We start from the raw sequence: 57,671 nt of genomic DNA on the forward strand, positions 1-57,671 counted from the left end.
ACAAGATAAAAGCCCGTTGTTACGGGCATCAGTCAAGTAATGAAAGCATAACCTGAACGAAGTTCAGCGAGCGTCTTTAGGCGCCGCTGGAGATGAACGGCTTATAGCCGGTGTACAAGCCACCCGTTTTCACGGGTGGTTATGACTTTTTCAAAAAAGTAGCATAAAATATTGAAAATAGTAAAAGGCTTAAGTCATATTTTAAAGATAGAAACGTAAGCCTTTTTGAATACTGATTTTTAGTCTATCTTACTTTTCCTTTTAATTTTACTTAGTCTCGTCCTTCTTGTAAATAAAGAATAGAAGATAAAGAGAAAAAGTCCAGTGAGAGATAGGAAGAATCCGAGATAGAAACCTTGTGGGATAAAGGTTAAAACGATTTTTCCTTGACCTGCTGGGACATTTACTTTCATAAAACCTTCCTGTGCCCTACTTATCTTAATTTTTTTACCATTTAATTTAGCAGACCAACCTTTATCGTAGGGGAGGGTAAACAACAAGGATGCTTGCTTATCAGCTTCATAGATTGTCTCAATCTTATTTCCTTTCGATTGTACATCAACTTTTTTACTATTGATGATGTCCATAGCTGTTTTATAGGCTTCTGTGTCCAGCCGGTAAAATTTGGGTTTATCAAAGGAAACTTGGCTATTGTATGGAAAGCGAATGACCACTTCTAGATTCTGTTCGTGTTCAAAGTATCCGATATTAAAAAATGAAAAAGTATTATCCAATGTAAAGTTAGTTGACAAGTTATTGACAGATAATTGAACAATTTCTTGATCTTGGTTGGTAAAAGAAATATTTGGAATACTGATATAAACCTGACTATCTGCAGGAACTGTCAATTTATAATTGACACGAGCCATTTCTTCATTTTCAAGTGTTTGAACAGTCAAACGATTGTCTATTTCAGTGGCATTTTCTACAGAAAGTGGTTCGATTTTAGTAAAATACTTCTTACTTAGACCTGTTAGTTGATTAAGAAAATGACTTTGGTTGTCAAGTGTAAGATTTGTAAACTTGACATCTTTGTAAAGACCTTCTGTCAAGATAGCTAATTGAGCAGCATATTGGTTACGATATAAACTCAGATCTGCCTCTGTTTGCTCCATAGAAAAACCATACTTAAGCGGATCCGATTCAGCTAAATTGTATTTGATAGAAAATAGGCTATCTGCAATGAGAGTATTATTTTGATAGCGGAGATTCAAATTGGTGCCATCGGATCGAAATCCTAATTTATCCAAAGTTGAGCTAGAACTACGATTTCGAATGGAAGAAAATTGGGAAATACCATTGTAATTATATTTCATACTGTCATTTCCAGTCTGAATATCCAGTTTTTCTGTCCGATAGAAGTTTGTATTATTAAATTTAGTTTTCTTTACAAGTTTGTCAATTTCTGTCAATTGGTAATTATAATTATAACGACTAGGGAAACCCCATTCAGAAGCCAGTCCTTCAATCTGATAATGAGAATGGAGTCCCATTTCAAGTAAAACAAAACCTAGACAAAGTAAGGAAAACATGTTGAAAGAAAGCTTCTTACGAATTCGACTGATAAATAAAACAAGATAGGCCAGGAAAAATTCAGCTGTTAAGATAAAATGAATAGGCTCAAGATAAAGATAGTGATTCCTGAAAGAGAATGTTAAGGAAAAACCGACTAACAATAGGAGTATAGGTATAGATAGAAGTGAGGTTTTAACTTCTTTTAAGCGCGTTAGAGTTTCTGCAGCCATATAGATGATGAGGGTTGAAAAGGCCCAGGCATATCTATGAAGAAACATATTGGGAGCATGCATTCCCTGCCAAAATAGGTCTAAAGGCTGGAAGTAGAAACTTATAAGGATAAAGAGTAGAAAACCACCATAGGCCAACTTCACAGGAAGTTTGATCGATTTAAGAGTAAAGAAGAGGATAGCTAAAATAAGTGCAGGTAACCCTACATAGATCATTGGAATAGCGCCAAATTGAGTAGTATCATAACTACCTATTATATTTTTTGCAAAAACATCTAGATACCAGGAATTATCAGTTTGTAAATCAACAATTTTTGTAAAGGTTTCACCATGGGTTTTCAAGTCTAAATAGGTAGGCAATAGCATAACCATGCTAGAAAGACCAGCTAATATTGACACAGTTGTAAAGTCTATCAGTGAGCTAATTCTACCTTTGATATTCCAGGAAATCTGGAGAAAAATCCAAAAAGATAGGAAAATACTCATCATAAAACCAAAGTAATAATTTTGAATAAAAAGTATTACAAGGGTAAAAAAGTAGAGAGTTTTCCCTTTATGTGTGACAAGTCTGTGTAAACCTAGTAAAATCAATGGAATCAAGATAAATACATCCAGCCATATATTAATTTCTAGTTGACTGGATAAAAAACTCATCAGTGTAAAGCTGGTTGACAAAAGAAGTATAGACTGTCTATTTAATTTTTCATAAATAGATGATAAACTATATCCACTTGACAAACCTATCAATCCAAACTTGACAATAGTTAAAAGGTAGAGAGCATCTGGCATTGTCTGTAAATCGAAGAAATAGACTAGAGGAGATAGGAAAGATCCCAAATAATAGGATATAAGAGCGTAAAAATTAAGTCCTAATCCACTGGTAAAGGTATAAAATAAGGAGCCATCACTGTGTAAAGTATTACGTAAAGTTTGGTTAAATATAACATACTGATGAAAGCCATCACTGGCCAGAATAGTTGTCTCACTTCCCCACCATATTCCTCTGATAGCTAAAAGAAAGGTGATGATACTGAAAGGAAGAAGAAAGGCCAATGAAAGTGTGTAGAGTCTTTTTTTCTTTTTTTTAGGTAATTTCATAATTTTTATTGACAGAAAAGGCGAGTTGACTCGCCTTTTGGTTTTTATTTCCAAAGTTCTTGAACTTTTGCCTGGACTTCGCTATTCTCTAAGAATTCATCATAGGTTTCATCGATACGATCAATGACTCCGTTTTTAGAAATAACAATGATATGGTTGGCTAGTGTTTGGATAAATTCATGGTCATGACTAGCAAAAATAATGGATTCCTTAAAGGCTTTTAGACCATCATTGAGGCTAGAGATAGATTCCAAATCCAAATGGTTTGTTGGATCATCTAAAACTAATACATTTGATTTGAGGAGCATAAGCTTAGAGAGCATGACACGGACTTTTTCTCCCCCTGACAGGACGTTGACAGGTTTGTTCACCTCGTCACCAGAGAAGAGCATACGACCTAGGAAACCACGTAGGAAAGTATTGTCATCTTCCTCCTTAGATGCAAACTGGCGTAGCCAGTCCAGAATGGATTCACCACCTGCAAAATCGCTAGAATTGTCTTTTGGTAGGTAGGAGCGACTAGTGGTTACTCCCCACTTGATTTCCCCCTCATAGTCAATTTCCCCCATCAATGCTCGGATGAGAGTAGTGGTCTGGATGTCATTTTGACCAATCAAAGCAGTTTTATCACCTGGTCGGAGAATGAAGCTGATATTCTCCAGAATCGTTTCACCTTCAATGACAACTTTTAAGTTTTCAACCCGAAGGAGGTCATTTCCCATCTCACGTTCAGCTTTGAAGTTGATGAAAGGATACTTACGGCTAGAAGGGACAATTTCTTCTAGTTCAATTTTATCCAACATTTTCTTTCGGGAAGTTGCTTGCTTGGATTTGGAAGCGTTGGCAGAAAAGCGGGCAATGAAGTCCTGAAGTTCCTTGATTTTTTCTTCGGCCTTGGCATTGCGATCGGCTTGCAGACGGGCTGCTAACTCAGAAGACTGTTTCCAGAAGTCATAGTTTCCGACAAAAAGTTTTATTTTTCCAAAGTCTAGGTCTGCCATGTGAGTACAAACCTTATTGAGAAAGTGACGGTCATGTGAAACGACAATAACTGTATTTTCAAAGTCGATAAGGAAATCTTCTAACCAAGAAATAGATTGAATATCAAGACCGTTGGTCGGTTCGTCCAACAGAAGAACGTCAGGTTTACCAAAGAGAGCTTTGGCTAGGAGAACTTTAACTTTCTCGCTATTAGTCAGCTCACTCATGTTTTGGTAATGTAAATCTTCAGGGATATTGAGGTTTTGGAGTAACTGAGAAGCTTCACTTTCTGCTTCCCAACCGCCAAGTTCGGCAAACTCACCCTCTAATTCAGCAGCTCGCACACCATCTTCATCAGAAAAGTCTTCCTTCATGTAGATGGCATCTTTTTCTTTCATGATATTATAAAGGTGCTCATTACCCATGATAACAACATCAATGACACGTTCTTCTTCATAATCAAAGTGATTTTGGCGCAAGACTGACAGGCGTTCATCTGTTCCTAATGAGATGTGGCCCGTTGTTGGTTCAATATCACCAGCTAAAATTTTGAGGAAGGTTGATTTACCAGCACCATTAGCTCCAATCAAGCCATATGTATTTCCTGCTGTAAACTTAATGTTTACCTCATCAAATAATTTTCGATCGCTAAAACGGAGCGACACATCAGATACTGTAAGCATAGTTTCTCCTAATTATATTTCTTATTTATCAAACCTATATCCTTATTCTACTAGAAAAACTGCAATTTTTCAATGTCAGCTACATTGGAATCAGGATGTCATCCTCTATTAAGTGGTTTTTGTGAAGACTGAAGCCTCTTCCTCTTACCTGACTGGCTGGCATTACCACAATAAAAGCTGTTTCATCTATTTTTAAAATTTCATTTTCAAGACTTTGATATTCTGGTCTCGATACAGCTGTCATCAGCATACGCTTTTCTTTGCCAGTGTATCCACCAAGAATTGGCAATTCCGTAACGCCACGATCAGCAACTTTAGTGATGTATTCCTTAATCAATTCATGTTGTTGTGAAATAACCATCAAGTTACGAGATGAGTCAGCGCCCGTCATCATCATATTGACAACGTAGGTAATTGATAGTAAAGCAATAATAGAGTATAGAACAGTGTCGGCGTCAAAGGCAATAAAACCAATACCTACAATAATTCCATCAACTAAGATGATTAAGAGTCCCAGTGGAAGAGGAGTATATTTGTTGAGGATTTGAACGACAATTCCAGTTCCTCCTGTTGAGGAGTTACCAAGAAAGACCAAGCCCAACCCAAATCCTAAAATAATTCCTCCAAATAGAGCTGCTAGAAGAGGAGTATTGGTAAAGGTTGGAAGAGAGGATGTCAAACTGATGAAGATTGGAAAAATCCAGGATCCATAAACTGTTTTCAGAAAAATCTCTTTTCCTAAAAGAAAAAAACAGAGCACCATCAGAGGAATATTGGCTAAAAGGACAAAAGTCCCTGGTTCCCAACCAAAAAGAGCATTGAGACTGATTGCTAGACCTCCAACTCCACCAGATGCAATTCTATTTTCCAGAAACATGGTGTTAAATCCAACAGCACTGATAAACGAGCCCAAGGAAACTAAGCCCAAATCCTTCCATTTCTTTTTCATATACATACCTCCAAAAATCAATTTATAGTCTATTATGACTTAAATAGGTTCTATCGTCAAGTCCTTGAATAGCTTGACTTTCAGGTTTTAGGAGTATATAATGATTCTATCAGAAAAGTAATCTAGAATTTGTTTTGAGAGAGCTTGTGGTAGCTGGAAACAAGTAACAAAACTGGATGAATGGGCTGATGTTTCACGTGAAACAAAAACATAAGTTTCAGGTTTCGCACTCCTTACCGTGCAGTTTCTTGGTTTTGACTAAGAAAAAAGAGATGACAGAGTTGTAAACAATTATAAATACTCTGTCAACTGAGGTGGTACCGTGTTAGAAATTAATGCCCTCACGCAGTTTTTGCGTAGGGATTTTTTTGTGGTGAATAGATGTAATAAAGGAGATAAAAATGACTAAACCGATCATCTTGACGGGTGACCGTCCAACTGGAAAATTACACTTGGGCCATTATGTTGGTTCTTTAAAAAATAGAGTGCTCTTACAAAATGAGGACAAATATGAGATGTTTGTCTTTTTAGCAGACCAACAGGCCCTTACAGACCATGCAAAGGAATCTCAACTCATCAAGGAATCTATCGGTAATGTAGCTTTAGACTACCTATCGGTTGGTTTGGATCCTGCAAAATCCACCATTTTTATTCAAAGTCAGATTCCTGAGCTAGCTGAATTGACCATGTACTACATGAATCTGGTGTCTCTGGCACGTTTGGAACGTAATCCAACAGTTAAAACAGAGATTTCTCAAAAAGGATTTGGAGAGTCTATTCCAACTGGATTTTTTGTTTATCCTATTTCTCAAGCAGCTGACATTACTGCCTTCAAGGCAAATTTAGTTCCTGTGGGTAATGATCAAAAACCCATGATTGAACAGACTCGTGAGATTGTGCGTAGCTTTAACTATACATATAAATGTGACGTTTTGGTCGAGCCAGAGGGACTTTATCCGAAAAACGAGAAAGCAGGACGTCTTCCGGGTTTAGATGGGAATGCTAAAATGTCTAAATCTTTGGGAAATGGTATCTATTTATCTGATGATTTAGATACTGTACGTAAGAAAGTTATGAGCATGTATACAGATCCTAATCATATCCGTATTGAGGATCCAGGACAGATTGAGGGAAATATGGTCTTTCATTATCTGGATATTTTTGGAACGGAAGCAGATAGAGCTGATATAGAGGCTATGAAGGAACATTACCAAGCAGGTGGTTTAGGAGATGTTAAGACCAAGCGCTATTTGCTGGAAATTCTAGAAAGAGAGCTTGCACCAATTCGTGAGCGTCGTTTGGAATATGCAAAAGATATGGGGCAGGTCTTTGAAATGTTGAAAAAAGGTAGTGAAAAGGCTCGTCAGGCAGCAGGTCAAACTTTGTCAGAAGTCAAGTCTGCTATGGGAATCAATTATTTTTAAAAATATTATTATTATAAGGATAGACAACTATCCTTTTTTTGTTTACAAGAATAGATTTACAACAGTTGTCAATGTAATTGACAGATAATTTCTCTTTATATCTACAAGTGAAAAGGAAATTTTATAGAGTTTTCTGTATAACATAATATACAGTTGTTTACAACTTTCTTTACGATGGTTTACGATAAATTTACAAAAAAGAAGTGAGTGTTGGAAGAAAACTTCTCTCAATTTAAATCAGATTTTTTTGTCGAAATGAAAGATTCATTTAGTAATTAAACAGCATACTGCAATCAGTGAAGGAATGTTGAATAATTTAATATTGCCTATATTATTGACAGATTCGTAAATTTAATCAAAAAAGTCTGAGACCACTTTTCAGAGTTCGAATAATTTCATTTGATATATATGAGAACAGCATCTAAAATAATATGATTTCACATGTTTATTACAAAAATAATCGGATTTTTCAAATAAAAAAAGTATAAACCATCTTATTCTTTTTATTTGTTCGGTTTAGATGGCATTTTTGTTGACAAATCAGTTGAAAATGTTATGATAAATTATCACAAGAATATAGAAAAGAGGAACTATTAATGTCAAATTGGGATACTAAATTTTTGAAAAAGGGCTTTACGTTTGATGATGTCTTATTGATTCCAGCAGAGAGTCATGTTTTACCAAATGATGTCAACTTACAGACAAAGTTGGCCAAGAATTTGACATTAAATATTCCGATTATCACAGCAGCTATGGATACTGTGACAGATAGCAAGATGGCTATTGCTATTGCCCGTGCTGGTGGTTTGGGTGTTATTCACAAAAACATGTCTATTGCAGAGCAGGCCGAAGAAGTTCGTAAGGTAAAACGTTCTGAGAATGGTGTCATCATTGATCCTTTCTTCCTGACACCTAATCACAAAGTTCATGAGGCAGAAGAGCTCATGCAGCGTTACCGCATTTCAGGTGTGCCAATTGTGGAAACCTTAGAAAATCGTAAGTTGGTGGGGATTATCACCAACCGCGATATGCGTTTTATTACAGATTTTGATTCCTTGATTTCAGATCACATGACAAGTGACAACTTGGTGACGGCTCCTGTGGGAACAGACTTGGAAACAGCTGAGCGTATCCTGCATGAGCACCGCATTGAGAAACTACCTTTGGTTGATAATAATGGTCGTCTTTCAGGTTTGATAACTATCAAAGATATTGAAAAAGTAATCGAGTTTCCAAATGCAGCTAAGGATGAATTTGGTCGCTTACTAGTGGCTGGTGCTGTTGGTGTCACATCTGATACCTTTGAACGAGCAGAAGCTCTCTTTGAAGCTGGTGCAGATGCCATTGTTATTGACACTGCTCATGGTCACTCAGCAGGTGTGCTTCGTAAAATTGCTGAAATTCGTGCCCACTTCCCAGAACGGACGTTGATTGCAGGAAATATTGCGACAGCTGATGGAGCTCGTGCCCTTTATGATGCCGGTGTCGATGTTGTCAAAGTTGGGATTGGACCAGGCTCAATCTGTACTACTCGGGTAATTGCCGGTGTTGGTGTTCCCCAGGTGACAGCTATATATGATGCAGCAGCAGTGGCTCGTGAGTATGGAAAAACCATTATTGCTGACGGTGGCATCAAGTATTCAGGAGACATTGTGAAAGCCTTGGCAGCTGGTGGAAATGCTGTCATGCTTGGTTCTATGTTTGCTGGTACAGATGAGGCACCTGGTGAAACAGAAATCTTCCAAGGACGTAAATTTAAAACTTATCGTGGTATGGGTTCTATCGCAGCAATGAAAAAAGGCTCTAGCGATCGTTACTTCCAAGGTTCTGTCAACGAAGCAAATAAGCTGGTTCCAGAAGGTATTGAAGGTCGTGTAGCCTACAAGGGAGCTGCTGCTGATATCGTCTTCCAAATGTTAGGCGGTATTCGCTCAGGTATGGGTTATGTCGGGGCTGCCAATCTACAAGAACTACATGAAAATGCACAATTTATTGAAATGTCAGGTGCAGGTCTGAAAGAAAGCCATCCACATGATGTGCAAATTACCAACGAAGCACCAAACTATTCAGTACAGTAGAAAAAAGAGCACTAATTAGTGCTCTTTTTCTTGGTCTTCGATAACAGTACCCTTTGAGACGTGAAAAATTTTTAACTCATTGGGAAGGGTATGGAGATGTTCCAGAGAGGTAGTGGTGATAAAGGTTTGGATTTTTTCAGAAATGGTATCCAAAAGTTTCATTTGACGGTCATTATCTAACTCGCTCATAACATCATCTAAAAGTAGGATGGGATATTCACGAGTTGTTTCTTTCATTAGCTCAATTTCTGCTAGTTTGAGAGATAGGACAAGACTACGATGCTGTCCTTGACTGCCATAATGAGCATTTATATCATTTATGAAGAAGCAAATATCATCACGGTGAGGGCCTATTCCTGTATTTTTCTTAAAGAGATCACGTTTACGACCTTTTTTCAATTCTGTCAAGAAGTTGTCAACTAAATTGACAGAATCTGTAAAAGAGAAACTTGATTGATAGGATAGGGTCAACTTTTCTTTTTGGTCTGAAATTTCTAGATGCTTGTTTTGGGCAAATATTTCCAGTTTTTTTAGAAACTCGATTCGATGTTGGATAACCTTGCTACCATATTCAGCTAGTTGTTGATCCAGTACAGATAGATAGGTTAAGTCTACCTTCTCAGAAACTTTTAAATATGCATTTCTTTGTTTTAAAATATGGTTATAGTGTGATAAATCAGATAAATAGATAGGTTTGATTTGTCCAAGTTCAACATCTATAAACTTGCGCCTGAGGGCTGGGCCCCCTTTAACAAGTTGTAAATCTTCTGGGGCAAAGAGAACAACATTCATATGACCAATGTAGTCAGAAAGTCGTGTCTGTTTGAGGTAATTGACCCTGGTGACGCGCCCTCTTTCTGTCAACTCAATGTCAAGGGGAAGTTTACCTGTACTTCTATGAAGTAGTCCTTTGACATGTAGCTGTTTTTCTGAAAATTGTAGCAAATCCTTGTCTGTCTTGGTTCGATGGCTACGGGTTAGGGCTAGAAAGTAGATACTTTCTAGAATATTTGTCTTACCTTGGGCATTTTGTCCCAAAAAGACATTAAGACCTTGGTGGAAAGAAAGTTGGGCTTTTTTATAGTTGCGAAAAGAATAAATGTCTAAAGACTCAAGCCACATATCAGATACCTGGGAAACGGACAGGAGCTTTTTTAGAAGACCTGTCTTTCTGTTTTTTAACTGGTGATTTACTTTCCTTTTTTAACTCTTTGTTCATTCTTTTCACCATTTGAGTGATTCTTTCTTTTTCTGCTAAATCTTTTTCATGTTGAATTTTTTCTTCCTTGCTTGGAGTAACAATTTCAATCACTATACCTTGTGCAGGCAATTCTACACAATCTCCGAGACGAATCTTTTTACCACGGCGTTCTTCTTTTTCACCGTTAAATAAGACAGTATTTTCTGTTAAAAAAGCTTTGACAGCACCACCAGAAGGTAGGATTCCAGTAGTTTTCAGTAAGGATTGTAGTGTGATAAAGTCATCAAATAGTTTGTATTTCATAGTTTACCTCTTTACAGATAATTATAACATAAAATGATATAATGGAGATTACAATGCTTGAACGAGGTAAATCATGAAATTACAAGAAGGAGTTCATCTTCATTTTCTTCCTACAAAGCAATTTACGACCAACACAATCAAGATTCGTTTTGCAGCTCCCATGAAGGAAGAGACTGTAGCTGGGCGCGTGTTAGTGGCTAATCTATTAGAGATGGCAAATGCAGATTATCCTACAGCTTTGGATTTTCGTCGCCAATTAGCTCTTCTTTATGGTGCTAGTCTTTCTACCAGTGTTTCTCGTCGAGGTCAGGTTCATTTAGTGGATGTGACTGTTCGTTTTGTGGATGAAAGATATTTGCCAGAAGGAGTTTCTTTGGCTCAAAATATCTTGGAATTTTTACGTTCGACACTTTTGAGGCCTTTGGCTAAAAAGGGAGCTTTTGACCAGAAAGTTTTTGAGACGGAGAAGCGTAATCTGATTTCTTATCTAGAGACAGAAATCGAAGATCATTTTTACCATGCAGATTTGGAGTTGAATAAACTTTTTTTCCAGCATTCAGATATGAGGATTCCGAGGGTAGCTACTAAGGAATTGGTTGCAAGAGAAACACCTGAAACAGTCTACCAGGCTTATAAAGATATGTTACATCTTGATAAGATTGATATATTTGTTTTAGGAGAGGTAGACCAGGATTTGATAGAAGAACATTTTAAAAGCTATTCTTGGACTTTCCGAAATCCAAAACTTGATTTCAATTACCAACAGGAATTTTCTAGCATCACTAGGGAAAAAATAGAGCGAAAAGGAGCAAAGCAGTCTATTTTAGAATTAGCCTATCATATAAAGACACTTTACAATGATGTCAACTATCCAGCTATAGTTGTTTTCAATAGTCTATTTGGCAGTTCTTCACACTCCAAGCTCTTTTGTGAGTTGCGAGAAAAAGAAGGATTGGCTTACACAGTTGCTAGTTCGTTACATATTTTTTCTGGAATGTTGCGAGTTCATGTGGGGATTGATAAGGAACAACGCCAAAAAACCATGAAAATTATCCGTCAGCAACTATCTGATATGAAATTAGGGAAATTTACAGATGAAGACTTTGCCTTGACAAAAAAGCTATTAATCAATGATGCCACCCTTGCTCAAGATAGACCATCAACTCTTATGGAGCAGACTTATCATCAATCTATTTTTGGTCAAGATTTTCGAAACTATTCTCAGTGGATTGAATCTGTCAATTTAGTGTCAAGAAAAGATGTCATAGCAGTAGCCAAACAAATAAAATTACAAGCTGTTTATTTTATGGAAGGAATCTGATGAAGTATTTAGGATTAGAGGAAAAAAACTATCCTTACCTGGAATCTCCTCTTTACAAAGGGAGGTTGACAAATGGGTTGACAGTTTATTTACAGCCTAAGCCAGGTTTTAAAGAAACTTACGGTATGATGACAGTGGGTTTTGGAGCAGTCGATACCGTTTTAAAATTAAAAGACAAACCAGAGTTTGTGACTTATCCAGCAGGAATGGCTCATTTTTTAGAACATAAGCTTTTTGAAATGAGAAATGGCAAAGATGTTCTTCAGGAGTTTTCCAAGTTGGGAGCTGATGCCAATGCCTATACTAGTTTTTACCAAACAAGCTACCTTTTTTCAACAGCAAGAAAAGTATTACAAAATTTGGCACTTTTGCAAGATTTTGTTCATGAGGTCTCTTTTACAGAGGAGTCTGTAGAGAGAGAGAAGGCAATCATTGCTCAAGAAATTGAGATGTATCAAGATGATCCAGAATCTAGGCTCTACAATGAAATTTTGGCCAGTCTGTATCCAGGCAGTCCTTTGCAGGAAGATATTGCAGGCAGTGTTCACTCCATTCAGGATATTACAGTTCAGTCTCTTAATGAAAATTTCCAGGCCTTTTATCAGCCTCAAAATATGACTTTGTTTTTAGTAGGGAATGTTGAATTAGAGGCCACTTGGAAAGCGATACAAGAAAGAGAAGCTAGGCGCCAAGGAAGCGATTTTTCTGTGGAGCGTCAAATGTTAACTCACCAACCTATTTTATCTCATAGAACGAGCCAGATGGTAGTGGCCAGTCCTAAATTAGCTATTGGGATTCGTGGAAATAAACAATTGTCACCTGACATGCTTTATCGGTTTAGGTTGTCCTTGTCACTACTCTTTTCGATGCTTTTTGGCTGGACCTCCACGCGCTTTCAATCTCTATACAAACAGGGGAAAATTGACAATTCTTTTTCCTTCCATCTAGAAGTGAGACCAGAATACCATTTTTTTGTCTTGACTATGGATACCAAGGAGCCTGTTTCCCTATCAAAGAATTTGCGTAGAGCTATTCAGCAGTTTGCTTCTGATCCAGATGTATCCACCAAACATCTGGAGATTGTCAAAAGGAAGGCTTATGGTGATTTTATTGCTAGTCTAAATTCCTTGCACTTCGCAGCCAGTCATTTTATGCAACACTTATCAGATGATGAGACTATTTTTGATTTACCTGAAATCATCGAATCCATCGATTTAGAAGAGGTTTTAGCAACAGGGCATCAATTTCTTTCTGACTGCGATATGACAGATTTTATTATTTTTCCAAAATAATGTCTATTTATCATCGAATTTTCCCTAGATTTTTGTTACAATATTGTATTGTATACTAAATGTAAGAGAGAGGCTATTATGAGGCAAAAAAGTATAGGAGAAGTCCTGAAAGATGCGCGTGAAAGTCGCGGTTGGAGCTTTGCAGATGTCCAACGTATGACCAAAATTCAAGCTAGGCTAGTGCAAGCTCTAGAGTATAACGATTTTGAAGCAATTCCTGATTCAGATTATACGAAGTCTTTTTTGCAACGTTATGCTGAAATCTTAGAATTGGATGCTGAAGTTTTATTAGATGCTTATGATTCAAATAGTTTGGTAGTTTATTACGAAGCAAGGGAAGTACCTACTTCTGATATAGATTTGCGTCGAAAAGTAAAGAAAAAGCCAGTAAAATCTTACTTGCCTTTGATCTATCTTTTGCTGGCAGCTATTTCTATTTTGATTTTCGTTACTTATATTGTTTCCCAACGGATTCAGAATCAAGTTATCACACCACCTTCTACTTCCTCATCTTACTCAGTTGTATCCAAAACCTCCATTGACGAAACGACTCCCCCCTCTAGTAGTGAGCAAACTACAGAGACGACCAATAGCTCCACATCAGAAGAGCAATCTGGTGTTCGTTTGACTATATCGGGCGGAGGAGCAAGTTTGGCGGCGACTCTTGTAGGAGCAACTAAACCAGTGGAAGTTCAGGTATCGGTGACGACTACGACTAGCTGGGTTAGTTTGTCAGATACAGATATGGCAAATGGTGTGACCTTATCTCCCAACAATACTAGTGTGACAACCACCATTCCTGATGGTGTGACAACTGCTAATCTGACTTTAGGAGTCGTAGAAGGTGTTGCCGTCCGCATTGCTGGTCAGGAGCTCGATACATCAGCCTTAACCGAACAGTCAGGGATTATCACACTGACAATTGAATAAAGGATTTTTATGAAAAAAGAGAACATTCCCAATGCCCTCACACTAGGGCGAATCTTGATTATTCCAATCTTTATTGTATTGCTGACAACGTGGCATAGCTCTATTAGTCATGTTTTGGCGGCAATCATCTTTGCTCTAGCTAGCATAACGGATTACCTAGATGGTTATTTAGCTCGCAAGTGGAAGGTAGTCACCAATTTTGGAAAGTTTGCTGACCCTATGGCTGATAAAATCTTGGTTATGACGGCTTTTATTATGTTAGTAGAGTTAAAAATGGTTCCAGCTTGGGTGGTGGCTATCATTGTCTGTCGTGAGTTGGCTGTGACAGGTCTACGTTTACTCTTGGTTGAAAATGGTGGCACTGTTTTGGCAGCGGCTATGCCGGGGAAAATTAAGACTTTCTCACAGATGTTTGCCATTATTTTTCTGTTAATGCATTGGAATTTGTTGGGGCAAATACTGCTCTACATTGCGCTCTTCTTTACCCTGTATTCAGGTTATGATTATTTCAAGGGTGCTTCTTTTTTGTTCAAGGATACCTTTAAATAAATGACAAATATTATAGAAGTTAAAAATTTAAAGTATAAGTATGACGAATCTGATGAAACTTATACGCTCAATGGTGTTTCGTTTCACGTGAAACAAGGAGAATGGTTGTCCATCATTGGTCATAATGGATCGGGAAAATCAACAACGGTTCGGTTGATTGATGGGCTTTTAGAGGCAGAATCAGGGGATATTATTATTGCTGGAGATAAGCTGACAGCAGATAATGTCTGGGAGAAGCGTCGCCAAATTGGCATGGTTTTTCAGAATCCAGATAATCAGTTTGTCGGTGCTACAGTGGAAGACGATGTAGCATTTGGTTTAGAGAACCAAGGGATTTCTCTAGAAGAAATGCAGGAGCGAGTTCACCAGGCCTTGAAATTAGTAGGCATGTCAGATTTTAAGAATCGGGAACCAGCTAGGCTATCTGGCGGGCAGAAACAACGTGTAGCTATCGCAGGTGTAGTGGCACTTAGACCCAATATTATTATTCTGGATGAAGCAACCAGCATGCTAGATCCAGAAGGTCGTCTGGACTTGATTCGCATAGTCAAAGATATCAAAGAACGCTATCATATGACAGTTATCTCTATCACGCATGACTTGGATGAGGTAGCACTGAGTGACCGGGTTATCGTCATGAAGGATGGACAGGTTGAATCAATCAGCAGTCCTGAAGAATTGTTTGTACGTAAAGATTTGCAGGAATTGGATTTAGATCAGCCTTTTACAGCCGATTTAGCAGAACAGCTACGTATAAAAGGTCTAGCATTACCAGACCGTTATTTTACAGAAGAGGAACTGGAAGAAAAATTATGGGTATTACTCTCCAACAAGTAAGTTATACTTATCAAGCCAATACGCCCTTTGAAGGGCGTGCGCTTTTTGGTGTGGACTTAGAAATTGTAGAGGGTTCTTATACAGCCCTGATTGGTCATACAGGATCTGGTAAATCCACGATTTTACAACTGCTGAATGGACTTAATGTCCCTACTGCGGGTACAGTTTTGATTGATGAAACGGTTATTACACCGACCTCTGTTAATAAGGATATCAAGCAAGTCCGTAAGAAAGTGGGCCTAGTTTTCCAGTTTCCTGAGAGTCAGGTTTTTGATGAGACAGTCCTTCAGGATGTAGCCTTTGGACCACAAAATTTTGGTGTTTCCAAGGAAGATGCGGAAGCAGTGGCACGTGAGAAATTATCCCTAGTAGGGATTGATGAAGATTTATTTGATCGTAGTCCTTTTGAATTATCAGGTGGTCAGATGCGTCGAGTGGCCATTGCAGGGATTTTGGCTATGGAACCTCATATCCTGGTTTTAGATGAGCCGACAGCGGGTCTCGATCCTGCAGGTCGTAAGGAATTGATGGCTATTTTTAAAGGACTTCATGAGGCAGGTATGACCATTGTTTTAGTGACCCATCTGATGGATGATGTGGCTGATTTTGCCGATTTTGTTTATGTGTTGGAAAAAGGTAAGGTCGTCCGTTCAGGTAAGCCATCCGTAGTTTTTCAAGAGGTAGACTTTATGGAGTCTATCCAATTAGGCGTTCCTAAAATTACTAAGTTTGCAGCTAATTTGGAGCGTCGTGGTTTTGTCTTTGAAAAACTTCCTATTACTATAGAGGAATTCACGGAGGTGATTACTCATGGATAGACTCATTCTAGGTCGCTACATCCCTGGTGACTCCCTGATCCATAGATTGGACCCAAGAAGTAAGCTATTAGCTATGATTCTCTTTCTTTTTATTATCTTTTGGGCCAATAATTTAGTAACCAACGCTATTATTCTGGCATTTGTCTTGGTATTAGTCTTCTTGTCTGGAATTAAGTTCTCCTTCTTTCTTAATGGGATCAAGCCTATGCTAGGTATTATTCTTTTTACGACTCTGTTTCAAGTTTTTTTCATGGGTGGATCGACGATTCTATTTCAATTTTGGTTTATTAAAATTACCTTGGAAGGGTTACAACAGGCGGGAATCATCTTTGTTCGCTTTGTCCTGATTATTATCTTTTCGACCTTGCTTACTCTGACAACTACACCGCTGAGCTTAGCTGATGGAGTGGAAGCTGGTCTTTCGCCTCTAGCTCGATTTAAGGTTCCAGTCCATGAGATTGGTTTAATGCTATCAATGAGCTTACGTTTTGTACCGACCTTGATGGATGATACTACTCGAATTATGAATGCTCAACGGGCCCGCGGTGTAGATTTTGGAGAAGGATCCATTGTTCAAAAGGTTAAGGCTGTCATTCCGATTTTAATACCTTTATTTGCTTCTAGTTTTAAGCGAGCAGATGCCCTAGCAACTGCAATGGAAGCGCGTGGTTATCAAGGAGGAGATGGCCGAACCAAGTACCGTGTTCTTTCTTGGAAGACGATTGATACTTTAGCCATATTGGTCATGATACTACTAGGTATTGTGTTATTCTTTTTAAAAAACACAATATATAGTTAAAAAAGTGCTAAAAAAGCACTTTTTTTACCTTATTTTTTCGGATTTTCAATGATTTTGTAACATTTGTCATCTTTTTTAAAAGAAAAAGTAACAAAAGTAGGGTATAATGGAATCTACGGAATGAAAGGAAATATTTTATGACATTCTCAAAAACGAAATATTTGATGGCTAGTTTCTTGTTAATTTCAAGTTTTTTACTACCGGCTAGCATTCAGGCGGAGACCTATACTGTCAAGCCTGGTGATACACTATCACAAATTGCCTCTGCTTTTCATACAACAGTTGATGAATTAGCATACCTTAATCAGATTGAAAATAAAAATTTGATTATGATTGGTCAGGTTTTGAAAACGAATCAAGCTATGACTGCCGCTACTGAGCAAGTCGTAAACTCTATTGCAAAACCAGCTCAAACTCCTGAATCAGTTTCTGTTGTAGCATCCCAGACTCCAGAAGTCCAGCCAGGTGCAGAATATACTACTCCTGCACCAGCTCAAACTATTCCAGTTACAGTTGGTGGTTATACTTCAGAGTTAAGTCCAGAAGAAGCTGCTGCGAAAGAAGAAATTGCTCGTCGGGAATCAGGTGGTTCTTACACAGCTCAAAATGGCCAATTCTACGGTCGTTATCAGTTGATGCTTACCTATCTCAATGGAGATCTTTCTCCAGAAAATCAAGAGCGTGTGGCAGATGCTTATGTTCGTAACCGTTATGGTTCATGGGTTGCAGCACTTGCGCACTCGAATGCTAAGGGTTGGTATTAATAGAGAAGTACTTACAAAACATATAAAAGAACATGGGGAAAGTTCCATGTTCTTTTTAATCTAGTGATTTTATTGAAAAGTCGTACTTGATATTGTAAAGTTCTTCATTCTTTATATGCTATAGAAATTGACAAGTTTGTCAATTTATCAATTACGATGTCAACTTTAGAGCGATCTTCTTAATCTATTCTATTCTCTCTCAACTTAATGTATGCTGTATATGTTCATTCTTAGCTAGAGGAGTATGGATTAGCCACAACCATTGATATCATCTGGAATCTTATTTATGAAATAATAAGTATTGGTGGTAAAAAACCTCATTTTCTCCCTCATCTCAATATATTTCATCAATAGTTAAACAAGTTGTTTTCTGAAATGTAAATTTGACAATCCAAGGAAACAGATTTTTTACCCTTTGAAAATCTTTTAGTTGAAAGTTGGGGTTGTAATAATTGATAATAGTGGAAAGGGCTGTACCATGGGTTCCAATAATGATCGTTTCATCCTCGTGTTGATTCAATAAGTTCTGGAGAGCCTCAATATTTCGTTTTTGGACTTGGGCAAGAGATTCCCCTCCTGAGAGATGATAATTGAAATCAGCCCACTGCCTCTCTGTGAAATCTGTAAAATCCTCAATCCAGTGGTCAGTTATTTTCCTTTCCCTAAAATCAGCAACTCGGTGAATGACTTGTCCACGACTTTCAGCAAGTGGTCTAATGGTATCGACAGATCTGATGTAGGGACTGGAGTAGAAGGCATCAATTTGGATTTTATCAAACAGGTTTACAATTTCTTTACTAGATTGTAAACCTTTGTGGGTTAACTCTCGTGTAAAGTCATCGTGGTTTTCATAATTTGGCTCAGCGTGCCGGATAAAGTAAAGGATTGTCATAAGAAACCTCCGATTAAAGTACTTGTATTATTATAGCAAAAAAGTAAGGACCCTGAACTTTTTTCTCATCTAGTTGGCTTTCTGGGCAAAACTTGTTATAATAACACTTGCGCAAATAGCGCCTTCAAAATCGACCTTCAAATCGTTTTTTGATGAACTAGACCCTTCAAGTCTAAGTTAGAAAATTGGACTCGGTCTAAGTCCAAAAAAGAAGAACATTCAGAAGATTTTCTGCTGTTTTCATATTTTTGGATTTTCAAGACGAGAGTATCTTTATTTTGATGGGAGAAATACTATGAGTGATAACTCTAAAACTCGTGTCGTTGTGGGTATGAGTGGTGGTGTCGATTCATCTGTTACTGCACTTTTGTTAAAAGAGCAAGGATATGATGTGATTGGCATTTTCATGAAAAACTGGGACGATACAGATGAAAATGGCTTTTGTACGGCCACAGAAGATTACAAGGATGTGGCTGCAGTTGCAGACCAAATCGGTATCCCTTACTACTCTGTAAACTTTGAAAAAGAGTATTGGGATAGGGTATTTGAATATTTTTTAGCAGAATATCGCGCAGGGCGGACGCCTAATCCTGATGTTATGTGTAATAAGGAAATCAAATTTAAGGCATTTTTGGATTATGCCACAAATTTGGGAGCTGACTATGTTGCAACTGGTCATTATGCGCAGGTAATGCGAGGGGAAGATAACCTTGTTCATATGTTGCGTGGAGCTGATAATGGAAAGGATCAAACCTACTTCCTCAGCCAACTGTCTCAAGAACAATTGCAAAAAACCATGTTTCCGCTCGGACATTTGCAAAAAGCTGAGGTTCGTGCTATTGCAGAAGAAGCAGGTCTTGCAACTGCTAAGAAAAAGGACTCAACTGGAATTTGTTTTATCGGTGAAAAAAACTTTAAGGAATTTCTTGGTCAATACCTTCCAGCCCAGCCAGGTCGCATGATGACAATAGATGGTCGAGATATGGGAGAGCATGCTGGACTCATGTACTATACTATCGGTCAACGTGGTGGTTTGGGCATTGGTGGTCAGCATGGTGGTGATAATGCTCCTTGGTTTGTGGTGGGGAAAGATTTATCACAGAATATCCTATATGTAGGTCAAGGTTTTTATCATGAAAGCCTCATGTCAACTTCTTTACACGCCAGTCAAGTTCACTTTACACGTGACATGCCTGATGAATTCACATTTGAATGTACAGCTAAGTTTCGTTATCGTCAACCTGATAGTCAAGTTACTGTAAAGGTAAAAGGAGATAAGGCAGAAGTTGTTTTTGCCGAACCTCAACGTGCAATTACACCAGGTCAGGCTGTTGTCTTCTATGATGGTCAGGAATGTTTAGGTGGTGGTATGATTGATATGGCCTATAAGGATGGTGTAGCTTGTCAGTATATCTAGACTCTTGAAAAAATCTTCATCCTGTACTCTATATCTTTAGAAATACCTATGTCAACTCAGTCTAGCCAAACGGTGAATTTCGTTGAACATGTATTTACAGTCATGTAAATCTAAGATGTGAAGTGTAATAAAAAATGATTGACTTTTAAAAGTCATTTGATACAATAAATGCAACAAGAATCATGATGGTCAAAGCTCATGGGAATTGTAGGTCTTTTTGGCGTACAGTTTTCGAGAGTTTTGACTATTTTTGTGTTTTTTACAAGGAGTTTTGTGATGGATTTCAGAACGCAGATTGCCAATCAGGTTTTTGGTGTCAGGGCAGTGGCCTTGATTGTACAAGATGGCAAGATTTTTTTAACCAAGAGAGGTGACAGCTATCACACCATTGGTGGAGCGGTAGAAGTGAACGAGAGTACAAATCAGGCTGTGGTTCGTGAAACAAAGGAAGAATTAGGGATGGATGTGGAGGTCATAGAACTAGCTTTTGTGGTTGAAAACTGGTTTAAGGTTGGAGAGAAAAAATTTCACAATATTGAATTTCACTACATGGTCAAACCTTTGGAAAAAACACCAAATATGATGGTGGAAGCCGATTGTCGCTTCCCTTGTGAATGGGTTTCGATAGATGATTTGGAACATCTGGATGTCCGACCGGACTTTTTGCAAAGGGAAATGAAGAGTTGGAATGGTCAACTAAAACATATTATCAATTATTAAGGAAGAATGAAATGACAAATATATTTACAGAAAATTTTGATGTCATCGTTATTGGTGCTGGTCATGCTGGTGTAGAAGCGGGACTGGCAACAGCTCGGATGGGTTGTCAGACCTTGCTTGCAACGATTAACTTGGACATGATTGCTTTTATGCCCTGTAATCCTTCTATTGGTGGTTCTGCTAAGGGGATTGTGGTGCGGGAAATTGATGCTCTAGGTGGGGAAATGGCCCGTAATATCGACAAAACCTATATCCAGATGAAGATGCTCAATACGGGTAAAGGGCCAGCTGTTCGCGCTTTACGAGCTCAAGCTGATAAGGCAGATTATTCCCGTGAAATGAAACGGACTGTGGAGAAGCAAGAGAACTTGACTCTGCGCCAAACCATGGTTGATGAGATTTTGGTGGAGCAGGGACAAGTCGTGGGGGTACGCACCGCAACCAATCAACTGTACGGTGCAAAGGCAGTTATTGTCACCACTGGGACGGCCCTGCGAGGAGAAATCATTATTGGTGATTTGAAATACTCATCTGGTCCTAACAATAGTTTAGCCTCTGTTAAGTTGGCTGATAATCTCAAGGAATTGGGACTTGAAATTGGTCGTTTTAAGACTGGGACACCTCCTCGTGTCAATGCAAAGAGCATCAACTATGAGGTGACTGAAATCCAGCCTGGAGATGAGAAACCGAATCATTTTTCTTTCTTATCTAAAGATGAAGATTACTTACAAAACCAAATTCCTTGCTGGTTAACCTATACCAATCAAACCAGTCATGAAATCATCAATGCAAACCTTCACAGAGCTCCTATGTTTTCCGGGATTGTCAAGGGTGTGGGTCCTCGTTACTGTCCATCTATTGAGGATAAGATTGTCCGTTTTGCGGATAAAGAACGCCACCAGCTTTTCCTTGAACCAGAGGGGCGAGATACAGATGAAATTTATATTCAAGGCCTCTCCACCAGTTTGCCAGAAGATGTGCAAAAGGATTTGGTGCATTCGATTGTTGGTTTGGAAAATGCGGAGTTGATGCGTACAGGATATGCTATTGAATATGATATGGTTCTGCCTCATCAGTTGCGGGGCACTCTTGAAACCAAGTCGATTTCTGGTCTTTTTACTGCAGGACAAACTAATGGAACATCGGGTTATGAAGAAGCAGCTGGACAAGGAATCGTGGCTGGTATCAATGCTGCACTCAAGGTTCAAGGGAAGCCAGAATTAATTCTCAAACGTAGCGATGGTTATATCGGGGTTATGATTGATGATTTGGTTACTAAGGGAACCGTTGAACCGTATCGTCTTCTGACTAGTCGAGCAGAATACCGTCTGATTTTGCGTCATGACAATGCTGATATGCGGCTGACCGAAATTGGTCGTCAGGTTGGATTGGTTAGTGATGAGCGCTGGGAGCATTTCCAGATTCATAAAAATCAGTTTGATAATGAGATGGCTCGTCTCAAGTCAACCAAACTGAAGCCTATTAAGGAAACAAATGATAAAGTGACAGCAATGGGCTTCAAACCTTTGACAGATGCCTTGACTGCCCAAGAATTTATGCGTCGCCCTGAAGTGACCTATGCAGATGTCGTCAGTTTTATCGGGCCAGCAGCAGAAGAGTTATCTGCAAAAACCATTGAACTAATCGAGACAGAGACAAAGTATGAAGGGTATATTTCTAAGGCCTTGGATCAAGTGGAGAAGATGAAACGGATGGAAGAAAAACAAATTCCATCAGATATCGATTGGGATGATATTGATTCCATTGCAACAGAAGCTAGGCAGAAGTTTAAATTAATCGCTCCAGAAACGATTGGTCAGGCTAGTCGGATTTCCGGTGTCAACCCAGCGGATATCTCCATTCTCATGGTGTATCTGGAAGGACGCAGTCGCTCGATTTCAAAGAAGCAGGCAAAAGATAGCTAAAGGAGCTATCTTTTCTTATTTAGAAGCGAGTGATTCACAAGACAAGGTAGCTTTTTAGGCGCTTTTGTGTTAAAATGGCAACCAGAGGTTAATGATGAAGAAATTTCGACTTTCAACCCTTCATTTTGTAATGATTGGACTTATTTTATTTGGTATCGTCGCTGTCCTGCACAGCCTTTTTCCTGGACCACCAATGACATTGTTGGCAGTCTTTGGGGCTTTCTTGCTCTTGATTTTTCTCTTTATTTATCAGAAAAAATCTTATGAGATGAGTGAGTTGGAGCAGATTGAGTATCTCAACGAAGAGGCTAATTCTGGTCTTATGCAGCTTTTAGATCAGATGCCAGTTGGTGTCATCAAAATCCGCAAGGAAGATAACCATGTGGAATGGTTTAATCCCTATGCAGAGCTGATTTTTGCCCAAGAAAATGGGGAGTTTGACCAAAAAAAATTACGAGAAATCGTGGATGTCGGTTTAGATAAAGACCGTCAATATGCTGATTTTGCTGGTAAGCGTTATGCTGTTAATGTAGACTATAACCAAGGGCTCTTTTACTTCTTTGATGCTTCAACTGAGTATAAGGCAACCTCTAACCTAGTGGGGAGTCGTCCTGTAATTGGAATTATCTCAGTGGACAACTACGATGAGCTAGAGGATAGTTTATCTGATTCGCAGATTAGTCAGGTCAATAGTTTTTTGGCCCAATTTGTGTCCGAATTTGCCCATGAGTATTCAATTTACTACCGCCGTGGGACCATGGACCGTTTCTACCTTTTTACAGATTACTCTGTTTTGGAATCCTTGATTGACAGTAAGTTCTCCTTGATTGATAAGTTCCGCGAGGAGGCCAAGGGGCTGGAGTTAGCATTGACCCTTAGTATTGGTATGGCTTACGGAGAAGGCCATCACCAGCAGATTGGGCAACTGGCCCTACAAAACCTCAATATGGCTGAGGTACGTGGTGGTGACCAAGTGGTGGTCAAGGAAAATGATGAAAGCAAGCAGCCGCTCTTCTTTGGTGGTGGTTCAGCCTCCGCTGTTAAACGAACCCGCACTCGGACAAGGGCTATGATGACGGCTATTTCAGACAAATTAAAGACAGTGGATGCGGTCTTTGTGGTTGGTCATCGCAACTTGGATATGGATGCTCTGGGAGCAGCTGTGGGTATGCAGCATTTTGCCCAGAATGTTATGAATAATGCTTACACAGTCTTTGATAAGGCAGAGATGTCACCAGATATTGCGCGTGCGATTGAGCGCTTGCGGGAGGAAAATTGCTCCAATCTCCTGACTGTTGAAGAAGCTAAACTGATGGTGACCGAGCAGTCCCTTCTGATTATGGTAGATCATTCTAAGATTGGTTTGACCCTGTGTAAGGAATTCTACAATCTCTTTGAACAGGTAGTAGTAGTTGATCACCACCGCAGAGACACTGATTTTCCTAGCAATTCAGTTCTGACCTATATCGAAAGTGGAGCCTCTTCTGCCAGTGAATTGGTGACTGAGCTTATCCAGTTTCAAAATGATAAGCACCACAGACTTAACCGTCTACAAGCTAGTTTGTTGATGGCTGGGATTATGCTGGATACCAAGAATTTCACGGCACGCGTGACCAGTCGGACTTTCGATGTGGCTAGTTTCCTACGTACAAGAGGTAGTGACAGTCTAGAGATTCAACAGATCGCGGCAACGGATTTTGAAGAATACCGCCTTATCAATGAATTGATTTTACGTGGGAAAAAAATCACTGAGGACATTATTTTGGTCTGTGGAGATGAGTCAATCAGCTATGATAATGTCGTGCCTAGTAAGGCTGCCGATGCTATTTTGGATATGGCTGGTGTTGAAGCAGTCTTTGTTGTGACTAAAAATGTTAAAGATTTCGTAGCTATTTCAGCTCGAAGTCGTAGTAAGGTCAATGTTCAACGGATTATGGAGAGCTTGGGTGGAGGTGGTCATTTTAATCTTGCTGCAGCCCAGATTTATGACCAGTCTATTGTTGAAGTTCAAGTTCAGCTTATGAACAAGATTTTAGAAGAATTGCAAGAAGAATAGGAGAAAAGCATGAAAGTTATCTTTTTAGCAGATGTGAAAGGTCAGGGGAAAAAAGGGGAAATCAAGGAGGTCCCAACTGGCTATGCTCAAAATTTTTTGATTAAGAAAAAACTGGCCAAGGAAGCAACGAATCAAGCGATTAGTGCACTTCGTGGTCAAGAAAGATCCAAAGAAAAAGCTCATGCAGAAATGGTTGCAGAGGCAGAAAATATCAAGAATCAACTAGCTCAGGAAACAACTTTGGTCCAATTTGTGGAGAAAGTTGGTCCTGATGGGCGTACTTTTGGTTCGATTACTAGTAAAAAAATCGTAGAAGAACTTGCCAAGCAATTTGGTATTAAGGTAGATAAACGCAATATCCAACTAGACCACCCTCTTCGCTCGGTTGGTTTAGTGGAGGTACCTGTCAAACTTTATCATGATGTGACAGGCATTATTCAATTAAGTATCAAAGAAGCTTAAAACAATCAAAAAGAGCAGGGAGGTGAGATTTTGGTAGCAGTAGATGAATTGCGCATGCCACCCCAGGATATTTTGGCGGAGCAATCCGTTTTAGGCGCCATTTTCATCGATGAAGGTAAGCTGGTTTTTGTCCGTGAATATATTGAGGCTGAGGACTTTTTTAAGCATGCTCATCGCTTGATTTTTGCAGCTATGGTTGCTCTCTCTGAACGAAATGAGGCCATTGATGCTACGACTATGCGTAACTACTTGGCCAATCATGGGGATCTAGAGAACATCGGTGGTTTGGCTTATCTAGCTGAGGTTATCAATTCGGTTCCGACATCGGCCAATGCAGAATACTATGCCAAAATTGTCTCTGAGAAATCCAATCTTCGCAAGCTCATTGAGCGGTTGACGGACTCTGTTAACCAAGCTTACGATGGTTCAGATGATTCGGATACTATCATTGCCAACGCAGAAAAAGCCCTGATTGATGTTAGTGAAGGAGCTAGCCGGTCCGGTTTTAAGAAGATTGATGATGTCCTCAATCTTAACTTTGAAAATCTGGAAGCTAGATCCCAGCAGACTTCTGACATTACGGGGATTGCTTCTGGTTATCCAGCCTTGGATATGATGACGACAGGTTTCCATGAAGAAGAATTGATTATCCTGGCTGCTCGTCCTGCAGTTGGTAAGACAGCTTTCGCTCTTAATGTAGCTCAAAATATTGGTACAAAGCTAGGCTTGACCGTGGCGATTTTCTCGCTTGAAATGGGAGCGGAGAGTCTAGTGGATCGTATGTTGGCTTCAGAAGGAGTTATCAATTCACGCTCTATTCGTACAGGACAGCTAACAGATGAAGAGTGGCAAAAACTCATGATTGCTCAGTCTAATCTAGCTCGCTCCAGTATATATATTGATGATACTCCGGGTATTCGGGTTACGGAGATTCGCTCACGGGCTCGCAAATTAGCTCAGGAAACTGGTAATCTCGGCCTAATTTTGATTGACTATCTGCAACTGATTACCGGTAATGGTCGTGAGAGCCGCCAACAAGAAGTGTCAGAAATATCCCGGCAATTAAAAATTTTGGCTAAGGAATTGAAAGTCCCAGTCATTGCTCTTAGTCAGCTCTCCCGTTCTATCGAACAGCGGCAGGACAAGCGTCCCATGTTGTCTGATTTGCGGGAATCAGGCTCTATCGAGCAGGATGCGGATATTGTTGCCTTTCTCCACCGGGATGACTATTATCACAACGAAGAGGAAGAGGGCAGCATTCCAAACAATACTGTCGAAATCATTATCGAGAAGAACCGTTCAGGTGCACGTGGTTCTGTCGAGCTGATGTTCCAGAAAGAATACAATAAGTTTTCAAGTATCTCCAAGCGAGAGGAAGGATAAATAAGAATGAGTGACGCATTTACAGATGTTGCTAAGATGAAGCAAATCAAGCAAGATATCAAGGAACATGAGGGAAAAATTGTTGAATTGACCCTTGAAAACGGCCGCAAGCGGGAGAAAAATAAGCAGGGACGGATTGTCGAAGTCTACCAATCTCTCTTTATTGTAGAATACGAAGATCCCAACAATACTTTTGTAGAATCTTATACCTATTCTGATATTTTGACAGAAAAGATTTTGATTCATTATTTAGACTAATGGTTCGCTGAACCATTAGTCTTTTACTCTATAGCAGACAATAAGCAGTCTAGCTTGACTTTTACAAGGTTTTTCGTTATGATGAGGACATATGGGAGTCTGTGTACAGTCTGAGAGGAAGTGTAAGCTTCGACCGCACCTGATCTAGGTAATGCTAGCGTAGGGAACGATAAAATGACAGTATTTTTATGCACATTTCCATGGAGGAGTGTGCTTTTTTATTTTAGAAAAGAAAGTGGGAAATATTGAAACATATCATTCGTAAACAGACTAGCAGTCTGGGCATTATTCTGCTTCTGATGAGCTGGCAAGGCGCTGGATTTCTCCAAGTCTTGCCTAAGTATATCCTTCCAACTCCCATTGAAATTTTACAAGCCTTTATCCGTGATCGCGACTTACTGTGGCAGCATAGTCTCTACACTCTGCAAACTGCTCTCTTGGGCTTAAGTCTAGGGATAGTGATTGCCTGTGTTCTAGCCCTTCTGATGGATCGTTTTAGCTGGGTCAATGAGATGTTCTACCCCATTTTGGTGGTGATACAGACCATTCCCACCATTGCGCTAGCTCCGATTCTGGTACTATGGCTAGGCTATGGCATCTTGCCAAAGATTGTCCTTATTATTCTGACGACTACCTTCCCTATTATCGTTAATATCTTAGATGGTTTTCGGCAGAGTGATACGGACGGCATCAGGCTCTTTCAACTCATGGGGGCAAAGCCCTGGCAGGTGCTCTGGCATTTTAAAATTCCTAGTGCCCTCCCCTACTTCTATGCAGGCTTGCGGGTCAGCGTTTCCTATGCTTTCATCACAACGGTTGTTTCCGAATGGCTGGGTGGCTTTGAAGGTTTAGGTGTTTATATGATACAGTCCAAAAAACTTTTCCAATATGATACGATGTTTGCCATCATTATCTGGGTCTCTATCATCAGTCTTTTAGCTATGAAACTGGTCCAAATCAATGAACGACAGGTCATCAAATGGAAACCCAAAACAAAATAAGGAGAAAAAGTAATGAAAAAGAAATTTATTTTACCAGGTATAGGGATGTTAGCAGCCTCACTATTTGCCGTAGCAGCATGCACGTCTAATAAGCAGGAAGCATCCAAGGAAAAAGTGATAGACTTTATCCTAGACTGGACGCCAAATACCAACCATACAGGTCTCTATGTAGCCTTGGAAAAAGGGTATTTTGAAGAAGAGGGAGTTCAGGTGGATATTAAGTTACCACCTGAGGATAGTTCATCCGACTTGGTTATCAATGGAAAGGCTCCTTTTGCTATCTATTTCCAAGATTCCATGGCTAAAAAACTAGAAAAGGGAGCGGGTATCACAGCTGTTGCAGCCTTGGTTGAGCACAATACTTCAGGGATTATTTCAGCTGCAGAAGCAGATATTCAGAGTCCAAAAGACTTGGTTGGTAAGAAATATGGTACATGGAATGATCCTATTGAGCTAGCCATGCTTGAGACACTGGTCTCAGAAGAGGGTGGCGATTTTGCAAAGGTTGAAAAAGTTCCCAATACAGATGCGAATTCTATCACTCCTATCGGCAATAAAGTTTTTGATGCAGCCTGGATTTACTACGGCTGGGATGGGATTATGGCAGAGCAAGAAGGTATGAAAACGAACTATTTCTACTTGACAGACTTTGCACCGGAGTTTGATTACTATTCACCAGTGATTATCGCAAACAATGACTATCTAAAAGAAAATCCTGAGCAGGCCAAGAAGGTCCTTAAAGCTATCAAAAAAGGTTACCAGTATGCTATAGAGCATCCAAAAGAGAGTGCAGATATCCTGATGAAACATGCACCAGCTCTGGAAGGACAAAAAGACTTTGTCTATGCCTCCCAGTCCTATCTGTCCAATCACTATGCCTCTGATCCTGAAAACTGGGGTTCTTTCGATGCCAACCGCTGGAATGCTTTTTACGCTTGGGCTCATGAAAAAGGAATCTTAGAAAGTGACTTGAAAGACCAAGGTTTTTCAAATGAATACCTCAAGTAAATGAAAAAAATTGAACTAAACAATGTGACCTTCTCCTATGACCAGCAACCTATTTTGCAAGGTATTAGCCTTCATGTGGACCAAGGGGAGATTGTCTCCATCATAGGACCGAGTGGGGTAGGGAAAACTACCCTTTTCAACCTGATTGCCGGTATCTTGTCTCTTGATGAAGGACAAATCTTGGTGGATGGGGAGGAAAATCCCAAGGGCAAGGTTAGCTATATGTTGCAAAAGGATTTACTGCTAGAGCATAAGACTATCTTGGGCAATGTTATTCTACCTTTGATTATTCAGGGGATTAAAAAGGCAGAGGCGGCCCGTCAGGCTGATGATTTGTTGGTAGAATTTGGTTTGAAGGATGTCAGAGATCGCTATCCTCATGAGCTAAGTGGCGGGATGCGCCAGAGAATTGCTTTGCTTCGGACCTATCTTTTTGGTCAGGATCTTTTCCTCTTAGATGAGGCTTTCAGTGCCCTAGATGAAATGACCAAGATGGCCCTACACGACTGGTATTTGGACATTCATGAGCAGCTAAAATTGACAACTATTCTCATCACTCACAGTATCGATGAAGCCATCAAGCTCAGTGATCGCATCTATGTTCTCAATCATAAACCTGGGACAATCGTCGCAGAGCTGCATATGGATTGGCGGGATACAGATCAGCCAGAACTGGCTAAGTTACACTATAAGGAAGAAGTTTTGCGTCTTCTGGGTATGAAAAACTAGTAAAAAAGGCTTTACAGAGCCTTTTTTTTGTGTTATACTAAACTTTGTGTGAAATAGCAGCATGAAAATATGGAGCTCGTCAACAGGTGTCTTGAAAAATAAGTAACCTTGGCTGTTTAGGCGAAGGGCACCTGCACGAACTAGGATTTTCAAAAGACGTTATTTCCTCAATATATTTTATTTAGAGGAGGACTGATAACATGTCACGTTATACAGGACCATCATGGAAACAATCACGTCGCCTTGGCTTGTCTCTTACAGGTACAGGTAAAGAATTGGCACGTCGTAACTACGTACCAGGCCAACACGGCCCAAACAACCGTTCAAAACTTTCTGAATACGGTTTGCAGTTGGCTGAGAAACAAAAATTGCGTTTCTCATACGGTTTGGGTGAAAAACAATTCCGTAACTTGTTCGTACAAGCTACTAAAATCAAAGAAGGAACCCTTGGTTTCAACTTCATGACTCTTCTTGAGCGTCGTTTGGACAACGTTGTTTACCGCCTTGGTTTGGCAACTACTCGTCGTCAAGCACGTCAATTCGTTAATCATGGTCACATTCTTGTTGACGGAAAACGCGTGGATATCCCATCTTACCGTGTTACTCCAGGTCAAGTGATTTCTGTTCGTGAAAAATCATTGAAAGTTCCAGCTATCCTTGAAGCTGTTGAAGCTACTCTTGGACGTCCAGCTTTTGTATCATTCGATGCTGAAAAATTGGAAGGAACACTCACTCGTTTGCCAGAACGTGATGAAATCAACCCAGAAATTAACGAAGCACTTGTCGTTGAATTCTACAACAAAATGCTTTAATTTTAAGAAATATCTTACGAAAAGCCTACAACCGTGGGCTTTTTGCTTTGTCTTAAAACCGTTATTTATGGGTTTGCTCCCCTTTTTGCTCCCCCTAGAGGGCTTTTAGTGCTGTTTCGTAAAACGAGACGGCTTTTTATGTTGAATATTCTAAAAAACTAGTAAAAGACATATATCAAAATTTTATATATAAATGGTTGATTTATTTTATTTAAAGGTATATAATTGATATATAAAAAATAAATATATAATAATATTTATTATATAAAGGGGGTTGAGTGTATGTATTTTCCGGTATCATCAACCTTGATTGAATTTCTGATTTTATCCATGTTACAGGAACAGGATTCCTACGGTTATGAGATTAGTCAAACCATCAAGTTGGTAGCTAATGCTAGGGAATCTTCTCTGTATCCTATTTTGAAAAAGTTGGTAGTGGCCCGCTTTGTCACCACCTATAATCGGGAACATCAAGGTCGTCAACGAAAGTACTATGCCATTACAGAGAGTGGTCGTTTTCAGTTGGGTTATCTGAAGGAAGAGTGGCAAAAATATAAGGATACGTTAGACGGTATCATAGAAGGGAGAATTAGACATGACGCGGACTGAATATTTAGCAGAACTGGACAAATATCTAAAAGGTCTGCCTCAAAACGATTATCAGGAGGCGATGGACTATTTTATAGAATATTTTGAAGAAGCGGGTCCTGAAAATGAGGAAATAGTTATTGCTGAATTTGGGACACCCAAGGAAGCCGCTAGCGATGTTATCTCTACGATTCTTGGCAAGCATGTGACAGATCCAAATAAAACACCTAAAACCAATGCAACTATTATCGGAGTCATGGTCCTATCTATCTTTGCAGCACCGATTGCTCTACCTATTCTGATTGTTCTTATTCTGATAATGTTGGGTCTGCTATTCTTTATCCTAACCATTATTGTATTTGCTTATTTGTGCGGTTTGGCGGGATTCTTTTTAGCGACTATGACTCTTTTTGAGAGCTTTAGTCTCCTGAACAGTTCGTTTCCTGCTATGGCCATGGGGATTGGCGCTAGTCTCCTTCTCTTTGGCGGGAGCTTATTAGCCTGGTTCCTGACGACCGGCTTTGCCCGTCTTTCAGCTAAAGGAATGGTTAGCCTCTGGCAACACCTAATACGAAAATGGAGGACTGCATCATGAGCACTTTTGCTAAAACATTTCTAAAGATATCGCTAGCCTCTCTAGTTTTTGGAGCTATTCTCTTAGGGGCTGGCTATGCAACCGGAGGTATTCAAGCAATTCAAAAGATTACGGCACCAATTAAGCAGACAGAGACTTTTATTGACATTTCAGATATTCAGTTGGATGCCTATCGTCCGATTCGGATTCAAACTGGCAATGTTGATACAACTAGTGTAAGTTATTATTCAGGTAGTAAGTTTCTTGGCAATCTCCACTTGGAGAAGAAAGGAGCTAGTTTATCTATCAGATCAGAGGGACCTAAAAATCTTGTTGTCGGTGGCATTGAAGTTGTTGGTCATTTACTAAACGAAGGACAAGTGAGCAATGGCTACAATGAGATTGTTATTACAGTGCCAAAAGATAAACCGCTAAGTAGTGTTTCAGGCTCTGGTCTTGAAGGACTCTCTGTCAATAACATAACATTAAAAAAACTCGACTATCATTCAGATGTAGCAATTTTGAATACTAAGATTGAAAGTGGAAAAGTGCTAGGTGCTATCTTTGTCTATGAGAGCGAACTAAAAGATATGACTCTTGAAAATTACTATAGTCTATCTGACATCTCAGATTCAAAATTAGAAAATGTGACGATTATTGATAGAAGCAGCAATCTCAGTATACAAAATTCTATTCTCAAAAATATCCATTATTCTTCTGGACAAAGCTTGGAAGAGATGGAGCCAGTGGCTGAAAATAGCGATTCAGACTATACTAATGGATATGGCGATACCTATTTTTCCATTAGTCTAAAAAATGTGGAATTCTTTGGAGATAATACCTTTATGGCGTCCGCTATGGATATTGAGGTAGATATGGCTGAGGATAGTAAATCAAAAACGAGCTTGAATGTTGAGACCATGTCTGATAACATTCACCTAGATGGTCATTTTAAGACCTTAGAAAAAACTCGTGCAAATCAGCTGTATAAGGTTTCCTACAAGGCCAAGGATGCAAAGGGGCAACTCATCATAAAAAACAATTACGGCAATATATCAATCAAATAAGGAGATTTTCTCCTTATTTTTTGTAAACTAATGACCTAGTAGGTGGAGGAGGAGGGAGGTTATTTCTTCAGGAGATTCTTTTTTACCTCTAGCAATCCAGGTCTGACAGGCTCCAAAAATGGCGTGACTCAGGTAGATACTGGTATAGAGTTCTTCGATATCACTTTTCTTTTCTGTTGAAAAACGATATTGGAGGTCTTGCGCAAGTAGCAATTGGAGTTTATTTCGTAAAAAAGCCTTGATTTCCCTTGTGCCGTTGTGAGATAGCAAAGCAGCAAAAAGATCTTCTCGATTTAGATAATCAAAGACTTCTAAAATAATGGCTTCTTTGTCTAAGCCATGCTTATTAAAAATGTATTCAACATTAGCAAAGACATTTTTTTGATAATGCTCAATCATTTCGTACTTATCCTTATAATGAGTGTAAAAGCTAGATCGGCTAATCTTGGCAGCGTTAGCTAATTCAATCGTCGTAATATCATCAAAGCTTTTATTTTGTAGTAGATTGGTGAGGGACTGTTCCAATTTCTTTCTTGTTTGTTGTTTTCGTCTATCGTCGGTCATCATGAACTCCTTTGTACAAAGTTATACACTATGTCTAAAAACGTGGATTTTATCTTGAAATAAATATCAAAATACATATAATATGATTATACCAAAAATATGGACACATTGTCTAAAACTGGAGGTAAATATGTTAGATGAATGGAAAACAATCTTAAAAAAACCACTGCTTTGGGTGACTATGTTGGGAATTGCCTTGATACCAGCCTTGTACAATGTAATTTTTCTAAGTTCGATGTGGGATCCCTATGGGAAAGTAGACCAGCTACCAGTAGCAGTTGTCAATCAGGATAAACCCGTAGATTATCAAAATCAGTCTCTCTCGATTGGAGAGGATATGGTCGATAGTATGTCCAAAAGTAAGGATTTGGACTATCACTTTGTCAGTCAGTCAACAGCTGATAAGGGTTTGAAAAAAGGTGATTATTTCATGATAGTCACTCTTCCAAAAGATTTATCTAGAAATGCTGCGAGTTTACTCAGCGAGCAACCGAAGCAAATGACGATTTCTTATCAAACATCTAAGGGACATAGTTTTATTGCTAGCAAAATGGCTGATTCTGCCATGATTAGGCTAAAAGCTAGCGTCTCAGAAAATATAACCTATACCTATATTAGCAGTCTATTAAAAAGTCTTTCTCAATTATCAGATGGCTTAGTAGACGCTAGTGACGGCGGGGAACAACTGGTGAGTGGAACTCAGAAACTAGAAAGTGGCAGTGAGGTCTTGTTTGAAAATCTAACGAAACTGACTGATTCTGGATTACTATTTTCAGACGGGATGGAAACCTTTTCTATTGGTTTGGGTCAGTATACAAATGGAGTTTCCCAGTTAGTTTCCGGGACAACTTCGCTTGGATCAGGGCTCATCAGCTATACAGATGGCGTAGATCAATTGGCTGGCGGTGCCAATCAGTTGGATACCCAATCGCCTAATCTGCTTAATGGCGTTACTCAGTTGAATCAAGCTACAAGTCATATTGAGACCTTGGTTGATGGAGCTAATCGGTTGACCAATGGTTTGATACAGTTGTCTAGTCAGGTGACTCTATCGGCAGAAAAAAGTGTTCAGATTCAACAATTAAGCCAAGGATTGGTTCAGTTAAACGACAGTATTCAATCAATAGGGACGAACCAAACAAACATTTCAGATTTATCAAGCTATCTAGCGAATATCGCTACCAACGCTCAACAGATTTTGGATGCTGCTTCTTTAGATTCACAAAGGCTTGTCACCAATGTGCAAGCAACAGTAGCCTATCAGTCGCTCTCAGCAGACCAGCAGGCTGAAATAATAGCCTCTTTGGGCGGTCAGTCATCAGTTGCTAATGAGGCTCAAGAGATTTTGAATCAGGCTTCACATTTGCAGTCAGCCCTTTCTTCTATGAACGCTGCCAGTCAGCAAATAGAACTAGGGCAATTACAGGCAGCAGCAAATCAACTTTTACCAATGGCATCCAGTAGTTTAAGTAGCCTTTCAAGTGGAATGACACAGGTTTCAGCAGTTTTGAATGAACAAATCATTCCTGGCAGTCAGCAAGTTGCAGGCGGAGTATCCACTCTTCACAGCCAACTCAGCACAGGCGCACATCACCTGCAAGTTGGCGTCGAACAATACACTTCAGCTGTCTCTCAATTGTCTCAGGGGGCGAATCTATTATCCAGTAACAGTAGTCAGCTGGTATCAGGGACGAACCAAGTACACAATGGGCTAACAACATTAGATGAGAAATCTTCGCAATTAACAGATGGTGCCAATCAATTAGTAAAAGGGACTAACCAGTTTGTCTCTGGTTCTGGCCAATTAGCTCAAGGCAGTCTTGTTTTGACAAATGGACTTTCAAGTTTGAAGCAAGGAGTTTCTTCTCTTCAAGATGGTTTAGCAACTGCTAGTGACAAATTGTCAACGGTGGAAGCCACAGATGACAATGCTGTCAGTTTGTCATCTCCTGTTCGGGTGAGTCATCAGGATAGGGATGAAGTCAAAACCAATGGTGTAGGAATGGCTCCATATATGATGTCAGTAGCCCTTATGGTGGCAGCCTTGTCCTGCAACATGATTTTCTCAGGGACAGTATCTGGAAAAGAACCTGAAGGACGTTTGGATTGGATCTCGCGGAAACTGGCTGTGAATGGCTTGATTGCCATTTTATCAGCAACTCTTCTCTATTTTGCTGTGCATTTGATTGGTTTGACCGCTAATAACGAATGGAAAACTTATTTGCTGACTGTGTTAGCTAGTGCAACTTTTATGGCTATGGTGACTGCACTCTACACTTGGCATGAACGTTTTGGTGCTTTTGCTTCGATTATCCTCTTACTATTGCAGCTAGCTTCGTGTGCAGGGACCTATCCCTTGCCGTTAACGGATACATTTTTCCAGTCAGTCAATCCTTTCCTGCCGATGAGCTACTCTGTATCAGGTCTTCGTCAAACGATTTCTATAACTGGAGAGATTGGTAGTCAAGTTGCTATATTGAGTTTGTTTTTACTTTTCTTTATTGCACTTGGTGCCAGTCTGTATACCAAAAAATCCCATCGTCTACAAAAAGAATAAAAAATCTAGGAAAATTTCCTAGATTTTTTAGTTTTGTTGCTCAATCCATGGTCGGTATAGTTTATTTGGTCGGGATGACTTTAAAGAGATAATAGGTAATGAAGAGGGTGAGGAGAAAAAGACCGATTTTAATCCAGAGTAGAGGAGCCAGCCAGATAGAGATCCCCATCAGGAGGTAGATTTGCCAGATAATGTGTTTCTTGCGCTTGGCAGAAATTGCTTTGCTTTCGGCATAATCAGACACGTAAAATTGATAAACCTTGGTTTTTCGGAGCCAGCTTTCGAATTTTTTGGAACTTCTAGCAAAACAAAATCCAGATAGAAGTAGGAGGGGTGTTGTAGGAATGACAGGTAGGATAATGCCGACAATCCCAATGGATAGGCTGATAAATCCCCCAGTTAAAAAGAATAGTCTGTACATACATTTGCTCCGTGTTTTGAGTTTATTTTTCCATTGTACCAGAATTTTCAAAAATTGGAAATGATTTTTTGAAAGCGCTTGACAAATGGTTGTGAAACTAGTAACATGAATATGTACGTAACTTACGTCAGTGAACACGATGGCACTATCTGTGTATCTTAATCAAAGGAGCATTCTATGAAACTCATTGGAATTGTTGGGACCAACTCGGTAAAATCAACCAACCGTCAGTTGTTGCAATACATGCAGAGTCATTTTGCAGATAAGGCGGATATTGAATTGGTAGAGATTAAAGATCTGCCAACTTTTAATAAACCTGCGAATCGCGTATTGCCAGAAATCGTTCAGAACTTGGTCGTCAAACTAGAAGATGCTGATGGTGTGATTATTGGGACGCCTGAATATGATCACTCTATCCCTGCAGTCTTGATGAATGCTTTGGCTTGGGTTTCTTATGGTGTCTACCCCTTGCTCAATAAGCCTGTCATGATCACAGGAGCTTCCTACGGAACTCTAGGGTCCTCCCGTGCACAGCTACAGTTGCGCCAAATCCTCAATGCTCCTGAGCTCAAGGCGACTGTTTTGCCAGATGAATTCCTTCTTTCTCATTCGCTCCAAGCTTTTAATGAGGCGGGGGAACTCAATGACATAGAAACTAGTCAAAAATTGGATGCTATCTTTGATGACTTCCGTCTCTTTGTGAAAATGACAGAGAAATTGTCTAATGCGAAGGCTCTCTTGAAAAAAGAAGCTGAAAACTTTGATTGGGCGAACTTAGACTAAGGGAGGAAAAACTATGAAATTTGTAGCAATCGTTGGCTCCAATGCGGACCAATCCTATAATCGCATGCTTCTGCAATTTATGCAGCGTCAATTTAAAATAAAATGTGAAATTGAACTCTTGGAAATCAAGGATGTTCCGATGTTCAACCAAGATGATGACCAATCAGACTGCTTTGCTATTCGCTACTTAAACAATAAGATTATCCGTGCAGATGGGGTCATTATTGCGACACCTGAGCACAACCACACCATCACCCCAGCCCTTAAGAGTGCTTTGGAATGGCTGTCCTTTAGATTGCATCCACTCGAAAACAAACCAGTTATGATTGTGGGGGCTTCTTACTACGATCAAGGAACTTCTCGTGCTCAAGTACATTTACGTAAAATCCTAGAAGCACCAGGTGTCAATGCATACACCTTGCCAGGCAATGAATTTCTTCTTGGGAAAGCCAAGGAAGCCTTTGACTTAAATGGTGATATCATCAATGAAGGCACCGTGGCATTCCTTGAAACGTGTCTGGATAACTTTATTCAATATGTAGGAGTGGTATCGAAATTACGTAAACCAAGACCGATTGAGCCAGAAGATTTAGATTGTGGTAGACCAATTGCAACAACTATCCACGGTATTGATCCAGATGATCCAGATTGGTTGGAAAAAGCTTCCAAGCAAGTTGGAGCTGTTGAAGGAGACACCTATGTGAAATTGGATAATGGTCTCCTGACAGTGAATCAACTCAACATGTTTCTCAATGCCATGCCTTTTGAGCTGACCTATGCAGATGATAACAATCAATTCCTTTATTATAACAATAAACACCAAGAACCAAGCACTATGCTAGGTAAACGTGTCTTGGAACAGGTAGGTAACCGAATGTCGACTGTACATGGCACCCTGCCTCCAGCTCGTATGAAGAATGTGGAGTGGGTAATTGGGACCCTACGTAATGGGAATCAGGAATATGTTCGTACCATTGTTCCGGGTACTCCAGCTGAAATCATCAATACGCATAATTATCAGGCGATGTACTACCCAGATGGTTCGTATGCAGGGATCAATGAAATCATCTTTAATTTCAAACCGTGGTTGGATTGGTATTTGGAAGCAACAGGGCAACGCCTAGTTGGTGGAACAGCAGTAGCAGCTGCTCCAGCTCATGCAGATGCGACCTCCGGTGCTTCAGATGCTGGTGGTAGTGCTTCGCCAGTAGCAGATGCAACCTCTGGTGCTTCAGAAAGTTAATAGAAATATATCCCAGGTGGGAGTGTAGCTCCTGCCTTTCTTTATTAAGCAATGAAAAAATCTAGGAGAATAGTATGTCATTATTTGAAGAAAAAGTTGCGGCAGCCTGTACCAAGAAAGAAGCCCTTTTTGATGAAAGTCTGTCTCGCTATGCCCTTCGTTCGATGTTTGCAGGTGCGTATTTGACCATGTCGACTGCGGTGGGAATCATCGGAGCTGATGTGATTGCTGGTCAGTTTCCCGCTTTGGCCCGCTTTACCTTCACCTTTATCTTTGCAATTGGATTGATCTATGTTCTTGTCTTTAATGGTGAGCTAGCTACCTCAAACATGCTCTACCTGACAACCGGAGCTTACTACAAGAAGATATCTTGGGGTAAAGCGACCAAGATATTGCTTTATTGTACTTTCTTCAATTTAGTTGGGGCAGTTATCTTAGCTTATCTTTTTAACCAATCCTTCTCTTTTATGAATCTAAAAGATGATAGTTTTGTGGTGACTGCAGCTACTATTAAATTGGGTAAATCGGATTGGGGCAACTTTATCGAAGGCATCACTGCCAATATGTTTGTGAATATGGCCATTATGGGCTATATGCTACTCAAGGAAGAGTCTGCAAAGATTTTTGTTGCTATTTCAGCTATTTTTATGTTTGTCTTTCTTATCAATGAACACTTGGTTGCTAACTTTGCAGCCTTTATGCTCTTGGCTTTTAACCATGCACGTGAAAATGTTGAAACCTTTACATTCATGAATATCTTACGCCAGTGGACAGTTGTTTTCTTTGCCAACTGGCTAGGTGGTGGCCTCTTTATTGGTATTGCCTATGCTTGGCTCAATCAGACAAAGACCAACCATGTAGAAGGCTAATTTTATTTTGTCATCATACGAAAAGTATTACGCGTGAAGCAATGGTTCTTTTTAACCCTAAGTTGAGATTTTTCTCAACTTTTTTCTTTTTTTCGTATCAAGTTCATGTTTTTTAGGATGACATTCTATATATTTTTAGATTGGAGAGGATTATACTGGAGATACAAAATATGGAAAGGAGGCTTATATGGGCATTTCACTAGTATTTCTATTGACAGTGTTTGTAGCAGGATTGTTATCTTTTTTCTCACCATGCATCTTTCCTCTGTTACCTGTCTATCTGGGTATTTTATTGGGTCAGGACGAGAGGTATACGACTACCTTGTTTGGCAAAAAGGTAAACTGGTATGGGTTGATAAAGACTCTCGCTTTCATAGCCGGGCTCTCAACAGTATTCATTACTCTTGGATATGGAGTTGGCTTTCTTGGAAAAGTTCTTTATACTGATGGCTTCCGATATGTGATGGGTGTGCTAATTATCTTACTTGGCATTCATCAGATGGAGATCATTAATATCTCCAAACTGCAAATGCAGAAAAGTTTCAGCTATAAAGAAAAGAAAGGGCGTGGCGCCTTATTCAATGCTTATTTGCTGGGATTGACTTTCTCATTTGGTTGGACACCTTGTGTCGGTCCTGTCCTTAGTTCAGTTCTTGGACTGGCTGCTTCGGGCGGAGATGGTGCCTTAGCGGGTGGTGTTTACATGGTATTTTACACACTTGGTCTAGCCCTTCCCTTCTTGTTGTTGGCTCTGACTTCTTCGGTTGTCATGCAAGGCTTTAACAAACTCAAACCCTATATCCCTCTCATGAAAAAAATCGGGGGTATCCTTATCATATTCATGGGAATATTGGTTTTAACCAATAGCGTTAACACCATTACAGCATTTTTTGAAAACTTATTTCATTCGTAAAACCACATACAAAAGGAGTAATATAATGAAAAAAACAACACTTTTAATGATGACCGCCTTAACTAGCTTGAGTCTTTTAGCAGCATGTTCGACAAATTCTATGGACAAGGACAAGAAGATGGATGATACAACTTCCATGATGGACGACAAAATGATGGATGATGAGAAGGGCATGGATAAAACTTCGACTACAGAAGAAATGATGGATGGACAAAAGATGATGGACACTCAGAAGATGGACAATCAAAAGATGAACCAAGGCGAAATGGCACCTGATTTTACCCTACAAGGTTTAGATGGTAAAACCTATAAGCTGTCTGATTTGAAAGGGAAAAAGGTCTATCTAAAATTCTGGGCTTCATGGTGTTCCATTTGTCTGTCTACTCTGGGAGATGCGGATCAGTTGGCATCAGAAGTGGGAGAGGATGTACAGGTTCTGTCTGTTGTATCTCCCAACCATAATGGTGAAAAGTCAGAAGCAGATTTTAAGTCTTGGTATGCAGGACTTGACTATCAACACTTACCGGTTGCACTGGATGCCAGCGGAGACCTATTGAAGGCCTACGGAGTGCGCTCCTACCCAACATCAGCTTTCATTGGTAGCGACGGAGTTCTCGTTAAAACTCATATTGGTTTTATGTCTGTAGAAGATATAAAAGCAAATTTGAACAGTATCAAGTAGAAAGAGTTCAAGGATGGATAAAAAGTATATGATGGGTTTTGTTATCCTCTTCATTATTCTAGGAGTATTTGTTTTTGTTCGCAATCGGACTGCGGGACAGAGTTCAAAGTCTCTGGAGGATCAGGTGAAGTGGCAGTCGATCTCTAATCAAAAGGAGGAAAAACCAGTGTTGGCAGAAAATCGGAAAGAAATATACTTAGCTGGTGGTTGTTTTTGGGGAGTAGAAGAATATTTCTCACGCGTCAAGGGAGTTGCGGATGTGACTTCAGGTTATGCCAATGGAAAGAGCGATACCACCAACTATCAACTGATTGGTCAGACAGGACATGCTGAGACAGTTCATATCGTATACGATAAAAGTCAGGTATCGTTGAAAGAAATCCTTCTTCATTACTTTAGAATCATTGATCCGACTAGTAAAAATAAGCAAGGAAACGATATAGGTAGCCAGTATCGTACCGGTGTTTATTATACAGATACATCCGATTTGGCAACTATTAACCAAGTGTTTGACCAAGTGGCAACAAAATATGATAAGCCTCTGGTTGTTGAAAAAGAAAAATTAAAGCACTATGTTTTAGCAGAAGATGAGCACCAAGACTACCTTAAGAAGCATCCCAATGGTTATTGTCACATCAATGTCAATGAAGCGAGTTATCCAGTAATTGATGCCAGCCGTTATCCAAAACCGACTCAAGAAGAAATCAAGAAAAAATTGACAGCAGAAGAATATGCGGTCACCCAGAAAAATGATACCGAACGGGCTTTTTCCAATCGTTATTGGGATAAATTTGAAGAGGGTATTTATGTAGATGTGGTGACTGGCGAGCCGCTTTTTTCATCAAAAGATAAATTTGAATCAGGTTGCGGTTGGCCGAGTTTTACAAAGCCCATTAGTCCAGATGTAGCTGTTTACAAAAAAGACACTAGCTTCAACATGGAACGAGTGGAGGTGCGGAGTCGGGCTGGTGATTCTCATCTGGGACATGTATTTACAGATGGACCTAGGGACAAGGGAGGATTGCGTTATTGCATCAATAGTCTAGCAATCAAATTTATTCCAAAAGCTCAAATGCAAGAAATGGGCTACCAATACTTGTTGCCTTATGTCTAAACCTGAAAACTCTGTTATAATAATAAGCATAGCATAGCAGAGTAGAGGAACGTCCTATGTTTTCAATTTTAATAGTCGAGGACGAGTATCTTGTACGCCAAGGTATTCGTTCTTTAGTGGATTTTAAGAGTCACCAGATTGACCAAGTTAATGAAGCGGAAAATGGCATGATTGCTTGGCAGATGATCCAAGAACAGCAACCAGATATTTTATTAACAGATATCAATATGCCCCAGATGAACGGTATCCAGTTGGCTGGATTGGTCAAGGAAGCCTATCCAGATACTCATATTGTCTTTTTGACGGGCTATGATGAGTTTGACTATGCCTTGTCGGCTTTGAAGTTGGGGGCAGATGATTATCTACTCAAACCCTTCTCTAAAGTAGATGTAGAGGGGATTTTGGCTAAGGTAGTCAAAAAAATTTCTTTAGAACAGAAATCTCGCCAACTGAAGGACTTGGTTCAGGAAAATCCATCAACAGAGTTGGCTAGACGCATTGAGACCCACTTAGAAGACTCGTCGTTTACCTTGAAAAGTTTGGCTCAAGAGTTGGGATTTAGCCCCAATCATCTCAGTTTTTTGGCCAAGAAAGAGTTAGGCATTCCTTTTCAAGATTACTTGGTACAGGCTCGGATAAAAAAGGCAAAACTATTGTTGCTGACGACAGATTTAAAAATCTATGAAATCGCGGAGCGTTGTGGCTTTGAGGATATCAATTATTTCTCTCAGCGCTTCAAGCATGTGGTGGGGCAAACACCGAGACAATTTCGTAAGGGGGAAGGGAATCAGTGAAAAAACAAACACTTTTTGTTCGCCTGTTGACCTATATTTTCCCAGGGATTTTGTTTCTTTTGCTCCTAGTGGGATTTGCTTATTATCAAATCAGTGCAGCAGCTGTCAAGGATTTGACAGAGAAAAAAACAAGCGAAACCATCCAACAAAGTGCTCAGTTTGTGTCTTCCTATGTAGAAAAGTTGGAGCAAGTTAGCTCTAGCTTGGCTCAAAGCCCTATACTGTTAGGCTATATCAAGACTCCTAGTGATAGTCAGGTTGCTAGCCTGAAATCTTTGATGGAGACCTTGCTGAATACCAACTCAGATTTGGTTTCTGCTACTCTGGTAACCAAGTCTGGGGATATCGTATCCACGGAACAAAATATGACCATGCAGACATCCAATGATATGATGCAGGAAGCTTGGTATATGGCAGCTATCGCTCAAAAAGGTATGCCTGTTTTGACACCTGCTCGAAAAAACACAGCCAACCAAGATAAGTGGGTGGTCTCTGTTACACAAGAAATTGTCGACGAAGACAAACAAAACTTAGGTGTGCTACGATTGGATATTGATTACGGTACCATAGCCAATTACCTAGATCAACTCAACCTGGGGAAAGATGGCTTCACCTTTATCATCAATCAACAGCACGAGTTTGTCTATCATCCTCGTAAAACTGTTTATTCATCACAAGCAGATATGGCAAGTATGGAGCCTTATATTGCTGTGGAGCAGGGCTATGTGACGGAGCAGATTTTTGTGTCGCAAGCCGCGATTGACCACAGTGAGTGGACCATCATTGGAGTGGCTTCTTTGGATGAATTAGCGAGCATTCGACAAAATATCCTCCGCTCTATGTTCACCATTGCCGGTCTAGCCTTCCTCCTATCTGCTAGTGGCCTAGCCCTTCTTCTTCGCTATTGGATGCAACCCTTGAAGGATTTGCAAAGTATCATCCTTCGGATTGGCCAAGGAGAGACCCATCTAAGGGCTCAGAAAAAAGGTTCTGTTGAAATGGTAGATCTAGCCCAGCAGTTTAATCTAATGTTGGATCAAATAGATAGCTTGGTTCAATCCGTCCAAGAGAATGAACAGGCCATTCGTCAGTATGAGTTGCAAGCTTTAGCTAGTCAAATCAATCCGCACTTCCTTTACAATACCCTGGATACCATCGTGTGGATGGCGGAGTTTAATGACAGCAAACGTGTCGTAGAAGTTACAAAGTCTCTAGCTACTTATTTTCGTCTCGCTCTCAATAATGGCAACGAGCATATCAAACTGCAATCAGAAATAGAACACGTACGCCAGTATCTCTTCATTCAGCAACAGCGCTACGGTGAACAGCTGAATTATGAGATCCAAGAGCTTGTTGCCTATGGTGATTATATGGTACCAAAACTGATTCTACAACCTCTCGTGGAAAATGCTATTTACCATGGTATCAAAGAAGTGAGCCGTCCTGGTAAGATTCAAATCAGAGTTTATGAAGCGAAAGAAAAATTAGTTATCAGCATCCACGATAATGGACAGGGGATGGATGTTAGCCAGAAAAAGCAGGTCACCGATTCTTTGGTTCGTCAAGGCGGCATCGGTCTGTCCAATGTGGACCAACGCTTGAAACTACAGTTTGGCAAGGACTACCATATGGAATTGGAAAGTCAAGCCAACCAATTTACAGAAATCAGGCTTTATTTACCTCTTCATCCTCAAAAAGGTGCGAGGTAGTATAGAAAACCAGCTCGTCAGAAATAACTACTGACAACCATCATCAGCAACCGTTAGGAAAACGGTTGCTTTTATGCTATACTAAAGAAAGATAGAAGGAGGAGCAACCATGAAACAAATTCTTGGAAGCACAGGTTTAGAAGTCTCGCGTATCGGTCTCGGCTGTATGCGGATGGCGGCCTTGGATGCAGCAGCTGCAACCCGTGTTTTAGAGGCTAGTTTGGAAAAAGGTATCAACTTTTTTGATCATGCCGATATCTATGGCGGTGGCCAATCAGAAGAGCGATTTGCGCAAGCAGTGAGAGACTTGGAAATCAAGCGTGAAGATATGATTGTCCAGTCCAAATGTGGAATTCGCAAAGGTTTCTTTGATTTTTCAAAAGAACATATCTTGGCTTCAGTTGACGGGATTCTGTCTCGTTTGGAAATGGACTATCTGGATGTCTTAGCTCTACATCGACCGGATGCTTTGATGGAAGCTGAGGAAGTGGCAGAAGCTTTTCGTGTATTGAAGGAGTCTGGAAAAGTTCGGTATTTTGGTGTTAGCAATCAAAATCGCTACCAGATGGAGCTGTTACAATCTTATTTAGATGAGCCTTTGGTAGTTAATCAATTGCAGCTTTCTCCAGCTCATACCCCTATGATTGATACTGGTTTCCATGTCAATATGAAGGATGATGCAGCAACTATGCGTGATGGTGGTATTTTGGAATATTGTCAGCTGAAAAAAGTGACCCCTCAAGCCTGGTCTCCATTTTTAGTGAGTTTGCAGGAGGGAATCTTTACCAACCACCCAGACTATGAAGAACTAAATCGTACGATTCAGCACTATGCTGATGATTACGGTGTTGCAGCAGAGGCTATAGTGGTGGCTTGGATTCTGCGACATCCAGCTAAGATTCAAACCATTGTTGGTTCGATGAATCCGGATCGCCTGACAAAGATTTCTCAGGCCTTTGATGTCCAATTGACACGGGAACAGTGGTACCATATTTATAGAAGTGCAGGAAATATACTGCCATAGTCACTCATCACATAGTATAAAAAAACTAGGAACATAGTCCTAGTTTTTATTTTAGCTGTAAGACAAGGCAAGAGCAGTGACGGCTAGGATAGCACCTGTTAACTGAAAGAGAAGAGCGACGATAGCTCGGTGTTTACAGGTTTGGAAGGTCAAAAAATCTTCGTCAGACATACTGTTGCGAGGGTGGTTTTTGCGTCGGAGCAGGTAGACAATCAGTCCATCTCCTCTTTGACCGGTACTAGCAAAGAAGGCCCAGAGTTTAGGGTGTTTGAGTCCACGGTAGAAGGCATCCAGTTTGACCATCTGATAGATCTGGGTCACCATGTAAATACCTGCTAAAACCGCCAAGGATGTTCCTGCGATGAGAAAAAGTAACATGTCCATCACCTCCTAGATACGATGGATAATCTGATAAAATAGGAAACCGCTACTGATAATCCAGGCCAGAGCACAAACCAAGATCAAGTAAACATTACCGACAATCCAGGCATTGTAGATGAGGAAAACCGCTAGTAATATCACATTGCAGACTACAGCCCAAATCAACTTCTGGTTGCTAGCTACTACATCAGTGCTATTGACCAGATGTTTGATAATGTTCTCATCACCTTTTACCAAGCTGTCTAGACTAATCTCATAAAAATCACTGAGCTGGATTAAACTAAGAATATCCGGATAGGATTTGTTGTTTTCCCAGTTGGAAATTGTCTGTCTAGATACCATCAGCTTGTCGGCTATTTGTTCTTGAGTGAGGTTCTGCGCCTTTCTGGCTGCCTGTAATTTTTGTCCGATATTAATGTATTCTGTCATAACTTCTCCCTCTCTTCTTACCTTTATTTTAAAGAATTAAAGAAACCTTGTCTATCAAAACTCATGGACAAAACCCGATTTCCTGTCAAAATTCTTTGACAAGGTAAGGTAAGAGGCAGAAAATACTATTTTATCCAAAAGAAGACAAAAAACTCTTCTTCATGGGTAGGGTTTTTGAGCGCTTTCTGCTATAATAGGAGAAAATGAATAATCTTACGATGTGAAAGGAATAGGAGTCGCCTAAAAATCTGAGTGGGACTTTTCAGGCGACTTGAAAATAGTATTTATGAAGCGTTCTATTTATGCTGGTCGTGTTCGTAGTGAACACATTGGAAGTGAACTGACTCTTAAGGGATGGGTTGGTCGTCGCCGTGACTTGGGTGGTCTGATTTTTATTGATTTGCGTGACCGTGAGGGGATCATGCAGTTGGTCATTAACCCAGAAGAAGTATCTGCTGATGTGATGACAAAAGTGGAGAGTCTACGTAGTGAGTTTGTCATAGAAGTGACAGGTTTGGTTGCAGCACGGGAGCAGGTAAATGACAAATTACCTACCGGTCATGTCGAACTAAAGGTTCAAGATCTGACTATCCTCAATACTGCTAAGACGACACCTTTTGAGATCAAGGATGGATTGGAAGCAGCAGATGAGACTAGACTACGTTATCGTTACCTTGACTTGCGCCGTCCAGAGATGCTGGAAAATTTCAAGTTGCGGGCTAAGGTGACCCACTCTATCCGCAATTACTTGGATGAGCTAGAGTTTATTGATGTAGAAACACCAATGCTGACCAAGTCAACACCAGAAGGTGCGCGTGATTATCTGGTGCCAAGTCGTATCAGTCAAGGTCATTTCTACGCCCTGCCACAGAGTCCACAGATTACCAAACAGTTACTTATGAATGCTGGATTTGACCGCTATTACCAAATCGTCAAATGTTTCCGAGACGAAGACTTGCGGGGAGATCGTCAGCCTGAGTTCACCCAAGTCGACTTAGAAACATCCTTCTTGGACGAAAAGGAAATTCAGGACATTGTTGAAGGTATGATTGCCAAGGTCATGAAAGAAGCTAAGGGACTAGATGTTAGCCTTCCGTTTCCTCGTATGGCCTATGACGATGCTCTGAATAACTATGGCTCTGATAAGCCGGATACTCGCTTTGATATGTTGTTACAAGACTTGACAGATCTTGTCAAAGAAATAGAGTTCAAGGTCTTCTCGGAAGCACCCGTTGTCAAGGCTATCGTCTTGAAAAATCTTGCTGATAAGTATTCTCGTAAGGATATTGATAAGTTGACAGAAGTGGCTAAACAGCACGGCGCTAAAGGTTTGGCCTGGGTCAAGATGACAGATGGAGCTCTTGCTGGTCCAGTTGCCAAGTTCTTGACAAACATCGAGGAAGACTTGACAGATGGTTTACATCTTGACAACAACGATTTGGTTCTTTTTGTTGCAGATTCACTTGAGGTGGCCAATAATACCCTAGGTGCTCTTCGTGTTCGCATTGCTAAAGAACAGGACTTGATTGATCATTCTCAGTTTAATTTCCTGTGGGTTGTTGATTGGCCAATGTTTGAATGGTCTGAAGAAGAAGGTCGCTACATGTCTGCACATCATCCGTTCACCTTGCCAACGGAGGAGACCGTCCATGAATTAGCAGGTGATTTGTCTAAAGTACGAGCAGTAGCCTATGATATTGTCCTCAATGGATATGAATTGGGTGGTGGTAGTCTGAGAATCAACCAAAAGGATATGCAGGAACGCATGTTTACAGCTTTAGGCTTCTCGACTGAAGAAGCTCATGAACAATTTGGTTTCCTTTTGGAAGCCATGGACTACGGCTTCCCTCCTCATGGTGGCTTGGCTATCGGCCTAGATCGTCTGGTGATGATTTTGGCTGGAAAAGATAATATTCGGGAAGTGATTGCCTTTCCTAAAAATAATAAGGCATCTGATCCAATGACTCAGGCACCAAGTAGTGTCGCACAAAAACAACTAGAAGAGCTAGCATTAACAGTAGAAAGCCATGATTAAACAAGCATCTTTGGGGAAACGTATCAAATTTATTATCCATCGTTGGGCTAAAAAGTTTGGTCTATTTCATACCCTAAAAAGTATTTCAAAGGAAAAATATGCAGAGAAGTTTTCAGCTTCTCTCTTTTATGGTTTAATGTCCGCCATTGCAGTCAATTTTTTCTTTCAGCCAGGACATGTTTACTCTAGCGGGGTAACAGGCTTATCACAGGTCCTATCGGCCATCAGTGAGCGTTACTTGGACTTTACTATTCCAGTGGCTGTCGCTTTTTATGCCATCAATTTACCTCTTTTGATTTTGGCTTGGTACAAGATTGGTCACAAATTTACCGTCTTTACCTTTATTACAGTTACCCTGAGTTCCCTCTTTATCCAGTTTATTCCCCAGATCACTCTTACGACAGACCCTCTTATCAATGCTATCTTTGGTGGTCTGGTGATGGGTACGGGTATTGGTTATGGTCTTAAATCTAGGATTTCAAGTGGGGGTACGGATGTTATCAGTCTGACCATTCGCAAGATAACAGGGCGGAGTGTGGGTAGTATTTCCCTCTTAGTCAATGGGGTAATTATGGTCTTTGCAGGTCTTCTTTTTGGCTGGCAATATGCTCTTTACTCTATGGTAACCATCTTTGTCTCCAGCCGTGTTACGGATGCTCTCTTTACCAGACAAAAGAAGATGCAGGCTTTAATTGTGACCAGTCGACCAGAGCGAATCATCAAGATGATTCACAAAAAACTGCATCGAGGTGTCACCTGTATCAATGATGCACAAGGAACCTATCAGGGTGAAAAAAAAGCTGTTTTGTTGGCTATTATTACCCAAGAAGAGTACAGTGATTTCAAGTATTTCATGTCGAAGGCTGACCCCACAGCTTTTGTGTCCATTGCTGAAGATGTTCATGTTATGGGCCGTTTTGTGGATGTAGATTAAATATGAATACTAAGAGTGGAACTTCTCGCACATTATTTAACAAATTGAAAATAGTTTACTATAGGGGTGACATACAATGTCTCATGATTACAGCTTACGCCTGAAAAATTTTATCTTCATTGGGCTGGGTGCGGCTATCTATGCTTTTGGTTTCGTTTATTTTTACATGGCCAACCAAGTAGCTGCTAGTGGTATTGCAGGATTGACTTTGGTTTTTCATAATCTATTTGGTATCAATCCTTCCTACTCCGGTTACCTCATTAACTTTCCCCTCATCCTAATCGGAGCCTATCTTTTTGGCAAAAGAGCCATGGTGTATACCGTTTATGGAATCGCCTCATTGTACCTCTATGTTTGGGTTTTTCAGCAGATTCCTTTCTTTGTGGATCTCAATCAAGATTATTTGGTGGTATCGCTGGTAGCAGGATCCATTGGTGGCTTGGGTTCTGGTCTTGTTTTTCGGTATGGAGGAACCATTGGCGGGTCAGACATAATTGCTCGTGTGATGGAGCAAAAACTAGGTATCCAACTGAACCAAGCACTGCTAGGCTTTGATATTTTGGTCATGCTCTTATCATTAACCTATATCTCAATCCCTAAAATGATGTATGCTCTCATAGCTAGTTTTATCTACAGTCAGGTAGTCAATATGGTCCAAAATGGTGGTTATTCTGTACGGGGAATGATGATTATTTCAGATCAGCCTGAGCAGATTTCGAGGCATATCATGGAACAATTAGGCCGAGGTGTCACCTATCTAAAGGGAGAAGGTGCCTATTCAGGCAAAGAAAAAAAGGTTCTTTATGTAGCCTTGAGTCCACAAGATACCCGCGAAGCCAAGGATTTGATTCAGGAAATTGATCCCGGATCCTTTATTTCGATTTTCAATATCGATGAGGTGCAAAGTCCAGAGTTCATTGCCTCCAGAAGCAAGTACCGTAAGCGAATTAGATAGGAGCAAACATGAAGAAGATTTATTTGGTTTATATTAGCCTCAGTGGGAATACCCAGAGCTTTGTTCGTAGGCTGGCTAGTTACCTCCAGTTTCAGTCGGACATAGAAGTGGAAGAAATCCATGTCAAGGACCTCGTTAAGCAAGCTATTCCCTTTTACACCTTGGATGCCCCCTATGTAGCTTTTTTGCCAACCTATCTAGAAGGTGGTAATGGTGTAGACAATGGAGATACGGAAATCTTGACGAATCCTCTGGGAGATTTTATTGCCTACGAAGGTAACGAACAGTTTTGTTTAGGGGTGGTTGGTTTTGGTAACCGCAATTTCAATCATCAATATTGCTTGACTGCCAAGCAGTATTCCCAACGCTTTGGTTTTTCAGTCCTAGATGAAGTCGAACTGCGCGGTCTCAATAATGATATTGAAAGGGTCGGCAAGAAAATATTAGAATTAGTAGCAAATAAATAAAAATCCACTCATTCGAGTGGATTTTTGCTTAACTAGGGTAAATATAAGCTGTCACCCCATTAGTCAATGGATTAAACCAACCACGGTAGTCACCGACTGTCATATTCCCTGCGTAGTTAGATTCTTTGACGCGGATACGATTGGTGCCACTGACCTCCGTTACAACAGCCACATGACCATAGTAGCTAGCTGTCCAGACAGCAACGGCTCCGATTTGAGGGGTGGTTCCTGTGCGAAAACCTGCTCTTCTAGCAGCATCCAACCACTGTTTAGCATTGCCCCAGTAATTTTGAATCCAAGGAGCCGCTTCCTTTGCTCCCCACGTACACTGACCGATAGGATAAGTATTTGGTTCGCTGTAACGGTGATGATGGGACACTTCCATGCTAAAAGCTCCTAAACCGCGGCCATTTTGATAGGCATGGACATGATATTTGCCAATCCCCTTATGGTTGGCTAAAGGAATAGCTCGCGAAAAGCTTTTATCGGCAGATTTACTTGTATCATACCAACGAAGGTCATCTTGTCCGTTTTCATCTGACCAGACTGCAAACTGGACTGCCTGAGAGTCGTAGACATTAGATAAAGTAGCTTGTATCGTACCGACAGAGGATAGCTTAGAGTTGAAAACAAGAGGCAGTCGGGCGGTCGTCAAATCAACAATATCTAATGTATAACCCACGCGACTTCCATCTGTATAGGTCACGTATACATGATTTTGATAAGAACCAGAGTGCTGTTTGTGCTCCTGGAAGTCAACAGCAACCCGATATTTCCCATTGGTCAGAGTAGCAGTTCGCCATTTGAGATTGGCTTGTTTATCCATGGACCAAGTGGCTACTTGAACAGACTGGATTGGTTTGCTAGTAGCTGTCTCTTGGATTGTAACCTGGTATTTCCCTTTTCCAGCCTCTAGATTTTCAATAGCAAGAGCTGGCTTTGGATTAGCAGGCACATCTGATTGGCCCACAGTGCTGGATATACCCGTCACAAAAGTCATTTTTCCGCTAGAGTCTTTCGTATAGAGATGGGTAGAATAATCTCCAGTATTGAATTGATGGTCTTTGAGAAAGATCCGGACGGTGTAACTTCCGTTTGCTTGCTGCTGAGCTGAATACCATTTGAGGTCATCTTGCCCCTTGACCGTAGACCAGGTTGGAAGTAAGACTTCTTTAGTATCGGGTGTGATGTGTTGAACTGTAACATCTAAAATTCCTGGTTCACTGATATTGGTTGTAATAGTTGGTTTAGGTCTTGTAATATTGAGGGAAATTTCTTGTAAAAAGATGGTTTGTCCTTGGATTGTAATATAGGCATGGAGAGTATACTGCCCCGTTTTAAAATCTTGTAAAGGAATATCTGTTTGGTAATCTTGAGCTTGTATCCACCTCACGTCATCCTGGCCATTGTCATTGGACCAAATGGCATAGTCTATTTTTAGACCTTGCTGTGGGACAGAACGTTGATAGAAGATGGACAGTGTGTTTCCATGCTGTTGGAAAGTGACATTTTGGCTTAGTTGACTAGCCGTGGTTGTCTCTGAACCAGTAGTGGTAGGCTCAAAGTTGTCAAGACTAATTTCTTCTGTCAGCTGATTGGCTTCTATTGTCTGGGTAGATTGTTTTGTATTTTGGGCAGCTACCAGAGGGCCAGAAGCCAAGCTAGCCAACAATAGTGTAGACGATAACAATAGTGTAGAATATTTATTCATTCATAACCTCCTATTAAGACTGTTCGCAAAAGGAGGTAGAAAATGACAAAAAGTAGAAAACCCACCAACTTTAAGAAGTGGTGGGTGGGGAGGAGCGCTAGTCAGTTTTATTTTCAACTGTTTTTTTCTTCTCTATTAGGGTACAGATGCTTTGTCCAGCAATTGGAAATGCTTGTTGAGACTTATCCACAAGCGGTGGATAAACAAAGTGAACTTCTTGCTGCTCTCCTTTGGTGAAGTGATAATCATGACTTGAAAAATTGATGATAAACTGTATCGTCTCAGTTTCTGACTGTACTTCATAACGAAGGACATATTCAGACAACCAGTAGAAGCTACAAGTTTCAGCAATACTGTAATAGGATTCTTGGGCTAGACTAGGATGGTCCTTGCGGAATTGGATGAGCTCACTGATAAATTGAATATGTGCTTGATAGCGGTGCGCCCTTGTCCAATCTAGTTGGTTGATGGAATCCGGACTGTTATAGGTGTTCTCTAAGCCATCCTTGGTGCGGAAAAACTCCTGCCCACTATGGATGAATACCGGCCCTTGGCTGATGAGCATCAGTTGCAATCCAAAGCTAGCCGCTCGTTTTTGGTCATGACGTGACATGGATGGGTTTTTCAGGCTTAGATAGTCATACATCGTTGCATTATCATGGCATTCCAAGTAGTTGAGAGATTGTGTTGGATGGATAAAATGACCATTGATACTGCCTGTCAACAAATCTTGAACCTTTTCTTGCTGTTGGTGTTCTAAGATATAGTAGGGATTCAAGAGAATATTTTTGAAAGTATCACGATAGTGATCATTGAAGAAGCTGATAGTAGGTAATTGATAGGCATTATACTGATGAGCCAGTTTTTGCTCCGGCAATCCCGTACCCATTTTCCAACCTTCTCCATACAAGTAGATGTTTGGATATAGACTCGAAAGTTCAGCCTGGATTTCTTGCATAGTCTTGCTGTCGATGATCCCCATCAAATCAAAGCGGAAGCCATCAAAACCATAGAGTGATGTCCATTGTCGGACAGATTGTTTGATATAGTTGCGAACCATGCTACGCTCGCTCGCCACATCGTTGCCACAGAAGGATCCGTTTGTACGTTGGTCTTGTTCGTTGTAGCGGTAGAAGTATCCAGGCACGATTTTTTCAAAGACATAGGTTTCTGCATGATAGACATGATTGTAAACCACATCCATAATAACGCTAATGTCGGCATCGTGATATGCTTGGATAGCAGCTTGGAGTTCTAGGATACGAGCATAAGGGTCATTTGGATTGGAGGCAAAGGAGCCTTCAGGGACATTGTACTGAACAGGGTCATATCCCCAGTTGTAAATCAATTCTGGGTGTCTTTCATCTACACTACCGAAATCGTAGAGGGGCATCAGTTGGATATGGGTCACTCCTAGATGTTTTACATAGTCTAGGCCCAAAACCTGATTGTCAAGGACAGGAGATTCGGTCAAACCGTGGTACTGGCCAGGATGCTGGAAATTAGCCTCTTTTTGCCAGGAGAAATCACGGACACTCATCTCGTAGATGATGGCCTGTGCTAAAGGTACTTGGGTTTTGGCCCGCGTAGGTTGCTGTAGTTTTGCTGGATTGATGACTACGCTGTGACCGGAGTTAGCGAGCGAAGAGAGAGCATAGGGGTCGTGGATCTCTACCCACTGACCATTAACTCGGTGCAGATAATAATAGGTCTTTCCATCCCAGTCACCTTGGACGGTATTTTCCCAGACACCACGTTCTCCTTTTTTCATGGGATAAGGGATATGATCCAAATAGAGGATAACCTGTTTGGAAATAGGGGCCCAGAGTTTAAAGAGGGTTGCGGTTGGGCTATAGGTCGCCCCTAAATCATTGCCAGAATAAGTGTAGGTCTGTTCAAAAAGGTCACTACGTACAATATTTCCATAGGCTAATTCGGATTTATTACGATCCTGATCGTAGACGATATAGTCTTCTTGTAAGTTAAAAGGATAAATACTAGTGAGGTGATAAACAATCAAATCTCCTTCTTCTGCTCTACGGCGAATAAAGAGTTCAGAGGTAGATGTTGTTGATTCGATCGTAAAAGACATGGATTCTACATCGAAACGTTTTTCCATTACTAATCGAATGGTAGCCACATCATCAAGATAGGGCTGAAAAGTTCTTAGGGCCATGGTTCAGAGGGATCCTTTCTTATTTGAGTTTGATAATTTTATGAGGAATAACATGGCGGTAGCAAACCTGTTTGCCATCCTTGCTATCGCTGATAATTTGAAGCAGGGTACTGAAAGATTCCCGCCCCAGTTCTAAGACGTTGATATCCACATAAGCCATGATATCTATTTTGGGTTTCACAGAATCAAAAGTAATAATCGGGATATCCAGATTTTGCTCCTTTAGATAGGCGAGGGCTCCCTCAGCTACCATAGCATCTGTCGTTACGATGGCATCAATCGGTTGTTTGGTCAGTTTTTTCATGACCTTATAGCTGTTGTCTTCCAAGAGGAAACCAGAGGAGAATTTCACCATACTCTCATCTAGATGTAGTTGATGAGACAACAGAGCCTGCTTGTAGCCAGCATAGCGGTCCTGAGAAACGACCAATTCTTTATTTCCAGCCATAAAGGCGATATGTTTGTAGCCTTTATTAATAAAGTAGGATGTCGCTTCATAGGCGGCTTGGATATTGTCATTATCAACCAATGAGATAAAAGGAGAGGCTGCCTTCCCTAGGATGAGGAAGGGGAACTTACGCTCGATAGCCAATTGCACCAGAGGATCATTGGGCATTGAATAAAGAAAAATCAGGCCATCAACACGTCGACCATCCACCATTTGAGAAATGGCTTCCATGCGCTGCTGTTCATCTTTTCCTGTGCTAATCTGAATAGCGTAGTGTCGATCCGCCGCTGCTTGGGAGATTCCCCGTAGCACTTGAGGGAAGAAAGGGTTTTGGTAGAAAATATCAGAATCACTCGGCAAAACCAAGCCGATAACCTGCGTATAGCTACTCACCAAACTCCTAGCATTGAGGTTGGGATGGTAGTTTAAGTCTTTCATGGCTTGGCGAACCAAGTCCTTAGTCTTTCGACTAATAGAGGGACTATTTTGCACAACACGAGTAACAGTAGATGGAGAGACGCCAGCTAATTTAGCAACATCTTTAATAGTAGTACGCATAAGAACCCTCCTTACTTTGCTCCGAAATGACAACACCAAGAGTAGCAGAATGAAAAAGCTAGCCCCATCCTTTAAGCAAGCGTTACCATGCTACTTCCAATGATTACTATAATAGATTTAATATAGAATGTCAACTAAAGAAAAAATCGCTTTTTTTTGATTTTAAAAAAATTTTTTAAAAAAATCGGAGAAAACACTTGACTTTTCTTGCAAACGGTTGCATAATGGTAGTGTAATAAATTTTATTTTTATGTTTTAGGAGGAAACAAAAACATGAGAAAATGGACAAAACTTGTCACAAGCGGTGTCGCTTTGCTTTCAGTTGCTACATTAGCAGCTTGCTCATCAGGTGGTGATAAAGCCGATACAGGAAAATCTGGTGAAGTTACTCTGAAACTTTGGGTTCCAACAGAATCTAAGAAATCTTATGCGGACACGATTGCTGAGTTCGAAAAAGAAAACGAAGGCGTTAAGGTTGAAGTGGTAGAATCTGAAGACCCTAAAGCGCAAGAGTTGGTAAGTAAAGACCCTGAAGCAGCGGCTGATGTATTCTCTATGCCACACGATCAATTGGGTGGATTGGTTGAATCTGGAATTATCCAACCAGTATCTGACCAGTATGCTACTGAAATCGCTGAAAACAACGTAGAAAACGCTGTTGCTGGTGCTCAATACAAAGGAAAAACATATGCCTTTCCATTTGGTGTAGAATCACAAGTTCTGCTTTACAATAAAGAAAAATTGACAGAAGATGATGTCAAGACATATGAAGGTATTACTTCTAAAGACAAATTCGGTGCCAATCTTGAGTCTGTCAATGCTTATGCTATCGCACCATTGATGCTTTCAGTTGGAAACACACTCTTTGGTGAAGATGGTGAAGATCCAAAAGGAACCAACTGGGCGAATGACAACGGTGTTGCTGTTATGAAATGGTTGGCAGATCAAAAATCTAACAGCGGTTTTGTAAACGTACCAGATGATGCTGCTGTATCTAAATTTGGTAACGGAGATGTTGCTGCGATTGAAACAGGACCATGGAACTACCCAGACTCAGTGAAAGCTTTGGGCGCAGACAAAATTGGTGTTGCTGTTTATCCTACAGTGAAAATCGGTGATAAAGAAGTACAACAAAAAGCCTTTATGGGTGTTAAATTGTACGCTGTTAACCAAAAACCTGCAAAAGGCAACAAAGACCGTATTGTTGCAGCTTACAAATTGGCTTCATTCTTGACATCTGAAAAGAGCCAAGAAAACCAATTCGCAACTCGTTCAATCGTACCTTCTAATAAAAATGTTCAAGCTTCAGAAGCTGTGACTTCAGATCCATTGGCAAAAGCAGTTGCTGAAATGACCGGTTCAAGCGAACACACAGTAGTTATGCCTAAGATTAGCCAAATGGGTACATTCTGGAATTCAGCTGCACCACTTCTTAGCGGACCTTACTCAGGTAAGATTGCAGAAGCTGACTACATGGCTAAGTTGGAACAATTTGACAAGGACTTGGCAGAAAGCAAATAAGCCTCGTCATCAATTATTGGTTATAATCAGTAAAGGAGCCTAGCTCCTTTACTTGATTTTAATAGGGAACAGATAGGTATTCTCTACTAAAATTTTCATTTTTTCGGAAATCTTAGCAGTGGGTATCTATTTGTTTAACGTTTTACCTTTGGGGGAGATATATGAATAACTCTAAATATTATGAAAAGGTATCCGTATTAGAGGCACTCAAAAAAGGTGGCATAGACATCAAGCTCTCTGCTCTTTTTATGGGATTTGCCAACCTTGCGAATAAGCAAATCATTAAAGGTATCCTTTTTCTTCTTTCCGAAATTCTTTTTCTCATTACTTTTGTTCTACAGGTTATCCCAAGCATTTACGGCTTGATTACACTTGGAACACAAAAGGCAGGAGAGGTAGTTGATCCAGATACAGGGATTACCATCACAGTTTCTGGAGATAATTCCTTCCTTTTCTTACTCTTTGGTTTGGCCGCACTCATTTTCTGTGGCGTGTTTGCTTATATTTATTGGTGCAATCTGAAGAGCGCACGCAATATTTATGTCATCAAGCAAGAAGGGCTGAAAGTGCCGAGCTTCAAAGAAGATATGGCGACCCTTTCAAATAGCCGTTTCCACATGACTATGATGTCAATCCCTCTCTTGGGAGTATTGACTTTTACCATACTTCCGTTGCTTCTAACTATTTGTTTAGCCTTTACCAATGCAGATAAAAACCAT

The 57,671-nt window shown here is 40.2% G+C and carries 53 protein-coding genes and 1 other annotated feature (1 of these 54 running past the window's edge); of the genes, 40 read left to right on the forward strand and 13 right to left on the reverse strand.

What is annotated here, in order from left to right:
• Positions 1–239: 239 nt before the first annotated feature.
• The 3 genes from F602_RS0103245 to F602_RS0103255 all read right to left on the reverse strand — a co-directional run bounded on the left by F602_RS0103245 (position 240) and on the right by F602_RS0103255 (position 5,456).
• Positions 240–2,843, reverse strand: a complete 2,604-nt coding sequence (locus F602_RS0103245; RefSeq protein WP_018166528.1) for a YfhO family protein — start codon at positions 2,841–2,843, stop codon at positions 240–242.
• Positions 2,844–2,887: 44 nt separating this feature from the next.
• Complete coding sequence (locus F602_RS0103250) at positions 2,888–4,507, reverse strand: ABC-F family ATP-binding cassette domain-containing protein (RefSeq protein ID WP_018166529.1); 1,620 nt, start codon at positions 4,505–4,507, stop codon at positions 2,888–2,890.
• A gap of 79 nt (positions 4,508–4,586) precedes the next feature.
• A complete protein-coding gene (locus tag F602_RS0103255; RefSeq protein ID WP_018166530.1) occupies positions 4,587–5,456 on the reverse strand; it encodes a YitT family protein in 870 nt (289 codons plus the stop codon).
• Between the two features lie 95 nt (positions 5,457–5,551).
• Positions 5,552–5,802 (forward strand) — a binding site (T-box leader).
• Positions 5,803–5,857: 55 nt separating this feature from the next.
• Here F602_RS0103255 and trpS point away from each other — a divergent pair.
• The gene (trpS, locus tag F602_RS0103260; RefSeq protein ID WP_018166531.1) at positions 5,858–6,880 is read left to right on the forward strand and encodes a tryptophan--tRNA ligase; all 1,023 of its coding nucleotides are present in this window, start codon (positions 5,858–5,860) and stop codon (positions 6,878–6,880) included.
• A gap of 596 nt (positions 6,881–7,476) precedes the next feature.
• Entirely contained in the window at positions 7,477–8,958 is a 1,482-nt protein-coding gene (gene guaB / locus F602_RS0103265; protein WP_018166532.1) for an IMP dehydrogenase, read from the forward strand.
• Positions 8,959–8,973: 15 nt separating this feature from the next.
• Here the strand turns inward: guaB and recF are convergent, their stop codons facing one another.
• Positions 8,974–10,080, reverse strand: a complete 1,107-nt coding sequence (gene recF / locus F602_RS0103270) for a DNA replication/repair protein RecF (protein WP_018166533.1) — start codon at positions 10,078–10,080, stop codon at positions 8,974–8,976.
• 1 nt (position 10,081) lies between these two features.
• Positions 10,082–10,462, reverse strand: coding sequence for an RNA-binding S4 domain-containing protein (locus F602_RS0103275; protein ID WP_018166534.1), 381 nt, complete (start codon positions 10,460–10,462; stop codon positions 10,082–10,084).
• A gap of 73 nt (positions 10,463–10,535) precedes the next feature.
• Here F602_RS0103275 and yfmF point away from each other — a divergent pair, with 73 nt between their 5' ends.
• The 8 genes from yfmF (at position 10,536) to apf (ending at position 17,772) form a co-directional block, all read left to right on the forward strand.
• Positions 10,536–11,783, forward strand: coding sequence for an EF-P 5-aminopentanol modification-associated protein YfmF (yfmF, locus tag F602_RS0103280; RefSeq protein WP_018166535.1), 1,248 nt, complete (start codon positions 10,536–10,538; stop codon positions 11,781–11,783).
• Positions 11,783–13,075: an EF-P 5-aminopentanol modification-associated protein YfmH gene (yfmH, locus tag F602_RS0103285; RefSeq protein ID WP_018166536.1), complete on the forward strand. Its 1,293-nt coding sequence runs from the start codon at positions 11,783–11,785 to the stop codon at positions 13,073–13,075. Before yfmF ends, yfmH begins: the two co-directional genes overlap by 1 nt.
• A gap of 78 nt (positions 13,076–13,153) precedes the next feature.
• The gene (gene rodZ, locus F602_RS0103290) at positions 13,154–14,005 is read left to right on the forward strand and encodes a cytoskeleton protein RodZ (protein WP_018166537.1); all 852 of its coding nucleotides are present in this window, start codon (positions 13,154–13,156) and stop codon (positions 14,003–14,005) included.
• A 9-nt stretch (positions 14,006–14,014) separates the two neighbouring features.
• Positions 14,015–14,554 carry a CDP-diacylglycerol--glycerol-3-phosphate 3-phosphatidyltransferase gene (gene pgsA, locus F602_RS0103295; protein WP_018166538.1) on the forward strand — a complete coding sequence of 180 codons (540 nt, stop codon included), beginning with the start codon at positions 14,015–14,017 and terminating at the stop codon, positions 14,552–14,554.
• Complete coding sequence (locus F602_RS0103300) at positions 14,555–15,391, forward strand: energy-coupling factor ABC transporter ATP-binding protein (RefSeq protein ID WP_018166539.1); 837 nt, start codon at positions 14,555–14,557, stop codon at positions 15,389–15,391.
• On the forward strand, positions 15,367–16,209 hold the full coding sequence (locus F602_RS0103305) for an energy-coupling factor transporter ATPase (RefSeq protein WP_018166540.1): 843 nt from the start codon (positions 15,367–15,369) through the stop codon (positions 16,207–16,209). Before F602_RS0103300 ends, F602_RS0103305 begins: the two co-directional genes overlap by 25 nt.
• Positions 16,202–17,008: an energy-coupling factor transporter transmembrane component T family protein gene (locus F602_RS0103310; RefSeq protein WP_018166541.1), complete on the forward strand. Its 807-nt coding sequence runs from the start codon at positions 16,202–16,204 to the stop codon at positions 17,006–17,008. Before F602_RS0103305 ends, F602_RS0103310 begins: the two co-directional genes overlap by 8 nt.
• A 137-nt stretch (positions 17,009–17,145) precedes the next feature.
• Positions 17,146–17,772: an aggregation-promoting factor gene (gene apf, locus F602_RS0103315; RefSeq protein ID WP_018166542.1), complete on the forward strand. Its 627-nt coding sequence runs from the start codon at positions 17,146–17,148 to the stop codon at positions 17,770–17,772.
• Positions 17,773–18,106: 334 nt separating this feature from the next.
• On the opposite strand, the gene F602_RS0103320 is transcribed toward apf, so the two are convergent.
• Positions 18,107–18,664 carry a histidine phosphatase family protein gene (locus F602_RS0103320; RefSeq protein WP_018166543.1) on the reverse strand — a complete coding sequence of 186 codons (558 nt, stop codon included), beginning with the start codon at positions 18,662–18,664 and terminating at the stop codon, positions 18,107–18,109.
• A gap of 295 nt (positions 18,665–18,959) precedes the next feature.
• Between F602_RS0103320 and mnmA the strand changes: the two genes are divergently transcribed.
• The 14 genes from mnmA (at position 18,960) to F602_RS0103390 (ending at position 32,664) form a co-directional block, all read left to right on the forward strand.
• Positions 18,960–20,081 (forward strand): tRNA 2-thiouridine(34) synthase MnmA, encoded by a 1,122-nt coding sequence (gene mnmA, locus F602_RS0103325; RefSeq protein WP_018166544.1) that lies wholly within the window; start codon positions 18,960–18,962, stop codon positions 20,079–20,081.
• A 276-nt stretch (positions 20,082–20,357) separates the two neighbouring features.
• A complete protein-coding gene (locus F602_RS0103330) occupies positions 20,358–20,801 on the forward strand; it encodes an NUDIX hydrolase (RefSeq protein WP_018166545.1) in 444 nt (147 codons plus the stop codon).
• An 11-nt stretch (positions 20,802–20,812) separates the two neighbouring features.
• Entirely contained in the window at positions 20,813–22,726 is a 1,914-nt protein-coding gene (gene mnmG / locus F602_RS0103335) for a tRNA uridine-5-carboxymethylaminomethyl(34) synthesis enzyme MnmG (protein ID WP_018166546.1), read from the forward strand.
• Between the two features lie 94 nt (positions 22,727–22,820).
• On the forward strand, positions 22,821–24,782 hold the full coding sequence (locus F602_RS0103340; RefSeq protein ID WP_018166547.1) for a DHH family phosphoesterase: 1,962 nt from the start codon (positions 22,821–22,823) through the stop codon (positions 24,780–24,782).
• A gap of 9 nt (positions 24,783–24,791) precedes the next feature.
• Positions 24,792–25,244 (forward strand): 50S ribosomal protein L9, encoded by a 453-nt coding sequence (gene rplI / locus F602_RS0103345; RefSeq protein ID WP_018166548.1) that lies wholly within the window; start codon positions 24,792–24,794, stop codon positions 25,242–25,244.
• Positions 25,245–25,274: 30 nt separating this feature from the next.
• A complete protein-coding gene (gene dnaB / locus F602_RS0103350) occupies positions 25,275–26,627 on the forward strand; it encodes a replicative DNA helicase (RefSeq protein ID WP_018166549.1) in 1,353 nt (450 codons plus the stop codon).
• Positions 26,628–26,633: 6 nt separating this feature from the next.
• Positions 26,634–26,885 (forward strand): Veg family protein, encoded by a 252-nt coding sequence (locus tag F602_RS0103355; RefSeq protein ID WP_018166550.1) that lies wholly within the window; start codon positions 26,634–26,636, stop codon positions 26,883–26,885.
• Positions 26,886–27,184: 299 nt separating this feature from the next.
• Complete coding sequence (locus F602_RS0103360; protein WP_156801848.1) at positions 27,185–27,886, forward strand: ABC transporter permease; 702 nt, start codon at positions 27,185–27,187, stop codon at positions 27,884–27,886.
• 12 nt (positions 27,887–27,898) lie between these two features.
• Positions 27,899–28,894: an ABC transporter substrate-binding protein gene (locus F602_RS0103365; protein ID WP_018166552.1), complete on the forward strand. Its 996-nt coding sequence runs from the start codon at positions 27,899–27,901 to the stop codon at positions 28,892–28,894.
• A complete protein-coding gene (locus tag F602_RS0103370) occupies positions 28,895–29,623 on the forward strand; it encodes an ABC transporter ATP-binding protein (protein ID WP_018166553.1) in 729 nt (242 codons plus the stop codon).
• A gap of 200 nt (positions 29,624–29,823) precedes the next feature.
• Positions 29,824–30,435, forward strand: a complete 612-nt coding sequence (gene rpsD, locus F602_RS0103375) for a 30S ribosomal protein S4 (protein ID WP_018166554.1) — start codon at positions 29,824–29,826, stop codon at positions 30,433–30,435.
• Positions 30,436–30,717: 282 nt separating this feature from the next.
• Complete coding sequence (locus F602_RS0103380; protein WP_018166555.1) at positions 30,718–31,044, forward strand: PadR family transcriptional regulator; 327 nt, start codon at positions 30,718–30,720, stop codon at positions 31,042–31,044.
• The gene (locus F602_RS0103385; RefSeq protein WP_018166556.1) at positions 31,031–31,618 is read left to right on the forward strand and encodes a DUF1700 domain-containing protein; all 588 of its coding nucleotides are present in this window, start codon (positions 31,031–31,033) and stop codon (positions 31,616–31,618) included. The genes F602_RS0103380 and F602_RS0103385 overlap by 14 nt, the downstream gene beginning before the upstream one ends.
• Positions 31,615–32,664, forward strand: coding sequence for a DUF4097 family beta strand repeat-containing protein (locus F602_RS0103390; protein WP_018166557.1), 1,050 nt, complete (start codon positions 31,615–31,617; stop codon positions 32,662–32,664). Before F602_RS0103385 ends, F602_RS0103390 begins: the two co-directional genes overlap by 4 nt.
• 27 nt (positions 32,665–32,691) lie before the next feature.
• Here the strand turns inward: F602_RS0103390 and F602_RS0103395 are convergent, their stop codons facing one another.
• Positions 32,692–33,228, reverse strand: a complete 537-nt coding sequence (locus tag F602_RS0103395; protein ID WP_018166558.1) for a TetR/AcrR family transcriptional regulator — start codon at positions 33,226–33,228, stop codon at positions 32,692–32,694.
• Positions 33,229–33,358: 130 nt separating this feature from the next.
• On the opposite strand from F602_RS0103395, the gene F602_RS0103400 reads away from it, so the two are divergent.
• Positions 33,359–35,785, forward strand: coding sequence for a YhgE/Pip domain-containing protein (locus tag F602_RS0103400; protein ID WP_018166559.1), 2,427 nt, complete (start codon positions 33,359–33,361; stop codon positions 35,783–35,785).
• Positions 35,786–35,846: 61 nt separating this feature from the next.
• Here F602_RS0103400 and F602_RS0103405 read toward each other — a convergent pair whose 3' ends face one another.
• Complete coding sequence (locus F602_RS0103405; RefSeq protein ID WP_018166560.1) at positions 35,847–36,206, reverse strand: YbaN family protein; 360 nt, start codon at positions 36,204–36,206, stop codon at positions 35,847–35,849.
• 177 nt (positions 36,207–36,383) lie between these two features.
• On the opposite strand from F602_RS0103405, the gene F602_RS0103410 reads away from it, so the two are divergent.
• The 9 genes from F602_RS0103410 (at position 36,384) to F602_RS0103450 (ending at position 45,337) form a co-directional block, all read left to right on the forward strand.
• Positions 36,384–36,989 (forward strand): NADPH-dependent FMN reductase, encoded by a 606-nt coding sequence (locus F602_RS0103410; RefSeq protein WP_018166561.1) that lies wholly within the window; start codon positions 36,384–36,386, stop codon positions 36,987–36,989.
• A gap of 13 nt (positions 36,990–37,002) precedes the next feature.
• A complete protein-coding gene (locus F602_RS0103415) occupies positions 37,003–38,232 on the forward strand; it encodes an NAD(P)H-dependent oxidoreductase (protein WP_018166562.1) in 1,230 nt (409 codons plus the stop codon).
• Positions 38,233–38,306: 74 nt separating this feature from the next.
• Entirely contained in the window at positions 38,307–39,101 is a 795-nt protein-coding gene (locus tag F602_RS0103420; RefSeq protein ID WP_018166563.1) for a formate/nitrite transporter family protein, read from the forward strand.
• Positions 39,102–39,288: 187 nt separating this feature from the next.
• Entirely contained in the window at positions 39,289–40,014 is a 726-nt protein-coding gene (ccdA2, locus tag F602_RS0103425; protein ID WP_018166564.1) for a thiol-disulfide oxidoreductase-associated membrane protein CcdA2, read from the forward strand.
• A 25-nt stretch (positions 40,015–40,039) separates the two neighbouring features.
• The gene (locus F602_RS0103430) at positions 40,040–40,696 is read left to right on the forward strand and encodes a TlpA family protein disulfide reductase (RefSeq protein ID WP_018166565.1); all 657 of its coding nucleotides are present in this window, start codon (positions 40,040–40,042) and stop codon (positions 40,694–40,696) included.
• 13 nt (positions 40,697–40,709) lie between these two features.
• The gene (gene msrB / locus F602_RS0103435; RefSeq protein ID WP_018166566.1) at positions 40,710–41,810 is read left to right on the forward strand and encodes a peptide-methionine (R)-S-oxide reductase MsrB; all 1,101 of its coding nucleotides are present in this window, start codon (positions 40,710–40,712) and stop codon (positions 41,808–41,810) included.
• Between the two features lie 56 nt (positions 41,811–41,866).
• The gene (locus F602_RS0103440; RefSeq protein WP_018166567.1) at positions 41,867–42,604 is read left to right on the forward strand and encodes a response regulator transcription factor; all 738 of its coding nucleotides are present in this window, start codon (positions 41,867–41,869) and stop codon (positions 42,602–42,604) included.
• On the forward strand, positions 42,601–44,313 hold the full coding sequence (locus F602_RS0103445) for a cache domain-containing sensor histidine kinase (protein ID WP_018166568.1): 1,713 nt from the start codon (positions 42,601–42,603) through the stop codon (positions 44,311–44,313). The genes F602_RS0103440 and F602_RS0103445 overlap by 4 nt, the downstream gene beginning before the upstream one ends.
• Before the next feature lie 109 nt (positions 44,314–44,422).
• Positions 44,423–45,337, forward strand: a complete 915-nt coding sequence (locus tag F602_RS0103450) for an aldo/keto reductase (protein WP_018166569.1) — start codon at positions 44,423–44,425, stop codon at positions 45,335–45,337.
• Positions 45,338–45,388: 51 nt separating this feature from the next.
• On the opposite strand, the gene F602_RS0103455 is transcribed toward F602_RS0103450, so the two are convergent.
• A complete protein-coding gene (locus F602_RS0103455) occupies positions 45,389–45,715 on the reverse strand; it encodes a hypothetical protein (protein ID WP_018166570.1) in 327 nt (108 codons plus the stop codon).
• A gap of 12 nt (positions 45,716–45,727) precedes the next feature.
• Entirely contained in the window at positions 45,728–46,135 is a 408-nt protein-coding gene (locus F602_RS0103460) for a helix-turn-helix domain-containing protein (protein ID WP_026183285.1), read from the reverse strand.
• A gap of 298 nt (positions 46,136–46,433) precedes the next feature.
• On the opposite strand from F602_RS0103460, the gene aspS reads away from it, so the two are divergent.
• The 4 genes from aspS to nrdI all read left to right on the forward strand — a co-directional run bounded on the left by aspS (position 46,434) and on the right by nrdI (position 50,538).
• A complete protein-coding gene (gene aspS, locus F602_RS0103465) occupies positions 46,434–48,182 on the forward strand; it encodes an aspartate--tRNA ligase (protein WP_018166572.1) in 1,749 nt (582 codons plus the stop codon).
• Positions 48,175–49,116, forward strand: a complete 942-nt coding sequence (locus tag F602_RS0103470; protein ID WP_018166573.1) for a YitT family protein — start codon at positions 48,175–48,177, stop codon at positions 49,114–49,116. The genes aspS and F602_RS0103470 overlap by 8 nt, the downstream gene beginning before the upstream one ends.
• Before the next feature lie 76 nt (positions 49,117–49,192).
• Entirely contained in the window at positions 49,193–50,071 is an 879-nt protein-coding gene (locus F602_RS0103475) for a YitT family protein (RefSeq protein ID WP_018166574.1), read from the forward strand.
• A gap of 8 nt (positions 50,072–50,079) precedes the next feature.
• Positions 50,080–50,538: a class Ib ribonucleoside-diphosphate reductase assembly flavoprotein NrdI gene (nrdI, locus tag F602_RS0103480; RefSeq protein WP_018166575.1), complete on the forward strand. Its 459-nt coding sequence runs from the start codon at positions 50,080–50,082 to the stop codon at positions 50,536–50,538.
• A 28-nt stretch (positions 50,539–50,566) separates the two neighbouring features.
• Here the strand turns inward: nrdI and F602_RS0103485 are convergent, their stop codons facing one another.
• The 3 genes from F602_RS0103485 to F602_RS0103495 form a co-directional block, all read right to left on the reverse strand.
• On the reverse strand, positions 50,567–52,249 hold the full coding sequence (locus tag F602_RS0103485; RefSeq protein ID WP_018166576.1) for a GBS Bsp-like repeat-containing protein: 1,683 nt from the start codon (positions 52,247–52,249) through the stop codon (positions 50,567–50,569).
• A 97-nt stretch (positions 52,250–52,346) separates the two neighbouring features.
• Positions 52,347–54,425, reverse strand: coding sequence for a type I pullulanase (gene pulA, locus F602_RS0103490; RefSeq protein ID WP_018166577.1), 2,079 nt, complete (start codon positions 54,423–54,425; stop codon positions 52,347–52,349).
• Positions 54,426–54,444: 19 nt separating this feature from the next.
• Positions 54,445–55,431, reverse strand: a complete 987-nt coding sequence (locus F602_RS0103495; RefSeq protein ID WP_018166578.1) for a LacI family DNA-binding transcriptional regulator — start codon at positions 55,429–55,431, stop codon at positions 54,445–54,447.
• 273 nt (positions 55,432–55,704) lie between these two features.
• On the opposite strand from F602_RS0103495, the gene F602_RS0103500 reads away from it, so the two are divergent.
• Positions 55,705–56,952 carry an extracellular solute-binding protein gene (locus tag F602_RS0103500; protein WP_018166579.1) on the forward strand — a complete coding sequence of 416 codons (1,248 nt, stop codon included), beginning with the start codon at positions 55,705–55,707 and terminating at the stop codon, positions 56,950–56,952.
• A gap of 161 nt (positions 56,953–57,113) precedes the next feature.
• Positions 57,114–57,671 carry the start of a carbohydrate ABC transporter permease gene (locus F602_RS0103505; RefSeq protein WP_018166580.1) on the forward strand. Its footprint extends 801 nt past the window's final position, so the window shows 558 of its 1,359 coding nt (coding positions 1–558); it begins with the start codon at positions 57,114–57,116; its stop codon lies beyond the right edge, outside the window.

Source organism: Streptococcus minor DSM 17118 (assembly GCF_000377005.1).
GTDB lineage: Bacteria > Bacillota > Bacilli > Lactobacillales > Streptococcaceae > Streptococcus > Streptococcus minor.

Excerpts from the sequence above, each read along its gene's own strand:
- F602_RS0103245 (WP_018166528.1), bottom strand. The coding sequence starts at position 2,843 with ATGAAATTACCTAAAAAAAAGAAAAAAAGACTCTACACACTTTCATTG.
- F602_RS0103250 (WP_018166529.1), bottom strand. The coding sequence starts at position 4,507 with ATGCTTACAGTATCTGATGTGTCGCTCCGTTTTAGCGATCGAAAATTA.
- F602_RS0103255 (WP_018166530.1), bottom strand. The coding sequence starts at position 5,456 with ATGAAAAAGAAATGGAAGGATTTGGGCTTAGTTTCCTTGGGCTCGTTT.
- trpS (WP_018166531.1), top strand. The coding sequence starts at position 5,858 with ATGACTAAACCGATCATCTTGACGGGTGACCGTCCAACTGGAAAATTA.
- guaB (WP_018166532.1), top strand. The coding sequence starts at position 7,477 with ATGTCAAATTGGGATACTAAATTTTTGAAAAAGGGCTTTACGTTTGAT.
- recF (WP_018166533.1), bottom strand. The coding sequence starts at position 10,080 with ATGTGGCTTGAGTCTTTAGACATTTATTCTTTTCGCAACTATAAAAAA.
- F602_RS0103275 (WP_018166534.1), bottom strand. The coding sequence starts at position 10,462 with ATGAAATACAAACTATTTGATGACTTTATCACACTACAATCCTTACTG.
- yfmF (WP_018166535.1), top strand. The coding sequence starts at position 10,536 with ATGAAATTACAAGAAGGAGTTCATCTTCATTTTCTTCCTACAAAGCAA.
- yfmH (WP_018166536.1), top strand. The coding sequence starts at position 11,783 with ATGAAGTATTTAGGATTAGAGGAAAAAAACTATCCTTACCTGGAATCT.
- rodZ (WP_018166537.1), top strand. The coding sequence starts at position 13,154 with ATGAGGCAAAAAAGTATAGGAGAAGTCCTGAAAGATGCGCGTGAAAGT.
- pgsA (WP_018166538.1), top strand. The coding sequence starts at position 14,015 with ATGAAAAAAGAGAACATTCCCAATGCCCTCACACTAGGGCGAATCTTG.
- F602_RS0103300 (WP_018166539.1), top strand. The coding sequence starts at position 14,555 with ATGACAAATATTATAGAAGTTAAAAATTTAAAGTATAAGTATGACGAA.
- F602_RS0103305 (WP_018166540.1), top strand. The coding sequence starts at position 15,367 with ATGGGTATTACTCTCCAACAAGTAAGTTATACTTATCAAGCCAATACG.
- F602_RS0103310 (WP_018166541.1), top strand. The coding sequence starts at position 16,202 with ATGGATAGACTCATTCTAGGTCGCTACATCCCTGGTGACTCCCTGATC.
- apf (WP_018166542.1), top strand. The coding sequence starts at position 17,146 with ATGACATTCTCAAAAACGAAATATTTGATGGCTAGTTTCTTGTTAATT.
- F602_RS0103320 (WP_018166543.1), bottom strand. The coding sequence starts at position 18,664 with ATGACAATCCTTTACTTTATCCGGCACGCTGAGCCAAATTATGAAAAC.
- mnmA (WP_018166544.1), top strand. The coding sequence starts at position 18,960 with ATGAGTGATAACTCTAAAACTCGTGTCGTTGTGGGTATGAGTGGTGGT.
- F602_RS0103330 (WP_018166545.1), top strand. The coding sequence starts at position 20,358 with ATGGATTTCAGAACGCAGATTGCCAATCAGGTTTTTGGTGTCAGGGCA.
- mnmG (WP_018166546.1), top strand. The coding sequence starts at position 20,813 with ATGACAAATATATTTACAGAAAATTTTGATGTCATCGTTATTGGTGCT.
- F602_RS0103340 (WP_018166547.1), top strand. The coding sequence starts at position 22,821 with ATGAAGAAATTTCGACTTTCAACCCTTCATTTTGTAATGATTGGACTT.
- rplI (WP_018166548.1), top strand. The coding sequence starts at position 24,792 with ATGAAAGTTATCTTTTTAGCAGATGTGAAAGGTCAGGGGAAAAAAGGG.
- F602_RS0103355 (WP_018166550.1), top strand. The coding sequence starts at position 26,634 with ATGAGTGACGCATTTACAGATGTTGCTAAGATGAAGCAAATCAAGCAA.
- F602_RS0103360 (WP_156801848.1), top strand. The coding sequence starts at position 27,185 with ATGAGCTGGCAAGGCGCTGGATTTCTCCAAGTCTTGCCTAAGTATATC.
- F602_RS0103365 (WP_018166552.1), top strand. The coding sequence starts at position 27,899 with ATGAAAAAGAAATTTATTTTACCAGGTATAGGGATGTTAGCAGCCTCA.
- F602_RS0103370 (WP_018166553.1), top strand. The coding sequence starts at position 28,895 with ATGAAAAAAATTGAACTAAACAATGTGACCTTCTCCTATGACCAGCAA.
- rpsD (WP_018166554.1), top strand. The coding sequence starts at position 29,824 with ATGTCACGTTATACAGGACCATCATGGAAACAATCACGTCGCCTTGGC.
- F602_RS0103380 (WP_018166555.1), top strand. The coding sequence starts at position 30,718 with ATGTATTTTCCGGTATCATCAACCTTGATTGAATTTCTGATTTTATCC.
- F602_RS0103385 (WP_018166556.1), top strand. The coding sequence starts at position 31,031 with ATGACGCGGACTGAATATTTAGCAGAACTGGACAAATATCTAAAAGGT.
- F602_RS0103390 (WP_018166557.1), top strand. The coding sequence starts at position 31,615 with ATGAGCACTTTTGCTAAAACATTTCTAAAGATATCGCTAGCCTCTCTA.
- F602_RS0103395 (WP_018166558.1), bottom strand. The coding sequence starts at position 33,228 with ATGACCGACGATAGACGAAAACAACAAACAAGAAAGAAATTGGAACAG.
- F602_RS0103400 (WP_018166559.1), top strand. The coding sequence starts at position 33,359 with ATGTTAGATGAATGGAAAACAATCTTAAAAAAACCACTGCTTTGGGTG.
- F602_RS0103405 (WP_018166560.1), bottom strand. The coding sequence starts at position 36,206 with ATGTACAGACTATTCTTTTTAACTGGGGGATTTATCAGCCTATCCATT.
- F602_RS0103410 (WP_018166561.1), top strand. The coding sequence starts at position 36,384 with ATGAAACTCATTGGAATTGTTGGGACCAACTCGGTAAAATCAACCAAC.
- F602_RS0103415 (WP_018166562.1), top strand. The coding sequence starts at position 37,003 with ATGAAATTTGTAGCAATCGTTGGCTCCAATGCGGACCAATCCTATAAT.
- F602_RS0103420 (WP_018166563.1), top strand. The coding sequence starts at position 38,307 with ATGTCATTATTTGAAGAAAAAGTTGCGGCAGCCTGTACCAAGAAAGAA.
- ccdA2 (WP_018166564.1), top strand. The coding sequence starts at position 39,289 with ATGGGCATTTCACTAGTATTTCTATTGACAGTGTTTGTAGCAGGATTG.
- F602_RS0103430 (WP_018166565.1), top strand. The coding sequence starts at position 40,040 with ATGAAAAAAACAACACTTTTAATGATGACCGCCTTAACTAGCTTGAGT.
- msrB (WP_018166566.1), top strand. The coding sequence starts at position 40,710 with ATGGATAAAAAGTATATGATGGGTTTTGTTATCCTCTTCATTATTCTA.
- F602_RS0103440 (WP_018166567.1), top strand. The coding sequence starts at position 41,867 with ATGTTTTCAATTTTAATAGTCGAGGACGAGTATCTTGTACGCCAAGGT.
- F602_RS0103450 (WP_018166569.1), top strand. The coding sequence starts at position 44,423 with ATGAAACAAATTCTTGGAAGCACAGGTTTAGAAGTCTCGCGTATCGGT.
- F602_RS0103455 (WP_018166570.1), bottom strand. The coding sequence starts at position 45,715 with ATGTTACTTTTTCTCATCGCAGGAACATCCTTGGCGGTTTTAGCAGGT.
- aspS (WP_018166572.1), top strand. The coding sequence starts at position 46,434 with ATGAAGCGTTCTATTTATGCTGGTCGTGTTCGTAGTGAACACATTGGA.
- F602_RS0103470 (WP_018166573.1), top strand. The coding sequence starts at position 48,175 with ATGATTAAACAAGCATCTTTGGGGAAACGTATCAAATTTATTATCCAT.
- F602_RS0103475 (WP_018166574.1), top strand. The coding sequence starts at position 49,193 with ATGTCTCATGATTACAGCTTACGCCTGAAAAATTTTATCTTCATTGGG.
- nrdI (WP_018166575.1), top strand. The coding sequence starts at position 50,080 with ATGAAGAAGATTTATTTGGTTTATATTAGCCTCAGTGGGAATACCCAG.
- F602_RS0103485 (WP_018166576.1), bottom strand. The coding sequence starts at position 52,249 with ATGAATAAATATTCTACACTATTGTTATCGTCTACACTATTGTTGGCT.
- pulA (WP_018166577.1), bottom strand. The coding sequence starts at position 54,425 with ATGGCCCTAAGAACTTTTCAGCCCTATCTTGATGATGTGGCTACCATT.
- F602_RS0103495 (WP_018166578.1), bottom strand. The coding sequence starts at position 55,431 with ATGCGTACTACTATTAAAGATGTTGCTAAATTAGCTGGCGTCTCTCCA.
- F602_RS0103500 (WP_018166579.1), top strand. The coding sequence starts at position 55,705 with ATGAGAAAATGGACAAAACTTGTCACAAGCGGTGTCGCTTTGCTTTCA.